Origin of the sequence: Mesorhizobium sp. M7A.F.Ca.US.010.02.1.1, from assembly GCF_004023085.1 — a bacterium.
Taxonomy (GTDB): domain Bacteria; phylum Pseudomonadota; class Alphaproteobacteria; order Rhizobiales; family Rhizobiaceae; genus Mesorhizobium.
On the sequence record NZ_RZRV01000036.1, the window covers coordinates 1 to 53,852 of the forward strand.

The 53,852-nt window shown below is 62.5% G+C and carries 62 protein-coding genes, 1 other RNA gene and 1 pseudogene (1 of these 64 running past the window's edge); 40 read left to right on the plus strand and 24 right to left on the minus strand.

Translation table 11 applies throughout. The features are described from left to right. Positions 1–329: 329 nt before the first annotated feature. Both EOA19_RS26780 and EOA19_RS26785 read left to right on the plus strand, forming a co-directional pair. The gene (locus tag EOA19_RS26780; RefSeq protein ID WP_023811796.1) at positions 330–1,826 is read left to right on the plus strand and encodes a CoA-acylating methylmalonate-semialdehyde dehydrogenase; all 1,497 of its coding nucleotides are present in this window, start codon (positions 330–332) and stop codon (positions 1,824–1,826) included. A 317-nt stretch (positions 1,827–2,143) separates the two neighbouring features. Then, positions 2,144–2,443: a hypothetical protein gene (locus tag EOA19_RS26785; protein ID WP_128305319.1), complete on the plus strand. Its 300-nt coding sequence runs from the start codon at positions 2,144–2,146 to the stop codon at positions 2,441–2,443. A 54-nt stretch (positions 2,444–2,497) separates the two neighbouring features. Here EOA19_RS26785 and EOA19_RS26790 read toward each other — a convergent pair whose 3' ends face one another. After that, on the minus strand, positions 2,498–3,148 hold the full coding sequence (locus EOA19_RS26790; protein ID WP_245486341.1) for a GntR family transcriptional regulator: 651 nt from the start codon (positions 3,146–3,148) through the stop codon (positions 2,498–2,500). Between the two features lie 111 nt (positions 3,149–3,259). Between EOA19_RS26790 and EOA19_RS26795 the strand changes: the two genes are divergently transcribed. The 13 genes from EOA19_RS26795 (at position 3,260) to EOA19_RS26855 (ending at position 18,302) form a co-directional block, all read left to right on the plus strand. Beyond that, positions 3,260–4,153: a dihydrodipicolinate synthase family protein gene (locus EOA19_RS26795; protein ID WP_128305321.1), complete on the plus strand. Its 894-nt coding sequence runs from the start codon at positions 3,260–3,262 to the stop codon at positions 4,151–4,153. A gap of 59 nt (positions 4,154–4,212) precedes the next feature. Further along, positions 4,213–5,463: an FAD-binding oxidoreductase gene (locus EOA19_RS26800; RefSeq protein ID WP_023811800.1), complete on the plus strand. Its 1,251-nt coding sequence runs from the start codon at positions 4,213–4,215 to the stop codon at positions 5,461–5,463. 31 nt (positions 5,464–5,494) lie between these two features. Further along, positions 5,495–6,496: a 4-hydroxyproline epimerase gene (locus EOA19_RS26805; RefSeq protein WP_128305322.1), complete on the plus strand. Its 1,002-nt coding sequence runs from the start codon at positions 5,495–5,497 to the stop codon at positions 6,494–6,496. Between the two features lie 334 nt (positions 6,497–6,830). Further along, entirely contained in the window at positions 6,831–7,733 is a 903-nt protein-coding gene (locus EOA19_RS26810) for a branched-chain amino acid ABC transporter permease (RefSeq protein WP_013529092.1), read from the plus strand. A 4-nt stretch (positions 7,734–7,737) separates the two neighbouring features. Further along, on the plus strand, positions 7,738–9,333 hold the full coding sequence (gene livM / locus EOA19_RS26815; protein WP_023811802.1) for a high-affinity branched-chain amino acid ABC transporter permease LivM: 1,596 nt from the start codon (positions 7,738–7,740) through the stop codon (positions 9,331–9,333). After that, on the plus strand, positions 9,333–10,889 hold the full coding sequence (locus EOA19_RS26820; protein WP_128305323.1) for an ATP-binding cassette domain-containing protein: 1,557 nt from the start codon (positions 9,333–9,335) through the stop codon (positions 10,887–10,889). Before livM ends, EOA19_RS26820 begins: the two co-directional genes overlap by 1 nt. Further along, positions 10,889–11,617 (plus strand): ABC transporter ATP-binding protein, encoded by a 729-nt coding sequence (locus EOA19_RS26825; protein ID WP_127296224.1) that lies wholly within the window; start codon positions 10,889–10,891, stop codon positions 11,615–11,617. The genes EOA19_RS26820 and EOA19_RS26825 overlap by 1 nt, the downstream gene beginning before the upstream one ends. 111 nt (positions 11,618–11,728) lie before the next feature. After that, positions 11,729–12,076, plus strand: coding sequence for a DUF6867 family protein (locus EOA19_RS26830; protein WP_023811804.1), 348 nt, complete (start codon positions 11,729–11,731; stop codon positions 12,074–12,076). Between the two features lie 137 nt (positions 12,077–12,213). Then, a complete protein-coding gene (locus EOA19_RS26835) occupies positions 12,214–13,332 on the plus strand; it encodes a branched-chain amino acid ABC transporter substrate-binding protein (protein WP_023811805.1) in 1,119 nt (372 codons plus the stop codon). Positions 13,333–13,618: 286 nt separating this feature from the next. Next, positions 13,619–17,077 carry a pyruvate carboxylase gene (gene pyc, locus EOA19_RS26840; protein WP_128305324.1) on the plus strand — a complete coding sequence of 1,153 codons (3,459 nt, stop codon included), beginning with the start codon at positions 13,619–13,621 and terminating at the stop codon, positions 17,075–17,077. A gap of 155 nt (positions 17,078–17,232) precedes the next feature. Beyond that, a complete protein-coding gene (locus EOA19_RS26845) occupies positions 17,233–17,493 on the plus strand; it encodes a DUF2312 domain-containing protein (protein ID WP_013529099.1) in 261 nt (86 codons plus the stop codon). A 49-nt stretch (positions 17,494–17,542) separates the two neighbouring features. After that, positions 17,543–17,983: a hypothetical protein gene (locus EOA19_RS26850; RefSeq protein WP_023811807.1), complete on the plus strand. Its 441-nt coding sequence runs from the start codon at positions 17,543–17,545 to the stop codon at positions 17,981–17,983. A 7-nt stretch (positions 17,984–17,990) separates the two neighbouring features. After that, positions 17,991–18,302: a hypothetical protein gene (locus tag EOA19_RS26855; protein ID WP_031213448.1), complete on the plus strand. Its 312-nt coding sequence runs from the start codon at positions 17,991–17,993 to the stop codon at positions 18,300–18,302. A gap of 82 nt (positions 18,303–18,384) precedes the next feature. Here EOA19_RS26855 and msrB read toward each other — a convergent pair whose 3' ends face one another. From msrB to EOA19_RS26880, 5 genes are all read right to left on the minus strand, one after another. After that, the gene (msrB, locus tag EOA19_RS26860; RefSeq protein WP_127270383.1) at positions 18,385–18,789 is read right to left on the minus strand and encodes a peptide-methionine (R)-S-oxide reductase MsrB; all 405 of its coding nucleotides are present in this window, start codon (positions 18,787–18,789) and stop codon (positions 18,385–18,387) included. Positions 18,790–18,985: 196 nt separating this feature from the next. Then, the gene (locus EOA19_RS26865) at positions 18,986–19,783 is read right to left on the minus strand and encodes an MBL fold metallo-hydrolase (RefSeq protein ID WP_128305325.1); all 798 of its coding nucleotides are present in this window, start codon (positions 19,781–19,783) and stop codon (positions 18,986–18,988) included. Positions 19,784–19,802: 19 nt separating this feature from the next. Beyond that, positions 19,803–20,993, minus strand: a complete 1,191-nt coding sequence (locus EOA19_RS26870) for a VWA domain-containing protein (protein ID WP_128305326.1) — start codon at positions 20,991–20,993, stop codon at positions 19,803–19,805. A 7-nt stretch (positions 20,994–21,000) separates the two neighbouring features. Then, a complete protein-coding gene (locus EOA19_RS26875; RefSeq protein ID WP_128305327.1) occupies positions 21,001–21,447 on the minus strand; it encodes a GNAT family N-acetyltransferase in 447 nt (148 codons plus the stop codon). An 85-nt stretch (positions 21,448–21,532) separates the two neighbouring features. Next, a complete protein-coding gene (locus tag EOA19_RS26880; protein WP_023811813.1) occupies positions 21,533–22,372 on the minus strand; it encodes a MoxR family ATPase in 840 nt (279 codons plus the stop codon). A 148-nt stretch (positions 22,373–22,520) separates the two neighbouring features. On the opposite strand from EOA19_RS26880, the gene ssrS reads away from it, so the two are divergent. The 4 genes from ssrS (at position 22,521) to EOA19_RS26900 (ending at position 25,090) form a co-directional block, all read left to right on the plus strand. After that, positions 22,521–22,676: non-coding RNA, 6S RNA (gene ssrS / locus EOA19_RS26885), on the plus strand. A 96-nt stretch (positions 22,677–22,772) separates the two neighbouring features. Continuing rightward, entirely contained in the window at positions 22,773–23,360 is a 588-nt protein-coding gene (locus tag EOA19_RS26890) for a 5-formyltetrahydrofolate cyclo-ligase (protein WP_128305328.1), read from the plus strand. Positions 23,361–23,429: 69 nt separating this feature from the next. Then, on the plus strand, positions 23,430–24,254 hold the full coding sequence (locus EOA19_RS26895; RefSeq protein WP_023811815.1) for a YmdB family metallophosphoesterase: 825 nt from the start codon (positions 23,430–23,432) through the stop codon (positions 24,252–24,254). Positions 24,255–24,328: 74 nt separating this feature from the next. Continuing rightward, on the plus strand, positions 24,329–25,090 hold the full coding sequence (locus tag EOA19_RS26900; protein WP_128305329.1) for a TerC family protein: 762 nt from the start codon (positions 24,329–24,331) through the stop codon (positions 25,088–25,090). A gap of 15 nt (positions 25,091–25,105) precedes the next feature. Here EOA19_RS26900 and EOA19_RS26905 read toward each other — a convergent pair whose 3' ends face one another. Genes EOA19_RS26905 through EOA19_RS26915 form a run of 3 tightly spaced genes read right to left on the minus strand, consistent with a single transcriptional unit; the run spans position 25,106 to position 26,465 of the window. Continuing rightward, complete coding sequence (locus EOA19_RS26905; protein ID WP_128305330.1) at positions 25,106–25,573, minus strand: SRPBCC family protein; 468 nt, start codon at positions 25,571–25,573, stop codon at positions 25,106–25,108. Positions 25,574–25,599: 26 nt separating this feature from the next. Then, positions 25,600–25,962, minus strand: a complete 363-nt coding sequence (locus EOA19_RS26910) for a hypothetical protein (RefSeq protein ID WP_128305331.1) — start codon at positions 25,960–25,962, stop codon at positions 25,600–25,602. Between the two features lie 20 nt (positions 25,963–25,982). Continuing rightward, the gene (locus EOA19_RS26915; RefSeq protein WP_128305332.1) at positions 25,983–26,465 is read right to left on the minus strand and encodes an SRPBCC domain-containing protein; all 483 of its coding nucleotides are present in this window, start codon (positions 26,463–26,465) and stop codon (positions 25,983–25,985) included. A 52-nt stretch (positions 26,466–26,517) separates the two neighbouring features. On the opposite strand from EOA19_RS26915, the gene EOA19_RS26920 reads away from it, so the two are divergent. The 4 genes from EOA19_RS26920 (at position 26,518) to EOA19_RS26935 (ending at position 28,981) form a co-directional block, all read left to right on the plus strand. Next, positions 26,518–26,841 carry a helix-turn-helix domain-containing protein gene (locus tag EOA19_RS26920; protein WP_023811823.1) on the plus strand — a complete coding sequence of 108 codons (324 nt, stop codon included), beginning with the start codon at positions 26,518–26,520 and terminating at the stop codon, positions 26,839–26,841. A 207-nt stretch (positions 26,842–27,048) separates the two neighbouring features. Then, positions 27,049–27,798 carry a YebC/PmpR family DNA-binding transcriptional regulator gene (locus tag EOA19_RS26925; RefSeq protein ID WP_023811824.1) on the plus strand — a complete coding sequence of 250 codons (750 nt, stop codon included), beginning with the start codon at positions 27,049–27,051 and terminating at the stop codon, positions 27,796–27,798. A 104-nt stretch (positions 27,799–27,902) separates the two neighbouring features. Continuing rightward, complete coding sequence (locus EOA19_RS26930; RefSeq protein WP_031213452.1) at positions 27,903–28,688, plus strand: RDD family protein; 786 nt, start codon at positions 27,903–27,905, stop codon at positions 28,686–28,688. Beyond that, complete coding sequence (locus tag EOA19_RS26935) at positions 28,685–28,981, plus strand: SelT/SelW/SelH family protein (RefSeq protein ID WP_023811826.1); 297 nt, start codon at positions 28,685–28,687, stop codon at positions 28,979–28,981. Before EOA19_RS26930 ends, EOA19_RS26935 begins: the two co-directional genes overlap by 4 nt. A gap of 18 nt (positions 28,982–28,999) precedes the next feature. On the opposite strand, the gene EOA19_RS26940 is transcribed toward EOA19_RS26935, so the two are convergent. Next, positions 29,000–29,149 (minus strand): hypothetical protein, encoded by a 150-nt coding sequence (locus EOA19_RS26940; protein WP_023811827.1) that lies wholly within the window; start codon positions 29,147–29,149, stop codon positions 29,000–29,002. A gap of 21 nt (positions 29,150–29,170) precedes the next feature. Then, complete coding sequence (locus EOA19_RS26945) at positions 29,171–29,650, minus strand: anthrone oxygenase family protein (RefSeq protein WP_128305333.1); 480 nt, start codon at positions 29,648–29,650, stop codon at positions 29,171–29,173. A gap of 125 nt (positions 29,651–29,775) precedes the next feature. Here EOA19_RS26945 and EOA19_RS26950 point away from each other — a divergent pair, with 125 nt between their 5' ends. Further along, the gene (locus EOA19_RS26950) at positions 29,776–30,417 is read left to right on the plus strand and encodes a TetR/AcrR family transcriptional regulator (RefSeq protein ID WP_128305334.1); all 642 of its coding nucleotides are present in this window, start codon (positions 29,776–29,778) and stop codon (positions 30,415–30,417) included. Positions 30,418–30,544: 127 nt separating this feature from the next. On the opposite strand, the gene rpmE is transcribed toward EOA19_RS26950, so the two are convergent. Then, entirely contained in the window at positions 30,545–30,766 is a 222-nt protein-coding gene (gene rpmE / locus EOA19_RS26955; protein ID WP_023811830.1) for a 50S ribosomal protein L31, read from the minus strand. 206 nt (positions 30,767–30,972) lie between these two features. Between rpmE and EOA19_RS26960 the strand changes: the two genes are divergently transcribed. After that, complete coding sequence (locus EOA19_RS26960; RefSeq protein ID WP_128305335.1) at positions 30,973–32,772, plus strand: ABC transporter transmembrane domain-containing protein; 1,800 nt, start codon at positions 30,973–30,975, stop codon at positions 32,770–32,772. Positions 32,773–32,803: 31 nt separating this feature from the next. On the opposite strand, the gene EOA19_RS26965 is transcribed toward EOA19_RS26960, so the two are convergent. Next, positions 32,804–34,291, minus strand: coding sequence for a carboxypeptidase M32 (locus EOA19_RS26965; protein WP_128305336.1), 1,488 nt, complete (start codon positions 34,289–34,291; stop codon positions 32,804–32,806). Between the two features lie 140 nt (positions 34,292–34,431). On the opposite strand from EOA19_RS26965, the pseudogene EOA19_RS26970 reads away from it, so the two are divergent. Then, positions 34,432–34,782, plus strand: a pseudogene (locus tag EOA19_RS26970) (DUF1304 domain-containing protein); the annotation flags it as partial. 83 nt (positions 34,783–34,865) lie between these two features. Here EOA19_RS26970 and EOA19_RS26975 read toward each other — a convergent pair. The 9 genes from EOA19_RS26975 to EOA19_RS27015 form a co-directional block, all read right to left on the minus strand. Further along, complete coding sequence (locus EOA19_RS26975) at positions 34,866–35,294, minus strand: hypothetical protein (protein ID WP_128305337.1); 429 nt, start codon at positions 35,292–35,294, stop codon at positions 34,866–34,868. 236 nt (positions 35,295–35,530) lie between these two features. Then, the gene (locus tag EOA19_RS26980; RefSeq protein WP_023811834.1) at positions 35,531–36,562 is read right to left on the minus strand and encodes a peptidoglycan -binding protein; all 1,032 of its coding nucleotides are present in this window, start codon (positions 36,560–36,562) and stop codon (positions 35,531–35,533) included. Position 36,563: 1 nt separating this feature from the next. Further along, positions 36,564–37,589 carry a MotA/TolQ/ExbB proton channel family protein gene (locus EOA19_RS26985; protein WP_013529124.1) on the minus strand — a complete coding sequence of 342 codons (1,026 nt, stop codon included), beginning with the start codon at positions 37,587–37,589 and terminating at the stop codon, positions 36,564–36,566. Between the two features lie 301 nt (positions 37,590–37,890). Then, the gene (locus EOA19_RS26990; RefSeq protein ID WP_164780293.1) at positions 37,891–38,577 is read right to left on the minus strand and encodes a hemolysin III family protein; all 687 of its coding nucleotides are present in this window, start codon (positions 38,575–38,577) and stop codon (positions 37,891–37,893) included. A gap of 105 nt (positions 38,578–38,682) precedes the next feature. Further along, the gene (locus tag EOA19_RS26995; RefSeq protein WP_023811836.1) at positions 38,683–39,483 is read right to left on the minus strand and encodes an inositol monophosphatase family protein; all 801 of its coding nucleotides are present in this window, start codon (positions 39,481–39,483) and stop codon (positions 38,683–38,685) included. Positions 39,484–39,569: 86 nt separating this feature from the next. After that, a complete protein-coding gene (gene efp / locus EOA19_RS27000) occupies positions 39,570–40,136 on the minus strand; it encodes an elongation factor P (protein WP_013529127.1) in 567 nt (188 codons plus the stop codon). Between the two features lie 174 nt (positions 40,137–40,310). Continuing rightward, positions 40,311–41,351 carry a tetratricopeptide repeat protein gene (locus EOA19_RS27005; RefSeq protein ID WP_128305338.1) on the minus strand — a complete coding sequence of 347 codons (1,041 nt, stop codon included), beginning with the start codon at positions 41,349–41,351 and terminating at the stop codon, positions 40,311–40,313. Between the two features lies 1 nt (position 41,352). Further along, positions 41,353–42,000, minus strand: a complete 648-nt coding sequence (locus EOA19_RS27010; RefSeq protein WP_128305339.1) for a thiamine phosphate synthase — start codon at positions 41,998–42,000, stop codon at positions 41,353–41,355. 132 nt (positions 42,001–42,132) lie between these two features. Further along, positions 42,133–43,038 carry a DMT family transporter gene (locus tag EOA19_RS27015; protein WP_023811839.1) on the minus strand — a complete coding sequence of 302 codons (906 nt, stop codon included), beginning with the start codon at positions 43,036–43,038 and terminating at the stop codon, positions 42,133–42,135. Between the two features lie 132 nt (positions 43,039–43,170). Between EOA19_RS27015 and EOA19_RS27020 the strand changes: the two genes are divergently transcribed. The 3 genes from EOA19_RS27020 to EOA19_RS27030 all read left to right on the plus strand — a co-directional run bounded on the left by EOA19_RS27020 (position 43,171) and on the right by EOA19_RS27030 (position 45,367). Next, entirely contained in the window at positions 43,171–43,650 is a 480-nt protein-coding gene (locus EOA19_RS27020; protein ID WP_023811840.1) for an Lrp/AsnC family transcriptional regulator, read from the plus strand. Between the two features lie 99 nt (positions 43,651–43,749). Next, a complete protein-coding gene (locus tag EOA19_RS27025; RefSeq protein WP_128305340.1) occupies positions 43,750–44,478 on the plus strand; it encodes a class I SAM-dependent methyltransferase in 729 nt (242 codons plus the stop codon). A 118-nt stretch (positions 44,479–44,596) separates the two neighbouring features. Continuing rightward, positions 44,597–45,367 (plus strand): sulfite exporter TauE/SafE family protein, encoded by a 771-nt coding sequence (locus tag EOA19_RS27030; RefSeq protein WP_023811841.1) that lies wholly within the window; start codon positions 44,597–44,599, stop codon positions 45,365–45,367. A 33-nt stretch (positions 45,368–45,400) separates the two neighbouring features. Here EOA19_RS27030 and EOA19_RS27035 read toward each other — a convergent pair whose 3' ends face one another. Beyond that, a complete protein-coding gene (locus EOA19_RS27035) occupies positions 45,401–45,952 on the minus strand; it encodes a DUF2269 family protein (RefSeq protein WP_023811842.1) in 552 nt (183 codons plus the stop codon). 331 nt (positions 45,953–46,283) lie between these two features. Here EOA19_RS27035 and EOA19_RS27040 point away from each other — a divergent pair, with 331 nt between their 5' ends. The 9 genes from EOA19_RS27040 (at position 46,284) to ruvB (ending at position 51,341) form a co-directional block, all read left to right on the plus strand. Next, positions 46,284–46,664 carry a hypothetical protein gene (locus EOA19_RS27040; protein ID WP_023811843.1) on the plus strand — a complete coding sequence of 127 codons (381 nt, stop codon included), beginning with the start codon at positions 46,284–46,286 and terminating at the stop codon, positions 46,662–46,664. A gap of 398 nt (positions 46,665–47,062) precedes the next feature. Next, a complete protein-coding gene (locus EOA19_RS27045) occupies positions 47,063–47,596 on the plus strand; it encodes a DUF1465 family protein (protein WP_023811844.1) in 534 nt (177 codons plus the stop codon). 76 nt (positions 47,597–47,672) lie between these two features. Next, positions 47,673–48,182: a crossover junction endodeoxyribonuclease RuvC gene (gene ruvC / locus EOA19_RS27050; protein WP_127296188.1), complete on the plus strand. Its 510-nt coding sequence runs from the start codon at positions 47,673–47,675 to the stop codon at positions 48,180–48,182. Between the two features lie 56 nt (positions 48,183–48,238). Further along, positions 48,239–48,508: an AbrB/MazE/SpoVT family DNA-binding domain-containing protein gene (locus tag EOA19_RS27055; protein WP_128305341.1), complete on the plus strand. Its 270-nt coding sequence runs from the start codon at positions 48,239–48,241 to the stop codon at positions 48,506–48,508. Beyond that, positions 48,486–48,905 (plus strand): type II toxin-antitoxin system VapC family toxin, encoded by a 420-nt coding sequence (locus EOA19_RS27060; protein ID WP_128305342.1) that lies wholly within the window; start codon positions 48,486–48,488, stop codon positions 48,903–48,905. Before EOA19_RS27055 ends, EOA19_RS27060 begins: the two co-directional genes overlap by 23 nt. A 27-nt stretch (positions 48,906–48,932) precedes the next feature. After that, positions 48,933–49,553 (plus strand): Holliday junction branch migration protein RuvA, encoded by a 621-nt coding sequence (gene ruvA, locus EOA19_RS27065; protein WP_027037190.1) that lies wholly within the window; start codon positions 48,933–48,935, stop codon positions 49,551–49,553. Between the two features lie 68 nt (positions 49,554–49,621). Continuing rightward, positions 49,622–49,906: an AbrB/MazE/SpoVT family DNA-binding domain-containing protein gene (locus EOA19_RS27070; RefSeq protein ID WP_023811849.1), complete on the plus strand. Its 285-nt coding sequence runs from the start codon at positions 49,622–49,624 to the stop codon at positions 49,904–49,906. Next, positions 49,903–50,307 (plus strand): type II toxin-antitoxin system VapC family toxin, encoded by a 405-nt coding sequence (locus tag EOA19_RS27075; RefSeq protein ID WP_127296186.1) that lies wholly within the window; start codon positions 49,903–49,905, stop codon positions 50,305–50,307. Before EOA19_RS27070 ends, EOA19_RS27075 begins: the two co-directional genes overlap by 4 nt. After that, positions 50,304–51,341, plus strand: coding sequence for a Holliday junction branch migration DNA helicase RuvB (ruvB, locus tag EOA19_RS27080; protein WP_023811851.1), 1,038 nt, complete (start codon positions 50,304–50,306; stop codon positions 51,339–51,341). The genes EOA19_RS27075 and ruvB overlap by 4 nt, the downstream gene beginning before the upstream one ends. Before the next feature lie 26 nt (positions 51,342–51,367). Here the strand turns inward: ruvB and EOA19_RS27085 are convergent, their stop codons facing one another. Beyond that, the gene (locus EOA19_RS27085) at positions 51,368–52,618 is read right to left on the minus strand and encodes a cellulase family glycosylhydrolase (protein WP_128305343.1); all 1,251 of its coding nucleotides are present in this window, start codon (positions 52,616–52,618) and stop codon (positions 51,368–51,370) included. A gap of 57 nt (positions 52,619–52,675) precedes the next feature. On the opposite strand from EOA19_RS27085, the gene ybgC reads away from it, so the two are divergent. Then, entirely contained in the window at positions 52,676–53,146 is a 471-nt protein-coding gene (gene ybgC, locus EOA19_RS27090; protein ID WP_128305344.1) for a tol-pal system-associated acyl-CoA thioesterase, read from the plus strand. Between the two features lie 397 nt (positions 53,147–53,543). Further along, positions 53,544–53,852: the 5' portion of a protein TolQ gene (tolQ, locus tag EOA19_RS27095; protein WP_013529145.1), read on the plus strand. Its footprint extends 402 nt past the window's final position; the window shows 309 of its 711 coding nt (coding positions 1–309); it begins with the start codon at positions 53,544–53,546; the stop codon falls past the right edge of the window.

The following is a 53,852-nucleotide window of genomic DNA, read 5'->3' on the forward strand; positions in this document are numbered from 1 at the left end:
CCTCTGTCCTGCCGGACATCTCCCCCGCAAGGGGGGAGATTGGCAGCTCCGCTGACAGAGCCTCTTTTGCGGAGCTGAAGATTTGCGAAAGCGACCGCTGCATCCGATCTCCCCCCTTGCGGGGGAGATGTCCGGCAGGACAGAGGGGGGTGTGACGAAGCTCAACCTTGAGAAATCCTGTAAAGACGGGCGCACCCTATCATTTGCGGCAATTGATGCACAGGTGCCTCTCGCTATCTACTTTTCGCACAACGGTTGCGTTCTCCGTCGCGTTGCCATCCGCCGGCCAAAGGCGGACAATACAGCATCACGAACAAGGGAGAGAAATCATGATCGATTATGGTCATTTCATCGGCGGCAAGCATGTCGCCGGGACCAGCGGCCGCAAGCAGGATGTCATGCAGCCGATGGACGGCTCCGTGCGCGGCACGGTGGCGCTGGCCTCGCAGGCGGAACTGCGCGCGGCGGTCGAGAATGCCAAGGCAGCGCAGCCGAAATGGGCCGCGACCAACCCGCAGCGCCGCGTGCGCGTGCTGATGAAGTTTCTCGAACTGGTCGCCCGCGACTATGACGAACTGGCCGACATCCTGGCGCGTGAGCATGGCAAGACGATCGCCGACGCCAAGGGCGACATCCAGCGCGGCCTCGAAGTGGTCGAAGTCTGCATCGGCGCGCCGCATATGATGAAGGGCGAATTCACCGACGGCGCCGGCCCCGGCATCGACGTCTATTCGATGCGCCAGCCGCTCGGCGTCGTCGCCGGCATCACGCCGTTCAACTTCCCGGCAATGATCCCGCTGTGGAAGATCGCGCCGGCCATCGCCTGCGGCAACGCCTTCATCCTGAAGCCTTCGGAGCGCGATCCCGGCGTGCCGATGCGCATTGCCGAACTGTTCCTCGAAGCCGGCCTGCCGGCAGGCATCCTCAACGTCGTCAACGGCGACAAGGACGTGGTCGACGCCATCCTCGACGATCCCGACATCAAGGCCATCGGCTTTGTGGGCTCGACGCCGATCGCCCATTACATCTATTCGCGCGGCACGGCCGCCGGCAAGCGCGTGCAGTGCTTCGGCGGCGCCAAGAACCACATGATCATCATGCCCGATGCCGACATGGACCAGACCGTCGATGCGTTGATCGGCGCCGGCTACGGCTCGGCCGGCGAGCGGTGCATGGCGATCTCGGTCGCCGTCCCGGTCGGCAACGATACCGCCAACCGGCTGATGGAAAAACTGATCCCGCGCGTTGAAAGCCTGAAGGTCGGTCCTTCGACGGACTCTTCCGCCGATTTCGGCCCGCTGGTGACGGCGCAGGCATTGGAACGCGTTAAGGGCTATGTTGACACCGGCGTCAAGGAAGGCGCCAAGCTGGTCGTCGACGGCCGCGGCTTCTCGATGCAGGGTTATGAAGACGGCTACTATATGGGTGGCTGCCTGTTCGACAACGTGACCGCCGATATGCGCATCTACAAGGAAGAGATCTTTGGGCCGGTGCTCTCTGTTGTGCGCGCGCCGACCTATGAGAGCGCGATCAAGCTCGCCAACGATCACGAGATGGGCAATGGCGTCGCCATCTTCACCCGTGACGGCGATGCCGCGCGCGACTTTGCAAGCCGTGTCCAGGTCGGCATGGTCGGCATCAACGTGCCGATCCCGGTGCCGATCGCCTACTACACCTTCGGCGGCTGGAAGGCATCTTCCTTCGGCGATCTCAACCAGCACGGCCCGGACGCGTTCCGCTTCTACACCAAGACCAAGACGGTGACCTCGCGCTGGCCGTCCGGCATCAAGGACGGTGCCGAATTCGTCATCCCGACGATGAACTGAGCCGGACGACTTCTTGGTTGCGCGTCCTCGCCTTCGGCTGCGGTCGCGCGGGCGGGCATCAAGGACGGTGCTGAATTCGTCATCCCGACGATGAACTGACCGGACAACAAATTGGTTTGGATTCAAGACCTGGGCGCTCGCGCCCGGGCGTTTTTTTGCAATCCGGTGGCGACCCTATCCGCTTGAACGCTAATGTGATGGAACCAAGTAGGCATCTGCCGTCTTGGTTTGCAGTGCTGCCGCAAGGAGGTACGGCAGATCAAGCAACGGCGCTGGCGACAGCTTCGGGGACATCGTCTGGCGCAAGGAGGTGTCAGATGACCCGTCTTGTGGCAACGCTACTTTTCGCGGCGGTTTCCGCGTTTCCGGCCGCCCCGGCGATGGCAGAGCAATGCGCGGCCCGTGCGGATATGATCAAAGCGCTCGGGGAAAAATTCCACGAAAGCGAAGCGGCGCGGGGCCTGGTCAACCCGAGCCTGATTCTTGAGATATTCGTCTCCGACCAGGGCACCTGGACAATTCTTGCCACCGACACGCATGGTCAGAGCTGCGTCATCACGGCAGGCGAAGGCTGGGACGGTCCGTTGATGGCGGCGGCTGCCTTGCCCGGGACTTAACCCGAGCTTCGAGGAAGCGCCAACGACGAGAGCGCACCGGATATAAAAGGACGTTCAGCGCGTGGCGGCCGTCTCGGCGTGGCCGCGCAACAGCGCCATCAGGCGTTTGGCGTCCTTGGCCGCAGCCTCTTCGTCGCCCGCAAGGATCGAGCGGATCAGCGCTACATGGTGCTCGGCGGATTCGGCAAGACCGGTTTCGGCCTTGTAGCGGAACCAGAAGCGGCGGCTGTGGGTCTGCAAGGGGGCGGCCAAACGGGCGGCGAAGGGATTGTCGGCAGCCAGCGCCAGCGCTTCGTCGAGAGCCTTGTCGGCCTGGATGAAGGCAAGCACATTGCCCGAGATCACCGCTTTCTGCATGGCGAGCGCTGCTTCGTGAAACAAGTCGGCGGCTTCGCGGGTGACGAAGCGGGCGGCCGAGCGGGCGAGCACCACCTCGACGCCGCGACGTGCATCGAGGACGCGCAGCCAGTCGCCGGCATGGAGCGGGGCGATGGCGATCCCGGCGCGCGGCCTGATGTCAAGCAGCCCTTCCCAGGCCAACCGCTGGATCGCCTCGCGCACTGGTGTCCTGCCAAGCCCGAGCCTGTCGATCAGAGCGCCCTCGGTGACGAAGCTTGCCGGGGCCAGTTCGAGCGTGACGATCATGTGCTCGAGCACATGGTAGGCCCTGGTCGCGGCTGGCTCCGCCGAGGTGTTTGCTGCCATGGCTATCAAATGCGCTCTCCTGATATATCTTGAATATATCATAACGGAATCCGCATTGACAGCGGGTTTGTTAATAGATATACCACTGATATATCAGATGGAGAGATGATCATGTGGACCGGAGTTTTTCCTGCCGTCACGACCAAATTCACCGCGGATGATCGTCTCGATCATGCCGAGATGGAGCGCTGCTTCAGCCTGCAGATGGAGGCCGGCTGCGACGGCATCATCGTCTGCGGATCGCTCGGCGAGGGGCCGATGCTGTCGCCCGACGAGAAGATCGAGGTGCTGAAGACCGCACAGAAGGTCGCCGGCAAGAAGCCGGTGCTGCTGACCGTCAACGAGGCCGGCACACGCGAGGCGGCCAGCATCGCCAAGCGCGCGAGCCGGGAAGGCGCCAATGGCCTCATGGTCGTGCCGAGCCCGATCTACCACACCAATGCGGAAGAGACGGTTGCAGCGCTTCGTGCGGTCGCCGAGGCGGGCGACCTGCCGGTCATGATCTACTCGAACCGGCTCGCCTACCGTGTCGACGTCACCGTCGACCAGATGGAGGAGCTGGCGTCGGACAAGCGCTTTGTCGCGATCAAGGAATCCTCCGACGACATCCGTCGTTCGACCGAGATCATCAATCGCCTGGGCAACCGCTATGACCTGTTCACCGGCGTCGACAATCTCGCCTTCGAAGCGCTGTCGGTTGGCGCCATCGGCTGGGTGGCCGGACTGGTCACCGCGTTCCCCCGCGAGACGGTCGCCATCTACCAGCTGATGAAGCAGGGCCGCCGCGAGGAGGCGCTCGCCATCTACCGCTGGTTCCGGCCGCTGCTCGATCTCGATGTCTCGACTTACCTGGTCCAAAACATCAAGCTTGCCGAAGTGTTCGCGATCAACACAAATGACCGCGTTCGCATGCCGCGCCAGCCGCTGTCTGGAGAGCGCCGCAAGGCTGTCGAGAAGATCGTCAAGGATGCGCTCGCCGTGCGGCCGACACTGCCGCAGTTCTGAGCTGGTATGAAGCGAGCGGGGCGGAGACTGGGACATGCATGCAGGGGTGACGTACAAAGATGAATAGCGATGTTCCAATCGACATCGCCATCATCGGTGGCGGCATCATCGGCATCTGTGCCGCTGCGTCTCTCGCCGAGGCCGGACGCAGGGCCACCGTCTTCGACCGCACCGGCATTTGCGAGGAGACGAGCTCCGGCAATGCCGCCGCCTTCGCCTTCTCCGACGTGCTGCCGCTGGCCCACAAGGGCATGATCCGGCAGCTGCCGAAATGGCTGGCCGATCCGCTTGGCCCGCTCAGCATTCCGCCCGCCCATCTGCCGAGGCTTCTGCCCTGGCTAATCCGCTTCTGGCGCGCCGGGGCGCCCGGGAAATACGAGGCGAGCCTTGCCGCTCAGGCGGGCATGATGAAGCTCGCCGAGGCGGAGTGGATGGGCTTGCTCGATCGCTCCGGTACGCGGTCGATGCTGCGCGAGGACGGTTCACTGGAGCTCTATGAAAGCGAAGCCGAATTTCAGGCCGGGCTGCCTGGCTGGGCGGCGCGTGAGCGTTTCGGCATCGGTTTCCGCCATGTCGAGGGCGAGGAACTGGCCGCCTTGCAGCCGGGGCTGTCGCCGCGCTTCATCAAAGGCACGTTCGTGCCGGGATGGAAGACGGTCGCCGACCCGAAACTGCTGGGCAAGGCGGTGTGGGCCTATGCGCAGGCCAAGGGCGCCCGCTTTGAGCTGGCCCGGATCAGCCAAGTCGCGGCGGATCAGGATGGTGCGACGCTGACGTTGGCAGACGGCACCACAAGGCAGGCGCGACAACTTGTCGTCGCCGCCGGCGCATGGTCGCATCTGCTGGCGCGGCAGCTCGGCGATCGCATTCCGCTGGAGACCGAGCGCGGCTACAACACCACGTTGCCGACGAGTGCCTTCGACGTGAAGCGGATGCTGATCTTCTCCGGCCATGGTTTCGTCGTCACGCCGCTCGAAACGGGCCTGCGTGTCGGTGGCGCCGTTGAACTCGGCGGCATCGAGCGGCCGCCCAATTATGCCAGGTCGAAAGCGCTGCTGCGGAAGGCACAGAAATTCTTGCCGGGGCTCGATCCCTCGGGTGGGCGCGAATGGATGGGGTTCCGCCCCTCGCTGCCGGATTCAGTGCCCGTCATCGGCGGCGCGCCGGGAAAGCGGTCGGTGGTCTATGCCTTCGGCCATGGCCATCTCGGCCTGACCCAGGCGGCGGCCACCGGACGGTTGATCAGGGATCTTGTCCTGGGGCAGACTCCACCGATCGATCTGGCCCCCTTCAGTCCGCAACGATTTTGATTTTTCGGGTTTTTGATTTTCGAGGAGCGTCATGGCCAAGAAATCCTTCTTCTGCATAGACGGCCACACCTGCGGCAATCCGGTGCGGCTGGTCGCTGGCGGCGGCCCGCTGCTGCAGGGCGCGACTATGATGGAGCGGCGTGCGCATTTTCTGGCCGAGTATGACTGGATCCGCACCGGACTGATGTTCGAGCCGCGCGGCCACGACGTGATGTCCGGCTCGATCCTCTATCCGCCGACGCGCGAGGATTGCGATATCGCCATCCTGTTCATCGAAACCTCCGGCTGCCTGCCGATGTGTGGTCATGGCACCATTGGTACGGTGACGATGGCCATCGAACACGGACTGATCAAGCCGAAGACGCCGGGCGTGCTTCGGCTCGACACGCCGGCCGGCCTGGTCATCGCCGAATACAAACAGGTCGGCGACTATGTCGAGGAGGTGCGCATCACCAATGTGCCGTCCTTCCTCCATGCCGAAGGGCTGACGGTCGAATGCCCTGGGCTCGGCGAAATCACCGTCGATGTCGCCTATGGCGGCAACTTCTACGCCATCGTCGAGCCGCAGGAGAACTATCGCGACATGGCCGATTATTCGGCGGGCGACTTCATCGCCTGGAGCCCGGTGGTGCGGCAGCGGCTCAACGACAAATATTCTTTCGTGCATCCCGAGAACCCAGGCATCAACCGGCTGTCGCACATGCTGTGGACCGGCGCGCCGACGGTGGATGGGGCGGATGCCCGCAATGCCGTCTTCTACGGCGACAAGGCGATCGACCGCTCGCCCTGCGGAACCGGCACCTCGGCGCGCATGGCGCAGCTTCATGCCAAGGGCAAACTCAAGGCCGGCGACAGCTTCGTCCATGAATCGATCATCGGTTCGCTGTTCAAGGGCAAGGTCGAAAAGGATGTCAGCGTGGCCGGCAAGCCGGCCATCATTCCCTCGATCGGCGGCTGGGCGCGGATGACCGGACTGAACACCATCTTCATCGACGACCGCGACCCTTTCGCGCACGGATTTGTTGTCAAGTGATGGGACTCCTGACCTTGCGGAAAGCAACGGCCTGAAAAATGGATCGTGCCAAACACGCAAGGATTCCTTTCATCACCTAATTTTGACGGCGATTTCTTCGAAACGGAGCGCATGATGCGGTCGAATCGTCAAAGACATTGCGTTATGCCAATGGTAGGGTCCGCGATAGTCCAGGGGCTGGATGATGGAAAACGGGCAATCGGACAGCGTGCTTCGAAAACACGCATGACGATTGAAAAATGACGTTGCAATCCGGGCTCGAAACTTTACGACTAGGGGAAATACGAAAAGGAATGCGTCTGCATGGGCGACATTCCAGGGGAGCCATGTACACATGCAGTATTTTGTCCAGCAGCTTATCAACGGGCTGACGCTGGGATCGATCTATGGGCTGATCGCGATCGGCTACACGATGGTCTACGGCATCATCGGCATGATCAATTTCGCCCATGGCGACATCTTCATGGTGGGTGCCTTCACGGCACTGATCGTCTTCCTCGCCCTTGGCGCGCTGTTCTATTCGGTGCCGGTTGTGCTGGCGCTGCTGATCATGATGATCGTGGCGATGCTGCTCACCAGCCTCTATAACTGGACGATCGAAAAGGTCGCCTACCGGCCGTTGCGCGGTTCGTTCCGACTGGCCCCGCTGATCACTGCCATCGGCATGTCGATCGCGCTGTCGAACTTCGTCCAGGTGACGCAGGGTCCACGCAACAAGCCGATCCCGCCGATGGTCAGCCAGGTTTACAACATCAACGGCATCAGCGTGTCGCTGAAGCAGATCATCATCGTCGTCGTCACGGCGCTGCTGCTGGCGCTGTTCTGGTATCTGGTCAACAAGACCTCGCTCGGGCGAGCGCAACGGGCCTGTGAGCAGGACCGCAAGATGGCGGCGCTGCTCGGCATCGATGTCGACCGTACCATCTCGATCACCTTCATCATGGGTGCGGCCCTTGCCGCGGTCGCCGGCACTTTGTTCCTGATGTATTACGGCGTCATTGCCTTCTCGGATGGCTTCACGCCGGGCGTGAAGGCCTTCACGGCGGCGGTGCTGGGCGGCATTGGTTCGCTGCCTGGGGCGGTGGTCGGCGGGCTGATGATCGGCTTCATCGAGAGCATGTGGTCGGCCTATTTCTCGATCGACTACAAGGACGTCGCGGCGTTCTCGATCCTGGCCATCGTGCTGATCTTCCTGCCTTCCGGCATATTGGGCCGGCCAGAAGTCGAAAAGGTCTGAGACTATGGCCGTCACCGTATCTCCGGAGCGCGACACCGTCGCCACCCCCATGCAGCGCGCGTTGCGCGAGGCACTTTATGCCGCTGCCATATCGTTCGGCCTGTTCGTGCTGTTCATCGGCCTGAAGACCGGCCAGAACATTTCCAATGAACTGGTCCTGACGACACGCTGGGGCCTGCTTGCCGCCGTGGTGATCGCCACGGCTGTCGGGCGCTTCCTCTATGTCGCTTATGGCCAGCCCTTCCTCGCCAACCAGAAGATCACCGACGTCGCCACCGGCCTGCTGCCGGCCAGCGTGGCGTCACGCTTCTTCCAGTTGCCGGCCTTCATCGTGGCCTTGGTCGCGGCGGTGGTGTTGTTTGCGGTCAACAGCTCTCTCGTCGGATGGGTGGGAGCCGAGCCGGCGGGCTATCTGCAGTTCCTGCGCGCCCTGGCAGTCATCTATGTGCTGGCCTGCGTGATCTATTATTTCCGGGGCTTCATCCATGCTAACTTCACCAAACTCGGCATTGCCGCGCTGATCCTCTATCCGATCCTGGTAGTGGCGATCCTGTCGCTGATGTCCTGGTCGTTCGTCGGCGGTCTGCAAGGTTCGCTGAAATGGGTCGACAATTTCGGCATCCAGATCCTGATCTATGTGATGCTGGCCTGGGGCCTGAACATTGTCGTCGGCCTCGCCGGCCTGCTCGACCTCGGTTATGTCGCTTTCTACGCGGTCGGCGCCTATGCCTATGCGCTGCTCGGCACGCAATACGGCCTGTCGTTCTGGATCCTTTTGCCGGCCGCCGGCGCCATGGCCGCCTTCTGGGGCGTGCTGCTCGGTTTTCCGGTGCTGCGCCTGCGTGGCGACTATCTGGCGATCGTCACCTTGGCTTTCGGTGAGATCATCCGCCTGGTCCTGATCAACTGGCGTGAGGTCACCAACGGTTCGGCCGGTATTTCCGGCATTCCGAAGGTCACCTTCTTCGGCCTGATGACCTTCAACGTGTCGGACCCCAATTACATCGCCAAGGTGCTGCATCTCGCGACATCGAGCGCCTACTACAAGATCTTCCTCTATTACCTGATCCTGGCGCTGGCGCTGCTGACAGCCTTCGTTACCATCCGGCTGCGGCGCATGCCGGTCGGCCGTGCCTGGGAAGCGTTGCGGGAGGACGAGATCGCCTGCCGTTCGCTCGGCATCAACACCACCACTACGAAGCTTACAGCCTTTGCCACGGGTGCGATGTTCGGCGGCTTCGCCGGCGCGTTCTTCGCCGCACGGCAGGGCTTCGTCAGCCCGGAATCCTTCGTCTTCCTGGAATCGGCCATCATCCTGGCCATCGTCGTTCTCGGTGGCATGGGCTCGCTGGTCGGCATCGCGGTCGCCGCAATGGTGATGATCGGCGGTACCGAGGCGTTGCGCGAACTCGACTTCCTCAAGCAGGTCTTCGGACCGGACTTCACACCGGAACTCTACCGCATGCTTCTGTTCGGCATGGCCATGGTCATCGTCATGCTGTGGAAGCCGCGCGGCTTCGTCGGCAGTCGTGAACCAACCGCCTTCCTCAAGGAGCGAAAGGCTGTCTCAAGCTCCTTCACCAAGGAAGGACACGGCTGATGAATGCGAACCCTGTTCAGAAGGCCAATTCCGGCGTGAACGACGCTATCCTGCAGGTCGATCATCTGTCGATGAAGTTCGGCGGCCTGGTGGCCATCGGCGATCTGTCTTTCGCCGCCAAGCGCGGCGAGATCACCGCGCTGATCGGCCCCAACGGCGCCGGCAAGACCACGGTGTTCAACTGCATCACCGGCTTTTACAAGCCCTCGGAAGGCATGATCACGCTCAACCGGAACGATGGTTCGACCTTCCTGCTCGAGCGGCTGCCCAACCATGAGATCCCGGCGCGCGCCAAGGTGGCGCGCACCTTCCAGAACATCCGCCTGTTCTCCGGCATGACCCTGCTGGAGAACCTGCTGGTCGCCCAGCACAACAAACTGATGAAGGCATCGGGCTACACGGTGCTTGGCCTGTTCGGCTTCAGCGGCTATCGCAAGGCCTCGGCCGAATCGGTGGAGCTCGCCAAGCATTGGCTGGAAAAGGCCGATCTTGTCGACCGTGCCGACGACCCGGCCGGCGACCTGCCCTATGGCGCGCAGCGCCGTCTCGAGATCGCTCGCGCCATGTGCACGGGACCCGAGCTTCTGTGCCTCGATGAACCGGCGGCCGGCCTCAATCCGAAGGAATCGGCGGCGCTCAACGAGCTGCTGATCGACATCAAGAACACATCCGGCACCTCGATCCTGTTGATCGAGCACGACATGTCGGTGGTCATGCAAATCTCCGACCATGTCGTGGTGCTGGAGTATGGCCGCAAGATTTCCGACGGCAGTCCGCAGTCGGTACGCACAGATCCCCGCGTCATCGCCGCCTATCTCGGCGTCGACGACGAGGAAGTCGAAGCCGTCCTCACCGAAGTCGGCGACGAAGATGTCATCGAACAGCTCGATACAGGGCCGGATGCCGCGCATGGTCCGGGAACATCGTCGTCCTATCTCGCCGGGCCGGTGACCGACACGGTCGGCCATAGTTCGGGCGAGCGGGTTACGGTGGCCAAGGGAGCGTCAAAGGCCGGTCAGGTCGACGCCCGGTCGCTCGCCGCGGCAAACAAGGCAGCCTCGCTGGCAGCCGTGCCGGCGACGAAGGCAAAGCCTGCACCGAAAGCGGCGTCAAAGGCGGCAACCGGCACGGCGGCGAAGTCGACCGCATCGGCCAAGCCTACAGCCAAGGCCCCGGCGAAGGCTGGAGAGATCTCCAACCGGCTGGCTGCGCCTCGCGGCGGCAAGGCCGACAATTTGACCCGCATCAAGGGCATCGGTACGGTCAACGAGAAGAAGCTCAACGATCACGGCATCTTCCACTTCGACCAGATCGGCGCCTGGAAAAAAGCCGACGTCGAGGCCGCCGAAGCCTATCTCGCCTTTGACGGACGTATCGCGCGCGAGGAATGGGTCAAACAGGCCAGGCTGCTCGGCCAGGGCAAGGACACGGAATTCTCGCGCCGCGTCGACGCGGGCAAGGTGGCGACAAGCCATGCTTCCGCAAAGACTGCAAAGGCAGCCTCCGGAAAGACCGCGAGCAAGACCGCGGCGGGCAAGCGTGGAGGGGGCAAGTGATGGCCGCGACAACGCTGCTCGATATCAAGGGCGTGCAGACTTACTACGGCAACATCCGAGCCTTGAACGGCGTCGATGTCACTGTGAAGGAAGGTGAGATCGTGGCGCTGATCGGTGCCAATGGCGCCGGCAAGTCGACGCTGATGATGACCATTTTCGGCGCGCCGCGGGCTCGCGCCGGCACCATCACCTTTGCCGGCACCGACATAACCCAGATGCCGACGCACGAGATCGCGCGCATGCGCATTGCCCAGTCGCCCGAGGGCCGGCGGATCTTTCCGCGCATGACGGTGATGGAAAACCTGCAGATGGGCGCCAGCCTCGACAACCTCAAGCACTATGACGAGGACGTCGAGAAGGTGTTCACGCTGTTCCCGCGTTTGAAAGAGCGCATCACCCAGCGCGGCGGCACGCTGTCGGGCGGTGAGCAGCAGATGCTGTCGATCGGACGCGCGCTGATGGCACGACCGAAGCTGCTTTTGCTTGACGAGCCGTCGCTGGGCCTCGCGCCGCTGATCGTCAAGCAGATCTTCGACGCCATCCGCGAACTGAACCGCACCCAGGGGCTGACCGTATTCCTGGTCGAGCAGAACGCCTTCGGCGCGCTCAAGCTCGCCACGCGCGGCTACGTCATGGTCAACGGCAATGTGACGATGAGCGGCACCGGCAAGGAGCTGCTCGCCAATCCGGAAGTGCGCGCCGCCTATCTCGAAGGCGGACACCACTGAGTTCGGAGCGGAATGCGTGCATTCGCCATTCCGCTCCAGATTGTTTGTTTGTCGCATGATCTTGTCCGGAAAGTCCGCAACTTTTCGGGATCATGCTAAGGAGACTTCACCATGCAGGGCATTCTTTACGAGGAACCCTCGATCTGGCAGTTCTTCTTCGTCACCTGTCTGCTCGGCGGCTGGGCGGCGTGGATGACCGGCAAGGCCAGTGCCCAGACATGGCGCAGCTTCATCCAGCTGTTCGCCTATATGCTGGGCCTCGGCATCGCCATCCGCTTCATCCATCACGCGCTGTTCGGCGGCACCATGTTCTCGCTGCACTATTATGTCGTCGACACCATCGTGCTGATGATCCTCGGCTTCGTCGGCTATCAATACACGCGCACCAACCAGATGGTGACACAGTATAATTGGCTCTACGAAAGAGCTTCACTCTTGAGCTGGAAACCGAAAGGTTGACGTTCATCATTAACGCCGTCTCGAAATTGAATCGGCGTGACAAGTGCCTGAAAATCGGCAAACTATGCTTTCTGCGATAAGGGTGGGCATCGCATGAAAGCTTCATCCACGCCCACTCCGTAAATGGGAGCGTTTAAATGAAAAAGTCACTTTTGTCCGCCGTCGCCCTGACCGCGCTGGTCGCGTTCGGCGGCAACGCGTGGGCTGACGTCATGTTCGGCGTCGCCGGTCCGATCACCGGTCCGAACGCCGCCTTCGGCGCACAGCTTCAGAAGGGTGCGGAAGCGGCCGTCGCCGACATCAATGCCAAGGGCGGCATCAACGGCGAGCAGATCAAGCTCGAAGTCGGCGACGACGTCTCCGATCCGAAGCAGGGCATCTCGGTTGCGAACAAGTTCGTCGGCGACGGCGTCAAGTTCGTGGTCGGCCACTTCAACTCGGGCGTTTCGATTCCGGCTTCGGAAGTCTATGCGGAAAACGGCATTGTCGAAGTGACGCCGGCCGCGACCAACCCGCAGTTCACCGAGCGCGGCCTGTGGAATGTGTTCCGCACCTGCGGACGCGATGACCAGCAGGGTAGCATTGCCGGTGCTTATCTCGCCGCGAACTTCAAGGACGCCAAGATCGCCGTCATCCACGACAAGACCACCTATGGCCAGGGTCTTGCCGACGAAACCAAGAAGGCAATGAATGCCAAGGGCCTGACGGAAGTCATGTATGAAGGCATCAATGTCGGCGACAAGGACTTCTCCGCGCTGATCGCCAAGATGAAGGAAGCCGGCGTTTCGATCATCTACTGGGGCGGCCTGCACACCGAAGCAGGCCTGATCATCCGCCAGGCGGCCGACCAGGGCCTCAAGGCGACACTGATTTCCGGCGACGGCATCGTGTCGAACGAACTGGCTTCGATCGCGGGCGACGCTGTTGCGGGCACGCTCAACACGTTCGGTCCGGATCCGCGCCTGATCCCCGCCAACAAGGAACTCGTCGAGAAGTTCCGCGCGCAGGGTTTCGAACCGGAAGCCTATACGCTCTACTCCTACGCCGCAGTACAGGCTATCGCCGAGGCAGCGACCGCTGCCAAGTCGAACGACCCGCAGGCAGTTGCCAAGGCGCTGCATGAAAACGGCCCGTTCAAGACCGTGCTCGGCGATCTGTCCTATGACGCCAAGGGCGACCCGACGCTGCCCGGCTACGTGATGTACGAGTGGAAGAAGGGCGACGACGGCAAGTACACCTACATCCAGAAGATGTAAGACTCGTCAGTCTCCAGACCGTTTACGGATGCCCGGCGCCTCGCGCCGGGCATTTTCTTTTGCCATTCAGGGGGCGACCGATGGAGCCGGGGTCCCTTAGCCGGGAATGATCGTGCGTCACGGCAGAGCCGGCGCTTTTTCTGGCTGTTTGGATGAATGCGATGGCCTCTGGCGCAATGATTCCATTTCAATCGGTTTAAATGCGCGTCAAATTTGTTTGCACTGCAGCATTTTCACGCTAATCATTGCGCCGATTTCTCTTCCTTCCGTTGCTGGAGCCCAGTCCTTGGCCATCACGAAGATCCTCGTCGCCAACCGGTCCGAAATCGCCATTCGCGTCTTTCGCGCGGCCAACGAACTCGGCCTCAAAACCGTGGCGATCTGGGCCGAAGAAGACAAATACTCCCTGCATCGCTTCAAGGCCGACGAGAGCTACCAGGTCGGGCGCGGACCGCATCTGACCCGGGACATGGGGCCGATCGAAAGCTATCTGTCGATCGAGGAGGTGATCCGCGTCGCCAGGCTGTCGGGTGCCGATGCTATCCATCCCGGCTACGGCCTGTTGTCGGAAAGTCCCGAATTCGCCGACGCCTGTGCCGAAGCCGGCATTACCTTCATCGGGCCGAAGCCGGACACAATGCGGCGGCTCGGCAACAAGGTCGCGGCGCGCAATCTCGCCATCGAGGTCGGGGTGCCGGTGATCCCCGCCACCGATCCGTTGCCGGATGACATGGAGGCGGTCAAGAAACTGGCCAAGGGAATCGGCTATCCCGTGATGCTGAAGGCATCATGGGGTGGCGGCGGCCGCGGCATGCGCGCCATCCGCGCCGAAGCCGACCTTGCCCGTGAAGTCACCGAAGGCAAGCGTGAAGCGAAAGCCGCCTTCGGCAAGGACGAGGTCTATCTCGAAAAGCTGATCGAACGCGCGCGCCATGTCGAGGTGCAGGTGCTGGGCGACACCCATGGCAATGCGGTGCACCTGTTCGAGCGCGACTGTTCGATCCAGCGCCGCAACCAGAAGGTCGTCGAGCGGGCGCCGGCGCCCTATCTCGAAATGTCGCAGCGCGAGGAGCTTTGCGGCCATGCGCTGAAGATCGCCCGCGAGACCAGTTATATCGGCGCCGGCACGGTCGAGTTCCTGCAGGATGCCGACACCGGCAAATTCTATTTCATCGAGGTCAACCCGCGCATCCAGGTCGAGCACACCGTCACCGAGCAGGTGACCGGCATCGATATCGTCAAGGCGCAGATCCATATCCTCGACGGCTTTGCCATCGGCACACCGGAATCAGGCGTGCCGGCGCAGAAGGACATAAGGCTGAACGGCCACGCGCTGCAGTGCCGCATCACCACGGAAGACCCCGAGCACAATTTCATCCCCGATTACGGACGCATTACCGCCTATCGCGGCGCAACAGGCTTCGGCATCCGCCTCGATGGCGGCACCGCCTATTCGGGCGCTGTCATCACCCGCTTCTACGATCCGCTGCTGGAGAAGGTGACGGCGTGGGCGCCGACGCCGGCCGAGACGATCGCCCGCATGAACCGGGCGCTGCGCGAGTTCCGCATCCGCGGCGTCGCCACCAATCTGACCTTCCTCGAAGCGATCATCAACCACCCGAGCTTCGCCGACAATTCCTACACGACCAAGTTCATCGACACGACGCCGGAACTGTTCCAGCAGGTCAAGCGCCAGGACCGCGCCACCAAGCTCATCAACTATCTCGCCGACGTCAGCGTCAACGGCCATCCCGAGACGCGCGGCCGGCCGCAGCCGAAGGCCGATGCGGCCGCACCCGTGGTGCCTTACCTCAACGGCAATGTGCCCGGCGGCAGCAAGCAGAAGCTGGATGTGCTCGGGCCGGAGAAGTTCGCCGCCTGGATGCGCGATCAGAGGCAAGTGCTGGTCACGGACACGACGATGCGCGATGGCCACCAGTCGTTGCTCGCCACGCGTGTGCGAACGCATGACATTGCCGGCATCGCCGGTACCTATGCGCGTGCCTTGCCGCAGCTTCTATCGCTGGAATGCTGGGGCGGCGCCACCTTCGATGTCGCCATGCGCTTCCTCACCGAGGATCCGTGGGAGCGGCTGTCGCTGGTGCGCGAGGCGGCGCCCAATCTGCTGTTGCAGATGCTACTGCGCGGCGCCAATGGCGTCGGCTACACCAACTATCCCGACAATGTCGTGCAGCATTTCGTCAAGCAGGCAGCAAGCGGTGGCATCGACCTGTTCCGGGTCTTCGATTGCCTGAACTGGGTCGACAATATGCGCGTCGCCATGGATGCGGTCGGCGCCGAGGGTAAGCTGATCGAAGCGGCGATCTGCTACACCGGCGACATCCTCGATCCGGCGCGGGCGAAATACGACCTCAAATACTATGTCGGCCTGGCCAAGGAATTGCAGGCGGCCGGCGCCCACATCATTGCCGTCAAGGACATGGCCGGACTGCTGAAGCCGGCGGCGGCACGCGTGCTGTTCAAGGCGCTGCGCGAGGCGACCGACCTGCCGATCCATTTCCACACCCACGACACGTCGGGCCTGTCGGCGGCGACGGTGCTGGCGGCGGTGGAAAGCGGCGTCGACGCCATAGACGCGGCGATGGATGCTTTCTCCGGCAACACCTCGCAGCCATGCCTTGGCTCGCTCGTCGAGGCGCTGAAGGGCACAGAACGCGACCCCGGTCTCGACCCGCAATGGATCAGGAAAATCTCGTTCTACTGGGAAGCGGTGCGCAACCAGTACGCCGCCTTTGAAAGCGACCTCAAGGGGCCAGCTTCGGAAGTCTATCTGCACGAGATGCCGGGCGGGCAGTTCACCAATTTGAAGGAACAGGCGCGCTCGCTCGGACTGGAGACGCGCTGGCACGAGGTGGCGCAGACCTATCACGACGTCAATCTGATGTTCGGCGACATCGTCAAGGTGACGCCGTCCTCCAAGGTCGTCGGCGACATGGCATTGATGATGGTCAGCCAGGATCTCACCGTTGCCGATGTCGAAAACCCGGACAAGGATATCGCATTCCCGGATTCGGTCGTCTCGATGCTGCGCGGCGATCTCGGCCAGTCGCCAGGCGGGTGGCCGGCGGCGCTGCAGAAGAAGGCGCTGAAGGGCGACAAGCCAATCACGGTGCGGCCCGGCTCGCTGCTCAAGCCAGCCGACCTCAAGGTCAACCGCAAGGAGATCGAGGAGAAGCTCGAGCGCAAGCTGTCGGAGTTCGAATTCGCCTCTTGGCTGATGTATCCGAAGGTGTTTACGGATTTCGCCGGCGCGCAGGAGACCTATGGGCCGGTCAGCGTCCTGCCGACGCCGACCTATTTCTACGGCATGAAGCCGGAAGACGAGATCTTCGTCGACATCGAGAAGGGCAAGACGCTGGTGGTGCGCTGCCTGGCCATCGGCGATGTCGACGAGAAGGGCATGGTCACCGTGTTCTTTGAGCTCAACGGCCAGCCGCGTCGTGTCAAGGTGCCCGACCGGGCGCATGGCGCGTCCGCCGCCAAGGCCCGCCGCAAGGCCGAACCCGGCAACGAGGCGCATGTCGGCGCACCGATGCCGGGCGTCGTTTCGGCGCTTTCGGTGGCTGCCGGCCAAGCTGTGAAGGCCGGTGACGTGCTGCTTTCCATCGAAGCGATGAAGATGGAGACGGCGCTGCACGCCGAGCGCGACGGGACGGTCGCCGAGGTGCTGGTCAAGGCGGGCGACCAGATCGATGCCAAGGATCTGCTGATCGCTTTCAATTAGAGTTCGCAAAACGGACTGGTTGTCGGCTTCTGGCGGCAGCCCGCGTGGCTTGGTCGATAACGGCTTGACCCGCCGCCGCCGGTCGGGCATCGAACCGGCTCAAATTTTGCCGCAGTCGTCCGCGAGTCGCGGAGCCGATGCTTTTGGAGAAAAATATGGCCGACGATATCACCGATACCAGCCAGACTGTTGCCGCCGGCCAGCTGCGTGCCTTCATCGAGCGCATAGAGCGGCTCGAGGAAGAGAAGAAAACCATTTCCGACGATATCAAGGAAGTGTTCGCCGAGGCCAAGGGCACTGGGTTCGACACCAAGGCGATGCGCACGATCATCCGGCTGCGCAAGAAGGACCAGGCCGAGCGGCAGGAAGAGGAAACCATCCTCGATCTGTACAAGGCCGCGCTCGGCATGGTGTAAGATCAGCCGGCCCCGGCACGACACGGTTGCCGGAGATACGGTTTAAGCCATGAGCGAATTCGACTTCGGCGCCCGCCGCGCCTCTGAATTCCGCCAGCGCGGCTTCTGGACGCTGTTCGCTGAGCGGCATCCGGAAGAAAGGGCTCTGATGGCGCGGCGCGGACCCTGGTTCTGGCAGCGCGGGCTGCCCGACTTCGCCTTGGTCGTTTCCATGTATGTCGCGCCGGCGCAGAGCCAGGTCGGCGTCTTCTTCGGTCGCAACGAGAAGTTCGGCGCCACGCAAGCCTGGTCGCGGCTGAAGCCGTTTCAGCGTGAAATCGAAGACAGGCTGAAGCTCAGGCCGGAACAGAGTTGCGAGGGCCTCGGCATCAATTCGATGTGGCGGGTGAACTGCTATGCCGAGGACAACTGGCCAGCCATGGCCGACTGGCTGGTGACCGAATGTTCGCGCTTCGAGCGTGCGGTAACCGAAGTCCTGGGGCAGGGATAGACATCCGGTGTTGCCAGAAGGTATCGGCGCCTTTTTCCGTTCACGCTGGCAAGGCCAGGTGCCGCTCGACCGGCTGTTCTGGCGCGACCTTGTCCTCGTCGGCACCGCGGTCAGCATCGCCGCATCGGTGCTGGCGCTCGTCTTGCTCGGATTGAAGTTGCCGCTCGGGCTTGTGCTGGCAGTGCATTTCGCGTCGGTGCCCTACAGCCTGTTCCTGACCTTGGCGGTGTGGCGGACCACCGAAAAGATACCCGGTGCCAAGGCCTGGATGATGACGCTGGGCGCTACGCTGTGGCTGGTGGCGATGATCGTGGTCTGATCGTCTGCCCAGAGGGGGGCAACGGATACTTAAACGAAAAGGCGACAGATGCCGCCCTTTCATAGTGTCGAACCCGGATGGCTCAGGCCGAGGGCTCGAATTTCAGCGCCACGCCGTTGATGCAATAGCGCAGGCCGGTCGGCGGCGGGCCGTCCTCGAAGACATGGCCGAGATGGCTGCCGCAGCGGGCGCAATGGCATTCGGTGCGAACCATGCCGTAGCTGCGGTCGACGGTGTTTTCGACCGAGCCCGGCACCGGGTCGTTGAAGCTCGGCCAGCCGGTGCCGCTCTCGAACTTCAGCTTGGATTCGAACAAAGGCTGGTCGCAGCCGGCGCAAGAAAAGGTGCCGGCGCGCTTCTCGTAGAGCAAAGCGCAGCTTCCCGGCCGCTCGGTGCCGTGACCGCGCATGACGGCATACTGCTCGGGCGTCAGCCGGGCGCGCCATTCGGCGTCGGTGCGAGTTACAGGGTAGGTGTGGGTGTCCATGTGATCTCCTCAGCCTTGCCGGCTCGCTCCTACAGCGCCGCGCGTCCATCGGACGCGCAAGGGACGCTATAGCACTTTGGTTTTGCGCATGATCCTTTCCGAACCGGAGGTTCGGGGTCATGCGCGGATTGCAACCTCATATTCGCACCAAGATAGGCATTTGTTACGGCATTTTCCCGCATTTTCGATTGGGTTCTCATGCGATCGCCGCCAGATAGCGATTGACCGAGCCAGCCAACGCCGCTTTTGCGCCCCCGATGATGTTCTGGTTCCACCACGCGCCGTAGATATGGTCGAACGCGAATGGCTCCAGCGCCGCCGCGATGCGGCGCACGGCCGCTGCATTGAGCGGAATGTAGTTCGGATAGCTGTACATGAAGCTGACATGGCGGCGCGTCGGCGTCACCTGCAGGATATCGCCGGCCAGCAAGACGTCGCCGCCATCGCGTTTCCAGTGCAGCACCTGACCGCCGGCAAAGTGGCCACCGCAGCGGATGAGCGTCAGCGAAGGGTTTATGGCCAGCGTCTCGCCTTCCCAGCTGACGATCGCCTTGTGCGGTTGCATGATCCATTGGCGGTCATCGGCATGGAGATAAATCGGCACACCGCCAAACGCCTCGCTCCAACAGACCATCACCGAATAATAATGGCAGTGCGAGATGGCGATCGCCTCCAGGCCGCCGCGGCGGTTGATCTCGGCCACCGCCTCGTCGCTGACCATCGAAACGCAGTCCCACAGCACGTTGCCGTGTGGCGTCTGTGCCAGCAGCGCCCGCTGGCCGATGGCGAAGCGCGGCTCGATGCCGAAGGCGAGAACGCCGGCATCATCCTTCATCACAAGCCGATGCCCTTCAGCAAGTTCCTCCGGCGTGATCCACGCCTGCCCTTCCCAGCGCACATATTGGCGCTCGTCCTCGCAGATCGGGCAATGTCTTGGCGGCGTCTCTGTCGCCGCGAACTGGACGCCGCATTGCAGGCAGAGGAAGCAGATCATCGGATCTCCTGTCGGTCTTTCAGTGCTTTCTTGAAAGCTGCCTGGTCGCGCCTTCAAGCCCGGCCAAAGTCAGCGGGAACATGCGGCCGCCGAAGATGTCGCGGATCATCGCAATCGAATGGGTGTAGCCCCAGTTCTTGGGGTCTTCGGGGTTCAGCCATACCGCGTTCGGCCATTGCTGCAGCAGACGGCCGAGCCAGACGCTGCCTGCCTCCGGATTCCAGTGCTCGACCGAACCGCCGGGGTGAGCGATCTCGTAAGGGCTCATCGAGGCGTCACCGACGACGATCACCTTGTAGTCCGGGCCATATTTGTGGAGGAGGTCGAAGGTCGGAATCACCTCGGCATGCCTGCGGCGATTATCCTTCCACACACCCTCATAGAGGCAGTTGTGGAAGTAAAAATATTCGAGCTGGCGGAATTCGGCGCGGGCGGCCGAGAACAGCTCCTCGACGCTCTTGATGTGGTCGTCCATCGAGCCGCCGACATCGAAGAACATCAAAAGCTTCACCGCGTTGCGGCGTTCGGGCCGCGTCTGCACGTCGAGATAGCCATGTTCGGCGGTGGCGTGGATGGTGCCGGGCAGGTCGAATTCCTCCTCGGCGCCTTCGCGCACCCAGCGACGCAGCCGCTTCAGCGCGATCTTGATGTTGCGGGTGCCGAGTTCGACGGCATCATCGAAATTCCTGAACTCACGTCTGTCCCACACCTTCACCGCGCGGCGGTTGCGGCTTTCATGCTGGCCGATACGCACACCTTCGGGATTGTAGCCATAGGCACCGAAGGGCGAGGTGCCGCCGGTGCCGATCCATTTCGAGCCGCCCTGGTGGCGGCCTTTTTGCTCGTCCAGCCGCTGCTTCAAGGTCTCCATCAATTTCTCGAAACCGCCCAGCGCCTCGACCAGTTTTTTCTCTTCGTCGGTCAGGTGCTTTTCGGCGATGCGGCGCAACCATTCCTCGGGAATGTCAGCGACATCGACGGCATCCGGCCCGCCCAGCGCTTCGATGCCCTTGAAGACATGCGCAAACACCTGGTCGAAGCGGTCGATATGGCGCTCGTCCTTCACCAGCACCGCACGGGCGAGGTAATAAAAACCTTCGACGTCGTAGTCGACCAGCCCGGCTTCCAGTCCCTCCAGCAGCGACAGATATTCCCTGAGCGAAACGGGAACACGCGCGGCCTTCAGTTCGAGGAAGAAGGGGATGAACATTGTCTATCTACAGCAGATCATACTCGATGAAGCCGGTGCGGCGCGCGACATGGTCGTAGAGTTTGCGCGCGGTGGTGTTGGTTTCGTGCGTCATCCAGTAAACGTTCTTGACGCCGATTTTCGCGGCTTCTTGTCTTACTGCCTCGATTAGCGCCGCGCCTATGCCCTTGCCGCGCATGTCAGGGTCGGCGAACAGGTCCTGCAGATAGCAGTTGTTTTTTTCCGACCAGCCGGAGCGGTGGTAGAGATAGTGGGTGAGGCCAACCGCCTTGCCGTCCAGCGTGGCGATGAAGCCTTTCGGCTCGAACTCACCTTCGGTGAACAGCCGCTTCCAGGTGACGGCGTAGACCTCTTCCGGCAGCTTCGTCTCATAGAAGGTGAGGTAGTCGGTCCACAGGCGCCGCCAGTCGGCGTGGTCGGACTGCGCGAGCGGGCGGACGATAATCTCAGCCATGTCATCTCCTCTTAAGGTTTGGCCGAAGCTGCCTGCCTGTTCGGCTGCCGGCAACGGTCCACAGAAGGGAAAGCGCTGCTGCTACCTATTGCTGCCTTCGTGCCATGAACGCCAGCCGCTCGAACAAATGCACGTCCTGCTCGTTCTTCAGCAATGCGCCATGCAACTTGGGCAGGGCGTTCTTCGGATCGGCGCGCAGATCTTCCGGCGCGATGTCGTCGGCGACCAGCAGCCTTATCCAGTCGAGCGCCTCGGAGGTCGACGGCTTCTTCTTCAAGCCGGGCACGTCGCGGATTTCGTAGAACTGGGTCAGCGCCGCGCGCACCAGGTTCTGCTTGATGCCGGGATAGTGGACATCGACGATTCTGTGCAGCGTGTCGACGTCGGGAAAGCGGATGTAGTGGAAGAAGCAGCGGCGCAGGAACGCGTCCGGCAACTCCTTCTCGTTGTTGGAGGTGATGATGACGATCGGCCTGACGGCGGCGCGGATGGTTTCGCCGGTCTCGTAGACGAAGAACTCCATCCGATCGAGTTCCTGCAGGAGGTCGTTGGGGAATTCGATGTCGGCCTTGTCGATCTCGTCGATCAAAAGCACGACCTTCCTGCCGGCGGCGAACGCCTCCCAGAGCTTGCCGCGCTTGATGTAGTTCCTGATGTCGTTGAAGCGCTCGTCACCAAGCTGGCTGTCGCGCAGGCGCGAGACGGCGTCATATTCGTAAAGGCCCTGCTGCGCCCTGGTGGTCGACTTGACGTGCCATTCGATGAGGTCGAGGCCAAGTGCTGACGCCACCTGGCGGGCCAGCTCCGTCTTGCCGGTGCCTGGCTCGCCCTTGACCAGCAAGGGCCGCTCCAGCGCGATCGCCGCGTTGACGGCCACCATCAGATCCTTGTCGGCGACATAGGCCGCCGTGCCTTCGAAACGCATTCTTGCTCCTCGGTTGATCATGGCAACCGTAAGGACGCGGCTCACCCTGTGCAAGGGTGCGCCGGCCGCGACGAATGGGCTTGAACCCTGATGGAAACATATGCCCGTCTCACTGGCGCTTAGCCGGCCGGCAGCCTATATTGGGCGGGACGGTCTGTGCTTCCCGGCAGGAGAACATTTTCCCCGGGGCCTTAACGATCCTTAGGGAGCTGTCCCTGGGAAGACCCGTGGGTTTTCTCACACGGCGCCCACCTACTTTGTAGGTTCCCGGGATCGCTCTCTCCACCGGTTGTGTGGATCGTCACTTATTGCCACGCGTCCCGCATTTCGGTGGATGATTGCGGTGGAAAACGTCGCTCCCAAAACTCCATCCAGATCTGACCTTTTCTACCCTGGCTGCATGACCTCTCTCAAAGACCTGAAAAAGCAGCTTCGCCGTGAGGCCCTCGGACGCCGCGATGCGCTCGATGAGTTCTGGCGGGTGGAGGTCGCGCTTGAAATGGCAGAGACGGCACGCGATCATCTCCATGTCGAGCCAGGCCAGATCGTTTCCGGCTTCTGGCCGATGCGTTCTGAAGTCGACGTTCGGCCGTTGATGTTTGCCTTGCGTGAAAAGGGCGCGCGGCTTTGCCTGCCGGCCATTCTCGACAAGACCACCATTGTCTTTCGCGAACTGGTGCGCGGCGCGCCGATGGTCGAGATGGGTTTCGGCACGGTCGGCCCTCACGAGGAAGCCGAGGTGCTCGACCCCTCTGTGATGCTGGTGCCGCTCGCCGCTTTCGATGCGCGCGGCCATCGCATCGGCTATGGTGCCGGCTATTACGACCGCGCCATCGCCAAGCTGATCGACAAGGGACAGCCGCCGCGGCTGGTCGGCATCGCCTTCGACTGCCAGGAGGTGGCAATGGTGCCGGATGAGGAACATGACGTCGTCATTCCGGAAATACTGACCGAGAGCGGGTTGCGCCGCTTCGCGCCAAAATTGTAGATAAGTACAAGGGACGCATGATCTTCACTGGCGTCATGCAGCTTTCGCTGACCTTCGGTGCGGGATCATATGAGACTTCTCTTCCTCGGTGACATGGTTGGAAAGACAGGACGGACGGCGGTGTGGGAACAACTGCCCGGCCTGATCTCCGACTTCAAACTCGATTTCGTCATCGTCAATGGCGAGAACGCCGCGGGCGGCTTCGGCATCACCGAAGATATTTTTCGCGAGACGATCGCCGCCGGTGCCGATGTCGTCACCACCGGCAACCATGTCTGGGACCAGCGCGACGCGCTCGCCTTCGCGCCGCGTGAAGAGCGCTTCCTGCGTCCCTCGAACTTTCCCAAGGGCACGCCCGGGCGCGGCTCCGGTGTCTATATCGCCAGGAGCGGCGCGCGCGTGCTGGTCGCCAACATCATGGGCCGGGTTTTCATGCATCCCGAGCTTGACGATCCGTTCCAGGCCGGCGAACGCGAGCTTGCCGCCTGTCCGCTCGGCGAGCAGGCGGATGCCGTGATTATCGACTTCCACGCCGAGGCGACCTCGGAAAAGATGTGCTTCGCGCATTTCGTCGACGGCCGCGCCAGCCTCGTCGTCGGCACCCACACCCACCAGCCGACCGGCGATCACCAGGTCCTCAACGGCGGCACCGGTTATATGTCCGACGCCGGCATGTGCGGGGACTACGATTCCTCGCTCGGCATGGACAAGGAGGAGCCGCTCAACCGGTTCCTGTCGAAGGTGCCGAAAGGCCGCTTCGAGGCGGCGACCGGACCGGCGACCTTGTGCGGCGTTGGCGTCGATATTTCCGACCGCACAGGGCTGACCGAGCGGATCGCGCCGTTTCGTCGCGGGCCACGGCTGGAAGAAACCGCACCGTCCTTCTGGTCCTGACATTGATATAGGCACGCTTAGTACCTAACTGCCGGCGACACTGCTCTAGATCGTTAAAAGAGGGGACGACCTCCATGCAGCTCATCGAATTCCTGGCGCCGCATTTCCAATTCGTGTCCGACCCGACCGCCTGGGTCGCGCTGCTGACGCTGATTGTGCTCGAGGTCGTGCTCGGCATCGACAACCTGATCTTCATCTCGATCCTGACCAACAAGCTGCCGGAAGCACAACGGGCCCGTGCCCGCCGGCTCGGCATCTCGGCGGCGCTGATCATGCGGCTGGTGCTGCTGGCCACCATTTCGATCATCGTCCAGCTGACCACGCCGGTGTTCACGGCCTTCGGCCACGGTTTTTCCTGGCGCGACCTGATCCTGATCGCCGGCGGCCTGTTCCTGGTCTGGAAGGCGACCAAGGAGATCCATCACACGGTCGATCCCGACGACCACAAGGATACGATGATGGGCGAGACGCTGCAGATCAGCCTTGCCGGCGCGATCTTCCAGATCCTGCTGCTCGACCTGGTCTTCTCGATCGATTCGATCATCACCGCCGTCGGCATGACCGACGAGATCGCCATCATGTACATCGCCGTGATCGTGGCGGTCAGCGTGATGATGCTGGCGGCCGGGCCGCTGGCCAACTTCATCGCCAAGAACCCGAGCATTGTCATGCTGGCGCTGGGCTTCCTTCTGATGATCGGCATGACACTGATCGCAGACGGCATGGGCTACCATGTGCCCAAGGGCTACATCTATGCGGCGATGGGCTTTTCGGCATTGGTCGAGGGGCTCAACATGCTGGCGCGGCGGCGCAAGAAGTCGGGCGGCGGGCATTAGGCAGACCCTGAATACCTAATGTCCTGGCACGCCCTTCGGATGACGGTCGCCGATCAGGCCGAGCGTCAGGCCTTGTTCCAGCCACGCCTTGGCGCCGGCCAGCACCAGCGTGAAGCCGCCGGTTGAGCCGACGGCCTCTTTCACCTGCTCGTCGCCATCGCCGGCAAAGCCGAAATTGCGAACCTCGAGAAAGGTCGTCTCGCCAGGCATTTCCGTGAAAGTCCAGACCACGGTGGTCGGCGGATCGCTCCATTGCATGACGATCTTTTCGTTCGCGACGATCTCGCTGACGTCGACCATCGTCGACACGCCGTACATGCGCCATTCCCAGCGGATCTGCTTGCCGCTGTCCAGCCGGCCGCTGCCATGAGTGAACCAGAATTTCGTTGTAATGGCGGGGTCGACGATGGCCTCGAACACCTCGGCGACAGGCCGCCGGATCAGCATGCCGGCTTCGGCGATTGGTTTTTCGCGGATCTCCATCGGATGCTCCTTTCGAGGCTTGGCGTTCACCAGGCGTCCGGTTCGCGCAGCATGTGAATAATGTTGGCCGGGTTGGTGATCCAGCCGCCGCGGAAGCCCTCGCCCAAGGGCTCGATGGCATCGCAACGCACAACACCGGCCTTGGCTAAATGATCCGCAGCCATGGGGAAATCCTTGGTGAACAGCTCCAGCCATACCTCGGCCTGGCTCATCATCGGCGCCTTATCGATCCACAGACGGTTGGGGCCAAGCTCGAAGCCGATGGCCGGCGCCTTGTCCGTGAAAGGCTTCAGGCCGACGACGTCGCGGTAGAAGGCGATCGTCGCCTCATATTGGTGCGGCGGCACCTTCATGGCGATGTTGATGCCGCCGGTGATTGTCGCGGTCATAGTTGGCTCCCTTGTCGTGTTCAGATATTGGCCTCGTTGGCGGGTTCGCCCTTCATCTCGCTGCGGTAGTAGCCGTCGCGCAAATTCATGCCGTATTCGACATAGGCCTTCATGCAGGCCAGCATCTGCGACCAGCCCTCGCAATTGAGGTAGGACTTCTTCAGGCCGACCGCGCCTTCCTGCCAACCGCTCTCGGCAATGGTGACGAAGGTCCCGCCATCGTCCAGCGGCTCGAAATTCATCTCGATGCGGGTCTTGTAGGCGGGTTTGCCGTCGGCGTCGGTGGCATCCCAGCGCAGCACGATGCGGCGGTCCTTGACCACTTCGTCGACCTCGACCGGCACCTTACCCCACCAGACAACGCCGGCGCCTGCCACCAGAGGCGCACTGGCGCCGCCGATCATGGTGAAATAGCCGCTCAGTTTCTTCGGATTGACGACCGCGTCGAATACGTCGGCGACCGGTTTGCCGATGCGTCCGGAAACACTGAATCCAAGTGACATATCCACAACTCCTTCCCTTGATCGGTTCGACAATATGTTATATAAACATAACATGTCAAGCCGATCGCAAGACGACAATGTTTTCAAGGCGCTGGCGCACCCGCGCCGGCGTGAAATACTGGACCAGCTGAAGGACGCGCCGAAGACGACCGGCATGCTGTGCGAGGCCTTTCCCGATATAGATCGCTGCACCGTCATGCTGCATCTCAAGGTGCTGGAGGAGGCCGACCTGATCGTTGCGCGGCGCGACGGCCGCGAGCGCTGGAACCATCTCAACGCGCTGCCGATCAAGCAGATCCACGACCGCTGGATCAGCCAGTATGCCGGGCATGCCCTCAGCATCATCGAGCGGCTGAAATCCGATCTGGAGGCGTGAACGCTTGCAGCAGCCCATGTCGCGCGTCCTGTGCACGGTGCGGCTGGACGAATTGTGCCGATTTATCTATAAGCCGGCCATTCCGACAGAGAACGCCGTGCTTCCACGGGGTGCACCTGGGACGCTCTGAAATTTTGAATTCGGGCATTGCGCAAGACGAGGTGAGATCACTTCGCTTCGGGATGCTCTAGCCGAGAAGACGACACCATGGCTGGCCATTCACAGTTCAAGAACATCATGCACCGCAAGGGCCGCCAGGATGCGGTGCGGTCTAAAATGTTTTCCAAGCTGGCGCGCGAAATCACCGTCGCCGCCAAAAGCGGGACGCCCGATCCGTCGATGAACCCGCGCTTGCGGCTGGCGATCCAGAACGCCAAGGCGGTGTCGATGCCGAAGGACAACATCCAACGCGCCGTCAACAAGGCCTCGATGGGCGATGCCGAGAACTACGAAGCCGTGCGCTATGAGGGCTATGGCCCGGGCGGCGTCGCCGTCATTGTCGAGGCGCTGACCGACAACCGCAACCGTTCGGCGTCCAATGTGCGCGCCGCCTTCACCAAGGCCGGCGGCGCGATGGGCGAAACGGGCTCGGTTTCCTTCATGTGGGATCGTGCCGGCGAGATCTATTATCCGGCATCGGCCGGCAGCGCCGACAAGATCATGGATGCGGCGATCGAAGCCGGTGCCGACGATGTCGAGTCCGACGAGGAAGGCCACACCATCTATTGCGGCTTCGAGAACATGGGCGAAGTGTCGAAGGCGCTGGAAGGCGCGCTCGGCGAGGCTGAATCGGTGAAGCCGATCTGGCGGCCGCAAAACAACGTTCCGGTCGACGAGGAGCGGGCACAGTCGCTGATGAAGCTGGTCGCCACGCTTGAGGACGACGACGACGTGCAGAGCGTCTACGCCAACTTCGAAGTCGACGACGAGACCATGGCCAAGCTCAGCGCGGCATGAGACTGCAAGGTGGTGGCCAACGGCGCTACAGGCGGGTAGCATGGCCTCGCTGCTTGAGACTTCCGCCAAAGGTGTAGCGCAGTCAGTTGTCGGCGAGAGGGAAGATGACTGACGAAGGCGTTGAACTTGCAGTGACCTGGCCTCGTCCAGGCGGCCTTTGGCGACGGCTTTTCGCTTCGCTTATCGACTACCTTGTCATCTTCGTCGCTCTTTATGCACTGGTTGCGGCCTTGTTTCTGATGACCAACGGCGGAGTGAAGGGCAGCTTCTGGCTGAACTGGAAAACCTGCCAGTCCGCCAGTCTGAAAGGAACAGACGATCCTATACTTTCCCGCTACGATTGGCAGGTTTGTGCAACATCCTTCTTCGGTTTTCCGGTGGCCAGATGGGCAGCCGGTACGAGCACGGACGCTCAATCGAAGGCAGTATCGACCCTTTCGATAGACCTAGATTCAAACGGAAATTTTCGAACTGCGGCACTGGATCTAGGCTTCCTCCAGGTGCTGGTCCTGGCGACCTATCTTCTTGTGATGGAGGGGGCCTTCAGCCGGTCGCTTGGCAAAGGGGTCTTGGCCCTCTTCGTCCATGACGAGCTGAATTGGCATAGGGAAGGCCTCGCTTTGCAAAAAACTGTTTGTCGGCAGGTGGTAAAATTCCTGGGCTATCTGCCCGCCACGCTGGTCGGAGCTTTCTTTGCTTTCCAGACCTGGAAAACCGTTCCGGCGCCCGTGCTGAACTATTCCCGACTGGAAATCGTAATCGCCTTTACGGCGTCTGCCCTAGCTTTTCTCTGGCCATGTTGGATCGCGCTGACCGTCGCACTCGGCAACGAGCCAATACATGACCGAGTTGCAGGCACGACCGTGCGCGTTCTGGAGGCGGACCAATGAACGCGTCAGGGAAGCATTGCGTCGTCATCACCTACTGCACGCAGTGCCAGTGGCTGCTGCGTGCCGGCTGGATGGCGCAGGAACTGCTGTCGACCTTCGGCACCGATCTGGGCGAGGTGACGCTGGTGCCCGGCACCGGCGGCATCTTCACCATTTCCTGCAATGATGTGCTTGTCTGGGATCGCAAGCGCGACGGCGGTTTTCCAGACGCGGCCAAACTGAAGCAACTCGTCCGTGATGTCATCGACCCGGACCGCGATCTCGGCCATTCCGATCGGAAGACAAAGGCGTAGAGGCCGCCGGCGCTGCCGTCACTTGCGTCGCCACGCTCCGAAGGCGGCGCCAATCGCAATACCCACGGCGACGCCCATCGGAAGGTCATCCAGAGCGGTGCCGATCGCGGCACCGACACCAACTCCGATGGCCATGCCGAAGGCCATATTTGCGTATTGATCCTTCATCGGTCGCTCCATCCATCGTCGTCAACGCGTGGCGAACCAGAAGGATGCCAGCGCGGCTATGCCGCTGATGGTGCGGACATGGTTCCACATCACCCATTCATTGAGGTAGCGCGACCATAGGTTTGCACCTTCGCTGCTGGCCGGGTCGACGGCGGTGAGCGCATCGTTGAGTGGAACGTTGAAGATCATCGTCACCACCACGATGCCGATGAGATAGAGCAGGCTGCCGGCAATCAGCCAGAGCGAGGCCGGCTGGCTCCAGCCGATCACCGCGCCGATGGCGACAACAATGCAGACGAGCGCCGTGCCGAACAGCGCAGTCATGAACAGCGGGGTCACAGCTGTGACATTGATCGAATTCATCGCGGCAATGCCGCTTGCGGCTGGCATGCGGGCGAGGCCCGGCATGACGAAGCTGGAGAAAGCAAAGAAGACGCCGCCGACGACGCCAGAGCCGAGTGCGGCGATGAAGATGAGAGTAGGAAGAAGTTTCGCGATCATGTCAGTTGCTCCATATGCCCGTTGTGTTTCCTTCGCATCCAAACGTGAGTAATCCTCATATTTGCAAAACGTGATAAACCCTCGTATTTTGTGAGTCAAGCGATTTTGATGCATTGGAGTCAGTCATGGAAGACGCGGCAGCCCTCGTTTCCGCACAGGAGCAGCTTGCTTCACCGCGCCGGGCGCCGAGCCAGCAGCGCAGCCGCGAGCGGGTCGAGCGCATGCTGGCGGCCGCCTCAGCGCTGATCGCCGAGCAAGGCAGCGATGCCATGCGCATGGGTGAGGTGGCGGAGCGCGCTGGGGTGTCGATTGGGTCGCTCTACCAGTTCTTTCCGGACAAGCGGGCGATCATCTGGGCGCTGGCCGAGCGCTACACCGCCGAAAGCCAGGCCTGCATCTCGGCAGCACTGGCCGGTGTCAGCGATGCCGAAGGGCTGGGCCGGGCGTTTTCGGAACTGGTCGATATCTACTACGGGCTGTTCCTGGCGGAGCCGGTGATCCGTGATATCTGGTCGGGCACGCAGGCCGACAAGGCACTGCGCCAGCTCGAACTCGCCGACAGCCGCGCCAACGCCGAATTCCTCACCGCGGTGCTGAGGCGGCTGCGGCCGGCGGTCGATCCGGCGACACTGGAAACCACGGCGTTTCTGGTCTGGCAGATGGGCGAGGCCGCCATGCGGCTGGCGATCTCGGTCGAGCGCCAGGAGGGCGACAGGCTGGTCGCCGCCTACAAGCGCATGGCGCTGAGGGAATTGCTGGCCGAGTAGCGCCGCGCCACAACAAAAAACCCGCCACGGAGGCGGGTTTTTGATCTGCGAAAGGTCGTTTGGCTTAAGTTCTTACTTGATGCAAGCCGTTATCCCAAAACCGCTTCGCACTTTTGGCGACATGCAATTAGATTCCGAAACCTTCGAAACGCTTCTTGAACTTCGACAGGCGGCCGCCGCGGTCGAGCAGGGTCTGCTGGCCGCCGGTCCAGGCCGGGTGGGTGGTCGGGTCGATATCGAGGTTCATCGTATCGCCTTCCTTGCCCCAGGTCGAACGGGTCGTGTATTCGGTGCCGTCGGTCATGACGACCTTGATGGTGTGGTAGTCGGGATGAATAGCGCTCTTCATGGCTCGGTTCCTGGCTTGCCGGCGCGGCTGACGGGCATAAGCCTGCGTCGATGCGCCTCTTTTTAAAACTCGAAGCCGCAGCTATTGAGGAGCCACGGCTTCTAAAACGGTCGGCGAGCCTATACATCAGGCGGAATTGAATCACAAGGCCGCGGCAAGCGCATATTGAGGCGCATAGAGCTGAAGCGGCTAGAGGAAACATCGGGATGGCGCAATCAAGCAGCGCAGACGAGCGCCGACGCTCGCTCAAGCCGCTCAGGCGCCTGTTTCCTTATATCACGCACTACCGCACACTGGTCGTCGGCGCCATCATCTCGCTGGTCATCGCGGCGGCAACCACGCTGGCGCTGCCGTTGGCGGTGCGACGCATGATCGATCATGGTTTCTCGTCGTCCAGCACCACCTTCATTGCCGAATATTTCGCCGCTCTGGTGGCGATGGCCGCCGTGTTGGCGGCAGCATCGGCCGGCCGCTACTATTTCGTCATCACGCTGGGCGAGCGCGTCGTCGCCGATATCCGGCGCGATGTGTTTGCCCATGTGACGACGCTGTCGCCTGCCTTCTTCGACACCGCCCAGTCGGGCGAGATCGTGTCGCGGCTTGCCGCCGACACGACGCAGGTCAAGTCGGCGGTCGGAGCGACGGCCTCGGTGGCGCTGCGCAACGTAATCCTCGGTCTTGGCGCGGTGGGGATGATGGTCATCACCAGTCCGAAACTATCAGGCCTCGTCATATCAGCCATTCCTGTCATCGTGCTGCCGCTGGTCGCTTTCGGCCGTTCGGTGCGGCGCAAATCACGCCAGGCGCAGGATACGCTTGCCGATGCCACCGCCTATGCCAGCGAACAGATCGGCGCGGTGCGCACGCTGCAGGCCTTCACCAATGAAAAGCTGGTCACCGGGCATTTCTCGGCCGCGGTGGAAGCTGCTTTCGAGGCGGCACGCTCCTCGATCTTCGCGCGCTCCTTCCTTACCTTCTTCGCCATTTTCACCATCTTCTCGTCCGTCGTGGCGGTGCTGTGGTTCGGCTCGCGCGACGTGCTCGAAGGCTCGATATCGCCGGGTACGCTCGGTCAGTTCCTGCTCTATTCGGTGTTCGCCGCCGGCGCGCTGGGCGCGTTGTCGGAAGTCTGGGGCGAGCTTGCGCAAGCGGCGGGTGCCGCCGAACGGCTGACCGAGATCCTGGCCGAGAAGCCGGCGATCCAGGCTCCCGCCGATCCGAAGCCGCTGCCGGCCGTCGCCAAGGGCGCGATCGCCTTCGACAATGTCTCCTTCTCCTACCCGGCAAGGCCCGACCGCGCCGCCGTGCACGGCTTGAGCTTTCAGGTCATGCCGGGCGAGACGGTGGCGATCGTCGGGCCGTCAGGGGCCGGCAAGAGCACGGTGTTTTCACTGATCCTGCGCTTCTACGATCCCGAAACAGGCAAGATCCTGATCGACGGTGTCGACGTGCGCGAGGCCGATCCCGTTTCGGTCCGCCAGCGCATCGCAATCGTGCCGCAGGACGTCACCATTTTCGCGGCAAGCGCGCGTGACAATATCGGTTTCGGCCGGCCGGGAGCCAGCAAGGCCGAAATCGAGACGGCGGCGAAGGATGCACTTGCCGATGAATTCATCCTCAAGCTGGAAAAAGGCTATGACAGCCAGGTCGGTGAGCGCGGTGTGACGCTGTCAGGCGGCCAGCGCCAGCGGGTTGCGATCGCCCGTGCCATCCTGCGCGACGCGCCGATCCTGCTGCTCGACGAGGCCACCTCGGCACTCGACGCCGAAAGCGAGACGCTGGTGCAGACGGCGTTGGAACGCCTGATGCAGGGCCGCACCACGATCGTCATCGCCCACCGCCTGGCAACGGTGCTGAAGGCCGACAGGATCCTGGTCATGGATGGCGGCTCGATCGTCGAGGAAGGCACGCATCAAAGCCTTGTCGCCAAGGGCGGCATCTATGCGCGGCTGGCCAAGCTGCAGTTCGAAACCGGCGCCACTGCTTTCAGGGGCGCGGCGGAGTAGTCAGAACCAACTACGTTCCTGATGTGCCGCTCTACGCGGTTCCGTAGCGCTGCTTCAGATGGTTCACGAAATAGGTGGCGTTGAGCTTTTCGCCGGTGGCGCGTTCGAGCAGATCCGGCGTCGACCAGCGTGATCCCTGCGACCAGATTTTTTTGCGGCGCCACTCGTTGATCGCCTCGAAATTGCCTTTGGCGAGATCGTCATCGGCGGCAGGATGATCCCGCGTCAGCGCCGCCCATTGCTGCGCCGCCATCATCGCGCCCAGCGTATAGGAGGGGAAATAGCCGAAGGCGGCCCCTGGCCAATGCACGTCCTGCATCGGCCCGTCGGCCGGATTGTCGATGGTGGAAAGACCGAGGTAATCGCGCATCTTGGCGTCCCAGGCTTCGGGCAGGTCGGCGACCTCCAGCCGGCCCGCGACGAGCTCCTGCTCCAGTTCGTAGCGCAGGATGACATGCAGGGGGTAGGTCACCTCGTCGGCATCGACACGGATCAGGCCGCGTTCGACGCGATGCACATGCGGCAGGATATCGTCGAGCGACCAGGCCTCACCGAGATGCTTTTCAACCACCGGCAGCGCCCAGTTCCAGAAGGCCGGGTTGCGGCCGAGCTGTTTTTCGACGAACAGGCTCTGGCTTTCATGCACGGCCATGCCGCGCGCCTTGCCGAGCGGCCAGTGCGACCATGCCTTGGGCAGGTTCTGTTCGTAGAGCGCATGGCCGGTCTCGTGAAGCACGCCCATCAGCGCCGACAGGAAGTCGGACGTCTTGTAGCGGGTGGTGATGCGCACGTCGCTCGGCACGCCGCCGCAGAAAGGATGGTGCGACACCGACAGCGACCCGTGTGTCAGGTCGAAGCCGACCGCCGCCATCATCGCAAGGCCGAGCTCGCGCTGCCGGTCGATCGCATAGGTGCCTGAGAGCGGCTTCAGCGGGCGCTTGCGCAGCCGCGCGTCCTGGACCGCCAGCGCCTCCGGCACGAAGCTTTTCAGGAAAGCCTTCAGGTCGGTGAAGACTGGCGTGATGTCGGCGGTGCGGTTGCCGGGGTCGTATTGCTCCATCAGCGCGTCATAGGGGGCTAGGTCGAGCACATCGGCACGCAGCGCCGCTTCCTCGCGCACCAGCGCCACGACGCCCTCCAACGCCGGCTGCAAGCCTGCCCAGTCGTTCTTGCCGCGCAGGCCGCGCCACAGCTGCTCGCAACGCATGCGCGCGGTCGTCTGGCGTTCGACGAATTCGACCGGCAGGCAGGTCAGGTTGGTATATTGGCGCCGCAGTTCCGAGACCGCGGTGCGCTGCTCTTCACCCAACGCTTCCTGCTCTGCCGCGGCGATCCAGTCTGCTATCTCCGGCGCCGTTGCCCTGGTGTGATACATGCCGGCCAGTGCCGACATCGCCTCGGCACGCTTCTCGCCGCCGCCGACGGCCATGTGGGTGGCCTCGTCGGCACCGAGGATGGCCAGCGCATGCTCGAGTGCTTCGAGCTTGTGGCCGAGGTCATCGAGTTTCTGAAAGGACATGGCGGCTTCCGTGATTGGGGACGGCGCGAAAAGATACCAACGCAAAGGCGTTGGCAACCCTCAGGCACCGCGCAACGGACGCATCTTGCGTGGGGGCGGTCATGCGTGAAATGCTGCCGGCAACAATTGGGGGAAACAACATGATCGGCAACATCCTGGTCGCGCTGGTGGCCTTGATCCACGTCTACATCGTCTATCTGGAGATGGTGCTGTGGGACACGCCGCGTGGGCACAAGGCATTCAATCTGACGCCCGAATTCGCCAGTGCCTCGAAGGTGCTCGCCGCCAATCAGGGGCTCTACAACGGGTTCCTCGCCGCCGGCTTGATCTGGGGGCTTTACCTCGGTGCCGCCGGTTTTCAGGTCAAATTGTTCTTCCTGTCGTGCGTGGCCATTGCCGGCCTCTATGGCGCGGCAACGGTTGGCCGCAAGATCCTGTTCATCCAGACCGTGCCGGCAGCGGTTGCGCTGATCGCGGTGTGGCTCGGCTGGGAAAAAGGACGCCCGCGGGATGGCTCCCCGAAGGCGTCAGCGCCCCTTCCTCTTGGACCGTTTCAGCCGTCCTCTTGGACCGTTTAGCCGTTCGGGTAATTGCCGCCGTCGGCGCCGTCGCCTATCAGGAAACCGCTGCCGGTATCGATCATCAACCGCTGGTCGACATTGTCGAGACGGCGCAACAGGTCATGGTATTGCGCGGCCGGTATCCTGCCATGATAGGACGCGGCGACTTTCTCTGCCGCCTGACTGATGTGGGCCGTGCGCATTTCCAGGCGTTCCGCCACGGCCGGGGTGATGTTGTTGGCCTGTCTTGCGTCCACGATGCCCTGCCGGACGCCCTGCACCTGTGCGATAAGCGCCTCGACACGCGGGCCAGTCATGTCGGTCGGATCGGTCGCGTCGAGAGCGCCCTTGTGATGTCCAGCGGCATAGGCACCGGCAAGCGGAACGGCGATGAGGAACGCCGTGAGTGTAGCAGTTCTAAGCGAAGTCTTGAAAGAGCGCATCACGCGTCTCCTCTTGTAGAGGAAAGCGGCGGTTTTCCGCCTGCCTTCCGGCCTTAGCCGTCCGGTTCCGTCGCGTCGCGATGAGGGGGTTCATCGCCGGCGGTTCTCGGCCCGGGCGGCAAGCTAGGACCGCCCTGCGACAATGTGTAATTAAAAAAAGATAATCTTTTCAGACCTTGCCGGCCTTGATCCGCGCCCTAGAGTTGAGCCGACGAACAAGTTCGCGTGAGGACGGATCAACGTTCGGTGAGCTTCAGTTCAATACGGCGGTTCTTGTTGCGCGCCTCTTCGGTGTCGGCGGGGTCGAGCGGCTGGAACTCACCGAAACCGGCGGCTACGAGCCGGTTGGCAGGCACGCCGTTTTCGATCAGGAATTTCACCACCGAGGTCGAACGGGCCGTCGACAGTTCCCAATTGTCGCGGTAGCGGCCGGCGCCGGAGAGCGGCTTGTTGTCGGTGTGGCCGTCGACGCGCAGCACCCAGTTGATCTCGGGCGGGATTTCCTTCTGCAACTCGATGATGGCGTCGGCGAGCTTCTTCATCTCGACCTTGCCGGCATCGTTGATCACCTCGGAGCCGGTCGGGAACAGCACTTCCGACTGGAAGACGAAGCGGTCGCCGACGATGCGGATGTTCTCGCGGTCGGCGAGGATTTCGCGCAAACGGCCGAAGAAGTCGGAGCGGTAGCGGTTCAATTCCTGCACGCGCTGCGCCAGTGCGACGTTGAGGCGACGGCCGAGGTCGGCGATCTTGGTGTTTGAATCGCGGTCGCGGATTTCGGAGACGTTGAGCGCATCCTCGAGCGCGCCGATCTGCTTGCGCAGTGCCGCGATCTGCTGGTTGAGGATCTCGACCTGGCTCAGTGCCTGCTGGCTGATCTGGCGCTGGCTGTCGAGTTCGCCGCCGAGCGCCGCAGCGCGCTGGTTGGCGGCGTCCCCGGCGCCCGCACCTTGCGCCAGCAATTGCTGGAGCCGGCTCCTTTCCGCTTCCGCCGCCGACAGCGATGCCTGCAGATTGGCCAGCGAGTCATCCTTGTCCTGCGCCGTCGAGCGCTCCAGTGCCAGCAGCTGCGTAAGTTCGTTGATCTGGGAGTTGAGGCGCGAGAGTGCCGTATCCTTGCCGGAGATTTCGCGTCCCAGCAGGAACTGCGCCAGCACGAATACCGTGAGCAGGAACATGATCGCCAAAAGCAGCGTCGACAGCGCGTCGACGAAGCCCGGCCAGTAGTCGATGCGGCGATCGGTGCGCCTGCCCCTGGCGAGTGCCACTTCAGTGCACTCCGGGCTTCTTCAGGGCATCGGCGATCTTTTCCAGCGTGTTGCGCATCGCCTTCTGCTCGTCGGACTGGGCCTCGACCCAGTCGCGCATGATCTGCTGTTCCGAGCGCATGTTCTTGACCAGGCCGGAAATGCCGTCGGCGAGATTGGCCATGGCGGTGGCGACGCGCGGGTTGGAGCCGCCGCCATTCTCCTGCATGCTGCGCAGCCGTTCCGACAGCACCCGGATCTCGTCGGAGGATTCGGTCTTGGCTGGGTCGGCGACGACGATGTCCGACGACAGGTCGGTCACCGAGGAAAGCCAGTTTTCCAGTTCGGTGTAGAAGCGCGTCTGGGCGCGGCCGGCCTGCAGGTCGAGGAAGCCGAGCACCAGCGAGCCGGAGAGGCCGAACAGCGAGGACGAGAAGGCCGTGCCCATGCCGGCCAGCGGCGCGGAAAGCCCCTGCTTCAGGGAATCGAGCACCGCGGCGGCGTCACCGGTGCCGGGATCGAGCGATTCGATGGTCTCGCGGATCGAGCCGATGGTGTTCAACAGGCCCCAGAAGGTGCCGAGCAGGCCGAGGAACACCAGCAGGCCGACGAGATAGCGCGAGGTGTCGCGGCTTTCGTCGAGGCGGGTGGCGATGGAATCGAGCATGGTGCGCATCGAACTGGTCGAGAAGGCCATCGCCGAGGAACGGCCGATCATCGCCTTCATCGGCGCCAGCAGCACCGGTTCGGTCGTCTCAGAGCCGGCACGGAAGGAGTTGACCCAGCGCACTTCGCGAAACAGTCGCCCGACCTGGGCGAAGGCCAAAAGGATGCCGACCACCAGCACGCCGACGATCAGGCCATTGAGGCCGGGATTGCTGCCAAAGGCGGTCGAGATTTGTCGGGTCAGAATGGCGGCGATGAAGGCGACGATGACCAGGAAGATCACCATGGTCAGCAAAAAGACCTGCGGGCTCGATAGTTTATGCGGGTCGTAGATCAGGACATCAGAACGTCTGCCCATGCCGAAGGATCTGAGAAAAGCCATCCGTGCCCCGTTTCCGATGCCGCCGCCGATCACGTAAACCGCGACTCTAAACGGAATTGTGACCAAATTGAATGGCGCTTGGCAATATTGCCAGGGCAATCGGGTGAACCCGCTTGCCCTTTCCTTTTCTCCCCTCAAGCGCCGGGCGGGCGCATCCGCGCCCTTGGCTTACGGCGCATAAGCGCCGACGGCCGTTCGGCCTTGCCATTTTCGCTGCGCAAAAATGGAAATCACCGCCTGTTCGGCTCGACCGGGGAATTTTTCATTCACCCGATTGTCCTGGCAATATTGCTGTACCGTGTCAGAGGCGATTGATGACCAGACAGTCGACCATGGCGGCCAGATGCAGGCCGGCGCCGGTGACGACGAAACCGTGCCACAGCGCGTTGTGGAAGCGCAGCCCCTTCCAGGCGAAGAAGATGACGCCGCAGGAATAGACGATGCCGCCGGCGACGATCAGCGCTATCGATGTCGTCGGCAGTGTCTGGACAAGCGGCTTGACCAGGATGATGCCGCTCCAGCCGATGGCGAGATAGAAGCCGATCGCCAGCCGGTCGAAACGGCCGGGAAAGAACACCTTGATGGCAATGCCCAGCACTGCCGCGGTCCAGACCAGCACGATCATCCAGCGCGCCAGCGGCGAGCCTTCCAGCTGCGCCAGGAAAGGCGTGTAGGTCGCGGCGATCAGCAGATAGATCGCGGCGTGGTCGAAACGCCGCAACACCCATTTTGCCGGCGACGACACCGGCCACAGATTGTAGGTCATCGACACCGAGAGCACGGTGAGCAGCGAAACCACGTAGAAGGCGGCGGCGATGTATTCGCCCGGTCCGACACGGAACGCCGCCAGCGCCAGCAGTGCCGAACCGGCCGATATCGCCAGCACGATGCCGACCGCGTGGACGATACCGTCTGCGATCATCTCGGCACGCGAATAGTGCCAGCGTCCGATGAACGGGATATCGGGGTAAGGTTCGTTGTCTCTCACTAAGCCGGTTCCTGCACCGCGCCCTCCAATTTGGGCGCATGCCGGGCAGTATTTCAAGCTTCCATTGCGGTTTTGCGACTGCGGCGCATCCGCGCGGCGTGGCTGTCAGCGGGAGGAGAGCGGCTTCTTCACGACCTTCAGCAAAGCGCGCTGGATGACCTCGTTGCCGGCGACGACCGAACCGTTATCGAGCATGTCCTGGCCGCCGTCCATGTCGGAGACGAAGCCGCCTGCCTCGCGGATCAAAAGCAGCCCGGCGGCGATGTCCCAGGCCGACAGGCCGGTTTCCCAGAAGCCATCCATGCGGCCGGCGGCGACATAGGCGAGATCGAGCGAGGCGGAGCCGAGGCGGCGGACGCCGGAAACCTCGGCCATGACGTTGCGCAGTTCGACGAGGAAATTGCCATGGTGGCCGCGGCCGAGATGCGGCATGCCGCAGCCGATCACGGTGTCGACCAGCTTGATGCGGCCAGCGACGCGCAAGCGGCGGTCATTCATGAAGGCGCCGCCGCCGCGTTCGCAGGTGTAGAGTTCGTCCATCGCCGGATTGTAGATGACGCCGGCGACGATCTGGCCCTGGCGCTCCAGCGCGATCGAAACGGCAAAGAGCGGAATGCCGTGCAGGAAATTGGTGGTGCCGTCGAGCGGGTCAACGATCCAGCGATGCTGGCCGTCGTCGCCTTCGACCACGCCGCGCTCTTCCATCAGGAAGGAATAGCCGGGCCGAGCCTTGGACAGTTCGGCAAAGACGATGTCCTCTGCCTTGCGGTCGGCCTGGCTGACATAGTCGCCGGGGCCTTTCATCGAGACCTGCAGGTTCTGCACCTCGCCGAAGTCGCGCGACAGCGAGCGGCCGGCCTTCATTGCGGCCTGGACCATGACGTTGAGAAGGGCTGAGCGTGCCATAGTGCTTTTTCCCGGTGCTGCGCTTTAAACTCCGCCTCGATGCATGTCGGTGACCCAGAACCGAGGCCACTTTGGGGCGACATGCGTCAGTCGGCGCGGCGCACGTAAGTGATTTCGTTGGTGTCGACGATGATGCGCTCGCCGGCGCCGATGAAGGGCGGCACCAGGACGCGGATGCCGTTCTCCAGGATCGCCGGCTTGTAGGACGATGCCGCCGTCTGACCCTTCACCACCGGGTCGGCCTCGGTGATGGTCAGCGTCACATAGTCGGGCAGCGAAATGCCGATCGGCCGCTCTTCGTAGAGCTGGACAGTCACCATCATGCCGTCCTGCAGGAAGGCGGCGCGATCGCCGACGAAGTCCTTGTTCAATTCGAGCTGCTCGTAGCTCTGGGTGTCCATGAACACCAGTGCGTCTTCCTGCGCGTAGAGGAAGGAAAAATCCTTCAGGTCGAGCCGGATCTGTTCGACGGTCTCGGCCGAGCGGAAGCGCTCGTTGAGCTTGGTGCCGTTGATGAGGTTCTTCAGTTCGACCTGATTGTAGGCGCCGCCCTTGCCGGGCTTGACGGTGTTGGTCCTGACCGCCACCCAAAGGCCGCCATCATGCTCGATGACATAGCCGGGACGGATTTCGTTGCCATTGATCTTGGCCATGATGAGATGATCCGGAATGATGCCAACGGCCACGCCGTCGGTATGGGATGTTCGCTGGGAAAGCGATTTCGGGCTCCCAAGACCACAAATCGCCAGAAGAGGCAAGGGAGCGGGCAGGTCGGTGCCAGGCGAGGGGAGCCGAGGTTACACTTGCAATGACCGCGAGAACCGCCGTCAAGGCAGCCGGTTGGCCTTCTGCAGCGCCTGCTTGGTCTGGTCGTCGTCCAGCCCCTGCAGGAAGTCATCCATCTGTGGGTCGATGAGGCCAGCACGGCGGGCGACGACGTACCAGGCGCCGGCAAGCACAAGGTCCGGATCGGTGCCGATGCCTTGCATATAGAGCTTGGCCAGGCGGTTCTGGGCGGCGACATTGCCGCCCTCCGCCGCCTGCTTCATCCAGCCGAAGGCGGATTTCAGGTCGCGCGCACCGCCGCGGCCTTCGATCATCCAGGCGGCGAGATCGATCTGCGCGGTGTCGTAGTTCTGCCTGGCTGCCTGCGCCAGCAGGCGCCTTGCCTGGGCGTCGTCGCGTGGCTTGCCGCCGACGCCATTGGCGTAGATCTGCGACATCGCATATTGCGCGTCGGCGAGGCCGGTCGCGGCGGCGCGCTCATAGTAGGAGACCGCCTTGGCCATGCCGGCATCGCCGGGGTCCTGCTGGACCAGCATCTGCGCGAAATTGAATTGCGCCAGCCGGTTGCCGGCTTCGGCGGCGGCCTGCATCAAGGCGTAGGCCTCTTTTCCATCCTTTTTGACATAGCGGCCGTCGAGCAGCATCAGCGCATACTGGAACTGCGATTCCGGCACACCCTGTTCGGCGGCCAGCGCGTACCATTTCGCCGCCTGCGCCGAATTGACCGGTACACCGAGCCCCCGCGACAGGATCTCGGCCACCAAGGTCTGCGCCGCCGGATCGCCGTTTTGCGCCCGGACCAATGCCAGATTGTAAGCTGTCTTGTAGAGACCGCGCTGGAAAGCGCCATAGGCCGCGTCGGCGGGTTTTGCACCGAAGCGGTCGGGATTGACCGTGTCGGCCGACGGCAGCGGCGCCGGCTCGGCCGTGGTGGCGGGTTGCGGCAGCGGCTTGTCGATCGGCTTGTCGGTGTGCACGCCGATTTCCGGCTTGGGCTGCGGCAGCGGGACGGTCTCCGCGGCCGCCGCCTGGACCATCAGCACGGCAAGCAGAGCCTGGAGGGGAAGCCTCGCCGAGGACATTTCAGTCCTCGAAGCGAGGCGCGGTCTCGTCGAGCAGCGCGTTGGCGGTGGCGACCGCTGTCTTGGGATCGGTGCCGTCGGCGAACACGGCGCTCGACAGCGCCACGAATTCGGCACCGGTGGCGCCCACGGCTTCGACCGAGGCGATGTCGGATCCGGCCATGACGATGCACGGGATTTGGATCATATCCGCCCACCATCTGCCGAGCGACAGGTTGCGCGGGTGTGGTTCGGGCTTGTTGTCGTAGCCGAAGCGGCCGAAGAAGATGTAGTCGGGCCGTGTCTCGCCAAGCTCGAGCGCGTCGTCACGCGTCTTGGCGCCGCCGGTGCCGACCATCATCTTTGCCTGGAAGTGTTCGATCGTCTCGGCCAGCTCGGCCTTGGAGACCTCGACATGGATGCCGTCGGCCTGGACGCGGCCGGCTATGCGGGTGTCGCCGGCGATAATAACGGCCGCACCGGCGGCTTGCGCTGCCGGCACGATCTGTTCGGCGAAAGCCTGGAAGGAGGCCTCATCCATGCCGTTCTCGGGCAGGATCAGCGAAGCGACGTCGCCGCCTTCGAATGCCGCGGCGATTCGGGCCGCCGGCACGCCGGGCGGCGCGATCAGCACAATGCGACAGCGGTTGGGGGGCGTTGCGTCATTCATGGTTCTTCGGGTCCCGCGTTTCGCCTATGCCGGGCGAAGATGGTTGGATTGCGGCATAGAGCAAAGTGCCCGCTTTGAACAGGCGGGCAGCCGGGATCGCGATGTTGGCCCGCCAGACGCCGGCGGACCGCTTTACTTGATCGGGTGCGGGCTTGCGATGGGCGGTTTGCCCTTCCACAGCGTCCAGCCGAGATTCATGCCGGCGGCGGCGATCAGGATGGCGGTGGCGCCGACGATCTGGCTCAGATGCAGCCGATGGCCGAACGCGACGACATCGACCAGGATGGCGACGACGGGGTAGATGAAGGACAGCGACCCCTGCAGATGCGTCGGCAGCTTCTGGATGGCGCCGTACATCAATATGTACATGAGGCCGGTGTGGACGATGCCGAGCGTCGCCAGCATGGTCCAGCTCCACGCATCGGCCGGAAGCTGGGAAAAATTGGCGAACGGCGCCAGCATGACCACGCCGACGCAGACCTGGATCAGCGCGATCAGGTGCGGCGGCGTGCCCTTGAGCTTCTTGGTGACGATAGCGGCGACGGCCCAGAAGAAAGCCGCGCCTAATGCCATGACGATGCCGGTAAAGTAATCCGTCCCGACATCACCGGCGTCGGGAGCGGCCTCAACGATCAGCACCATGCCGGCGAAGGCGATGGCCAGCCAGGTCAGCTTGGTCAAGGTCAGCCGCTCGGCGAAGAAGAGCGCGCCGAAGCCGACCAGCATGAAGGGCTGCGTGTTGTAGACGGCGGTGGCGATCGAGATCGACGCGCGGGAGAAGGCGCTGAACAGCAAAAGCCAGTTGACGACGATGGCGACGCCACCGAGCGCGGCGATGCCGATGATGCGCAACGACAGTCGGTTGCGCAGCAGCCCCAGGGCGGTGCCGATGATGAGCAGCGTCAGCGCGCCGAACGCGCAGCGCCAGAACACCACATCCATGATCGGCTGGCCGGACAGGACGACGAACCATCCGATCGTTCCCAGGATCGCCATTGCGGCGGACATTTCGACCGTGCCACGCACTGTATCGTTCACAACAAACCTCCGTATCAGTTGAACCGTCATAATCTCATGCGGAAATGCGGCTTTCCATCCGATCAGAAAGGATGTATGAATAAGTTACCTAATTATATTAGGCGGTGGTTCCAAATCAGCGAGAAATGTAAAATGCTTGATGATCTCGACCGAAATCTCCTTGAAATCCTGGTCAAGGATGCGCGGACCTCGCTGAAGGAGCTGGCCAGCCAGGTCGGGCTGTCGTCGCCAAGCGTTTCGGAGCGGCTTCGACGGCTCGAGGAGCGCGGCGTCATCCGGGCGTTCACTGTCGAGATCGATCCGCTGGCGCTCGGCTATACCTTGCAGGCGATCGTGCGCATCCGGCCTCTGCCGGGCAAGCTGCACATCGTCCAGAAGCTGATCGAGGAAATCCCCGAATTCGGCGAATGCGACAAGGTGACGGGCGATGACTGTTTCGTCGCCCGGCTGTTCGTGCGCTCGATCGGTGATCTCGACGGGATTCTCGACCGCATCGCCGACAAGGCCGAGACCAGCACCGCCATCATCAAGGCGCAGCCGATCCGGCGGCGGCCGCCGCCGCTCGATGCAACCGCGCCTCGTGACAGGGTAAAGGCCTTGCAGGCTTCCTGAGCCAGGCTGGGCTCGGCCATGTTTTCAGAGGGCCGATCGAAGCCGGGTGGAAAGCCGGGCCGGTTGGTTAGGGTGCCGGCCAAACGAATCGAGACCGTCATGGCGCAGAATATATACGACCGGGAGGATTTCTTCGCAGGCTACAGCCAGCTCGGCCGTTCCGTCGAAGGTCTGGATGGCGCCGCCGAGTGGCCGGCGCTGCGCGCGATGCTGCCTGATGTCAGCGGCTCGAGAGTCGCCGATCTCGGCTGCGGATTCGGCTGGTTCTGCCGCTGGGCGCACGAGCACGGGGCGGTGCATGTGCTTGGCCTGGACCTGTCGGAAAAGATGCTTGCCCGGGCGAGAGCGGCCGGCCCGGACGCCGGCATCACCTATGAGACGGCCGACCTCGATCAGCTCAGCCTGCGGCAAGCCAGCTTCGATTTCGTCTACAGTTCGCTCGCCTTGCACTATGTCGAGGACGTGATGCGTCTGTTCAGGACCGTGCATCAGGCGCTGGCGCCCGGCGGGCATTTCGTCTTCTCGACCGAGCATCCGATTTTCATGGCGCCGACCAATCCCGGCTGGGCAATCGATGCCGAGGGCCGCAAGACATGGCCTGTCGACCAGTACCTGGTTGAAGGACCGCGCCGGACGGACTGGCTGGCCAAGGGTGTGGTGAAACATCACCGCACGATCGGCACCACGCTCAACGCTCTGATCCGGTCCGGCTTCACCATCGACCATGTCGAGGAATTCCGCCCGACCGACGCACAGATTGCGGCCAAACCCGAACTGGCTGAGGAGCTAGAGCGGCCGATGTTCCTGCTGGTCTCGGCCCGCCGATAGGCAAAGGCGCCGACAGCCAAGGGATGGGGCGGCCCTGCCGATATTTGTTGTCGCCCCGCTCGGGATTCTGGGCTATTCAAGCGTCGATACGCTTTCCCTCCAGACCAGTCCCCCTCCCATGTCCGGCCTGCTTCTCGATCCGTGGTTCTACGCGGCTGCCCTTCCGGCGGTCATTCTGGTCGGCCTGTCCAAGGGCGGCTTCGGCGGCGCCGTCGGTTTCGTCGGCGTGCCGCTGATGGCGCTGACCATGCCACCGGTGCAGGCAGCCGCCATCCTGTTGCCGATCCTGTGCTTGATGGACATCGTCTCGGTGTGGACATGGTGGGGGGTCTATGACCGCAAGATGCTGATCGACATGATGCCGGGCGCCGTCATCGGCATCGGCCTTGGCTGGCTGACGGCGGCACTGGTCACCGAAGAAGCGGTGCGGCTGATCGTCGGCGCCGTCGCCATCATTTTCGTCCTGCGCTGGCTCTATCTGCAGTTTCGCCATGGCGCCAACCACGCGGCCAAGCCCAACCGTGTCGCCGCCGCCGTCTGGGGCACGGTCGCGGGTTTCACCAGCTTCGTCGCCCATGTCGGCGGGCCGCCCTTCCAGGTCTATGCCTTGCCGATCCGGCTCGATCCGAAGGTTCTGTCGGGCACCGCCGCGATCTTCTTTGCCGCCACCAATGCGCTGAAGCTTGTGCCTTATTTCGCGCTCGGCCAGTTCGACACCGCCAATCTGACGGCATCGGCGGTGCTGATGCCGCTCGCGCCGCTGTCGACCATTGCCGGGGCCTGGCTGGTGCGCCGGATGCGGCCGGAAACCTTCTATCCCTTCACCTACGCAACCGTCGCGGTCGTGGCGCTGAAGCTGCTGTGGGATGGCATCGCAGGTCTTATGTAGATAGGCGGCTGCGCCGCCGCCCGTCATCAGGGGTCAGGCAGCGCTCGGAACCAGGCGATGGTTGCCGCCAAAGGCCAGTGTGGCGCCGATCAAGACGACCAGCACCATGCCGGCGAGGATACCGATGTCATGCACGGTCGGCTTGAGCACCATGTCGGCAATGATGACCAGCATCACCGCATAGTCGAAGCGCGCCGCGCTCATCATACGCTGGCCGATGGCAAGAACCTCTGGTGTGACGCCCTCCTTGGCGATCATTGCGCCCATGCGCTCGCCGGTCGGCTTGAAGATGAACATGCCGATCGAAAAGGTCGTGGCGTAGCCGGCCAGGCCGATGAGGATCCATAGGTCGGAGAAGCCGACCCAGAACCAGCACATGATGAGGCCGAAAATCAGCGTCAGCATCGACATCGGCGCGAAAAACCTGCCCCCCAGCTGACCGCTGGCGCGCATCGCCTGCAGTTTTTCCTCGATGTTGCCCGCCCGTTCGGCAAGCATGCCCAGCAGGAACAGTACGAAGCCGCCTCCGACCCACAGAATGGCGGTAGTGACGTGGAGGAATTTGACGATCGAGTACCAGTCCATGGGTTGCTCCTGCAGTGTTCGGTCAGGTTTGCGGCTGGGCTGATTTGCGCCGGCCGTCAGAGGAGCGGGCGTTTAGCGTGGCGCCTGTTTCGGAACGATGTCGCGAAAAATCCGGCTCTGTTTCAGCCTTCCCTCAACGTACGAAGTCGCCGAGATTGTGAATGCACTATCTGATTTTCTGCTAATATACGGATGTCGGGAGGGGTTGGCGCGACATCGTCCGGATACGCTGCCGATGCTAGTGCGCCAGTGCCGGGAGCCCGGTGGCGACAACAATCGCCTGACGATTAACCCATTCCCGCAAACGGGAAAGGCAATTCGGGGGACCATTATGCAAGGGATAGCACGGAATTTCTTCACGCTGGCCATCATCTATTCGCTGTGCGGCATGGCGCTCGGCCTGTACATGGCGATCAGCCAGGATCACGGACAGATGCCGACCCACGCCCACACGATGGTGGCCGGATGGCTGATGTCGGCGGTCTTCGCCTTCTTCTACCATTTGTTTCCGGCAATCGGGCAGAAGACGCTCGCTACCGTTCATTTCTGGCTGACCGCAATCAGCGGTATCGGCCTGCTGATCGGCCTCTATTTCCTGCTTGCCGGCAATGCCGCGATCGAACCGCTGGTGGCGGCCTCCTCGATGGGCTTCTACGCGGCCATGCTGTTGTTTGCCTTCATCGCCTTGCCCGCCGTCTGGAGGACAGCCTGAGCTAGCCTGACGTAGGAGATGCTGTGCTGTTACGGCACAGTATGGCGGCGTTCGGTCAAAAAACATCGGCGCCGTTAAGGCTTCATTAAGCTTTACAGGTGTTTACTATGTTCATCCAGTGATCTGGATTCTTACCGAGTGGTTGGAGCCACTTTGTTTGACGCCTCCCTGTTAAACTCCTGAGAGCCGCCTTATCCGCGGCTCTTTTTTTGTCTTCATTTCCCTTTTTGTCCGCATCTCGAAGGGGGCCGCCCAATGGCGGCTCGCCGTTAACCTTCTGTTAAACATGTGCTTGCCTTCGCCAGTGACGAAGCGCATTTTCAAGCTTCAGTCAGATAGGGTTCCGGGTGTATCGGCAGGGAGCCGAATCGGCCGGTTGCAAGTGCAGGGGCGTATCAATGAACGAGCCTTCGAAGGGCAGTGCGAAAACCGTCAAGCTGGCGGAGCGCCGGGTTTTCTCGCAATCCTTCAAGCCGCTTTACCAGGAAGGCATGGGCCTGGTCGAACAGGCCGCCGAATATCTCGACGGCAAGGGCCGGGCCGAGGCAAAGAAACTGTCGCGGCTGGGCGCCACGCTCTATGCGGCCGAATCGATGCGGCTGACCACCAGGCTGATGCAGGTTGCGTCCTGGCTGCTTTTGCAGCGCGCCGCCAATTCCGGCGAGATGACCCGCGACCAGGTCGCGTCGGAAAAGTCCAAGGTGCGCCTCGACACCGCTTCCGCCCATGACGAAGCCACCGGCTGGGCCGAGCTGCCCGAGGATTTCCTCGACCTCGTCACCCGCTCGCTGCGCCTGCAAGCACTGGTGCGCCGCATGGACGAGGAGATCTATGGCTCGGGCGCCTTGGTCGACATGCAACCGATGGCGCGCCGCCTCAATCCGGTTTCCGACCAGATCAGCCTGCTCAACACGGCTTTCGCTCGGGGTTAGACCTCGGTCTGTCTTTCTGTTTCCGGTTTGTTCACATTTCGCTGGCATCGCTGTGGGCCGGAGGTAAAGTCGGCAAATGGCGGAAGCGATTCGCATCATCGGTATCGATCCGGGGCTTCGGCGCACCGGCTGGGGCATCGTCGAAAGCCTCGGCAATTCGCTGCGCTTTATTGCTTCAGGCACTGTGAAGTCCGACGACAAGGCGGCGCTGGCAACGCGGCTGTGCCAGCTGCATGACGGGCTGGCGGATATCCTGCACAGCGCGATGCCGCACGAGGCGGCGGTCGAACAGACCTTCGTCAACAAGGACGCCGTGGCGACGCTGAAGCTCGGCCAGGCACGTGGCATCGCCATGCTGGTGCCGGCGCGTGCCGGTCTCGTCGTTGCCGAATATGCGCCCAACGCCGTCAAGAAGGCGGTGATCGGCGTTGGTCATGGCGACAAGAAGCAGATCCACATGATGGTGAAGGTGCTGTTGCCAAAAGCCGTCTTCGACACCGAACATGCCGCCGACGCGCTGGCCATCGCCATCTGCCACGCGCATCATCGGCAAAGCGTGGCCTACAGGATGGCGCTGGCCGGCTAGCTATGTTCTTGACTTGTTCACGTTGCAGGGATAAGTAATACCGCAGAGGTATTACCATGCGCGTGACCACCAAGGGGCAAGTTACAATCCCCAAGCCGATAAGGGACCGTCTGGGCATCGCCCCGGGCTCCGAAGTGGAGTTCGTGGCCACCGACGAGGGCGTTCGGCTGGTTGCCGTCAAGGAGAATCTCTCCCAGGAAGAGAAATTGCGCAGGTTCAGCGATGTCCTCGACCGGATGGAGGGGACGTTGGATCTGGGAGGCATGACCACCGATCAGTACATGGAGTGGTTGAGGGGGCCGCGTGAAGATCTCGACGTTGATTGACACAAATGTCCTGATCGACGTCTGGGGACCGGCCGGACCGCTGACAACATGGTCGGCGTCGGCGATTGCTTCCTGCCGCCGTGATGGAGCCTTGGTGGTCAACACCATCATTTGGTCCGAACTCGCGCCACTGATAGTGACGGAAACGGCGCTTCGAAAAGCAGTCGACATGCTTGAGATGGATCGCGAACTTGTACCTTGGGACGCGGCATTCCTTGCGGGCGTCACGCATTCCCGCTATCGCCGGGCCGGGGGCATCAGGGAAAGAACCTTGCCCGATTTCTTTATCGGCGCTCACGCGACCGTCGCTGGACATCGTCTTTTGACCCGCGACGCCGCGCGTTACCGCAGTTACTTCCCGGAGCTCGACATCATCTCTCCTGAGACGCACCCATGAGAGCCCATCTTCCATGAAAGGTCTGGCATGATCGGCAAGCTCAAGGGTACGCTCGACGAGGTCGACGAGGACCATTGTCTCGTCGATATCCATGGCGTCGGCTATGTCGCCTATTGCTCGGCGCGCACGCTGGCCGCGCTGCCTTCGCCCGGCGAAGCGGTGGTGCTGTTCATCGAGACCTATGTGCGCGAGGACATGCTGCGCCTCTACGGCTTCCAGTCGCAGCTCGAGCGCGAGTGGTTCCGGTTGCTGATGAACAATGTGCCGGGCGTCGGCGCCAAGGTGGCGCTGGCCATCCTGTCGACGCTGGCGCCGGCGGATCTCGCCAACGCCATTGCGCTGCGCGACATCGCCATGGTTTCGCGCGCGCCCGGCGTCGGCAAGAAAGTGGCCGAGCGCATCGTCACCGAATTGAAGAACAAGGCGCCGGCCTATGCCGGCACCGCCTCGGGCACCATCGGCCTGAAGCAGGAACTCGGCGACGGCGTGGCATCCGCGCCGATCACCGACGCGGTCTCGGCACTGGTCAATCTCGGCTATTCGCGCGACACCGCCGCCAATGCGGTGGCGGCGGCGCTGAAGACGGCGGGCGAGGATGCGGATGCACCGAAGCTGATCCGTTTCGGGCTGAAGGAACTGGCGCGGTGATATGGTTGTTGGAAAAGAAAATTCCAACTATCATATGATTGGTAGGAAATTTCTTAGAAAGTAAGAAAATGGGTGCTTACGCCAGTCTGACCTCGAAGGGTCAGCTTACAATTCCAAAAGATGTCCGGGATGCGCTGTCACTCAAAACGGGTGACATGATCGCCTGGACGGTCATGGATGGCTACCTGATTGGAACGCCGCGCAATCTCGACTTTGCGGACCTCGCCGGATTTCTGGGCGATCCGCCCGGCGGTCCGGCGTCACTGGAGGAAATCGACCTCGCGGTGCGGGATGCAGTTGGTAGGCATGTTGTCGGAGACGGATCGCAAGGCGGACGAGAGGGCGACGAGTGACGTCGATCGGCATTGATACGAACGTTCTGCTTCGAATGGTGCTGAACGACGATGCAGAGCAACGGGCGAAAGCCCTCGCATTCGGCGAAGGCCTCAGCGACGATGCTCCCGGCTTCGTCAGCTTGATCGTGCTGGTGGAATTCAGCTGGTCGTTGATTTCGCGCTACAGACTACCGAAAGAGCAGATGCAGGCGGCAATCCAGAGACTGTTGAAGGTCAAGACACTGTTGTTCGAAGATTTCGATGCCATCGTGATTGCGCTCGAAAGATCAAATTTGCCGCAGGTAGATTTTGCCGATGCGCTGATCGCCGAGCACAATCGAAATCTGGGTTGCTCGCATACAGTCACGTTCGATCAGCGGGCCGCCAAGTCCATTGCCAGTATGGAACTGCTCGCATGAGCCTGTCGCCCCGCCTGATTGCGCCGGAAAAACGCGGCGAGGATGCCGAGCAGACCTTGCGGCCGCAGACGCTCGACGATTTTGTCGGCCAGGCGGCGGTGCGGGCCAATCTCAAAGTGTTCATCGAGGCCGCCAAAGGCCGCAACGAGGCACTCGACCACGTACTGTTCGTCGGGCCACCCGGTCTGGGCAAGACGACGCTGGCGCAGATCATGGCGCGTGAGCTCGGCGTCAATTTCCGCTCGACCTCCGGCCCGGTCATCGCCAAGGCCGGCGATCTTGCCGCGCTGCTGACCAATCTCGAGGAAGGCGACGTGCTGTTCATCGACGAGATCCATCGGCTGAGCCCGGCGGTGGAGGAGATCCTCTATCCGGCGATGGAGGATTTCCAGCTCGACCTGATCATCGGCGAAGGACCGGCGGCGCGTTCGGTCAAGATCGACCTTGCCCGCTTCACGCTCGTCGCCGCCACCACGCGGCTCGGCCTGCTCACCAATCCGCTGCGCGACCGTTTCGGCATTCCGGTGCGGCTCAATTTCTACACGGTCGAGGAGCTGGAGCAGATCGTGCGGCGCGGCGCGCGCATCCTGCAAATGCCGCTTGGCGACGACGGTGCGCTGGAGATCGCGCGGCGTGCGCGCGGCACGCCACGCATCGCCGGCCGGCTCTTGCGCCGTGTGCGCGATTTCGCCTCGGTGGCCGGCGACGGCCATGTCGACCGCAAGATCGCCGACGAGGCGCTCACTCGGCTGGAGGTCGATGCGCTCGGCCTCGACGCGCTCGACCGGCGGTACCTCAGCATGATCGCGCGCAATTTCGGCGGCGGGCCGGTCGGCATCGAGACGATCGCCGCCGGCCTGTCAGAGCCGCGCGACGCCATCGAAGACATCATCGAGCCTTATCTGATCCAGCAGGGCTTCATCCAGCGCACGCCGCGCGGCCGCATGCTGACGGCCAATGCCTGGCGCCATCTCGGCCTCGACGCGCCGAAGGATCTGGCGCAGCAGCAGATCAACCTGTTCCAGGAAGAGTAATTTTCCGGCGCGCCGTCCGTGAGCGATCAACGCAGCCCACGGATCACGTCCATTACATCCGGCTCGGCCTTGTCGCCGTTGAAGGCGTCGACGATGCCGAAGGCGCCGCCATAGCTCCACACCGACCATGAGAAGCCATGCGCTTCGGCGCGCGCGATCATGTCCTTGACATAGGCGGCCCGGAACTCGGCCGGCATCACATAGGCATTGCCGTATTCCTGGCGGATCATGCCGAACTCGCCCAGCGTGATGTCTTCCGGCTTGACGCGGTTGGCCTTCGCCCATGCCTCGACCTTTTTGAACGGCGCATCCATCAAGCCGAGCAGTTTGTCGGGGCTGTCCATGCTGGCGACCTGTTCGTCGAGATAGGCAAGCAGGCCGCTCTGCCGCGTCCATGGCGCCTCGGCCTTGATCCTGGCGCGGATGGTGTCGAGCGTCACGTCGAGCTGTGCCTTGGGCACCGCGCTCAGCGGATAGGGCAGGCCAGTCACATAGGGGATGAAGTCGCCGGCCCAGGTTGCGCCCTGATGGGTGAGCAGGAACGGATCGTAGGAATGGAAGGTCCAGATGACGTTGTCGTCCGGTATTGTTTTCGGGTCGATCTTTTCCAGCGAGTTCGCAGCGGAATAGCAGGCACCAGTCAGGATCAAGGTTAGCTTGGTGGCCGAGGATCGCGCTGCCGCGAACAGTTTGCGCTGGCGGTCCGGCCACAGGCTGGTGCCGTCGCTGTCGCAGTCGACGATCGGTTCGTTCATCGGCTCGAGAGCCACTTGTCTGGGATCTTCGCCGGCCAGCGTGCGGGCCATCTTGCGCACCATCTCGAGATAGGCGTCGAAGGTCCGCGGGTCTTCCATCACTTGCGCCATGCCGATCTTGCGGCTGCCGCCGGCCGGGATCAGGTGCATGTCGACGACGACTTTCAGTCCGGCGCGGTTGATCATGCGCACGGAGTCCAGCACGCTGGCATAGAGGTCGTCACGCAAGGCCACGGTCTGGTCGGACAGGAAAGGCGAAGGGTCGACCGGCATGCGCAGGAAATCGAGGCCGGCATCCTTCAGTGCCTTGAGATCGTTCTCCCCAAGGAATTTGCGCCACTCCGGATAGGGCAGGATGGCCTTGGCGTCGCCCCATTGGTCTTCGCCGGGCCATGTGACCCATTGGTCGAGATTGAGGCCGCGCTTCATCGAAAAGCTCGCCGCCTGGCTGGGCCACGCCAAGGCCGCGAGCACAAGCAGCGCCGCCATCAAGGTCTTGATCATCTCCGTCAACAGTGCCATCCGATGCTGTGCCACGCGGGAAACAGGTGCCTCGTCGGGGCTGAAAAAGGAAGCGCAATGGGCGATCATGGTGAATCGGCGACGCTGCTGGCTGGGCTTTCCGGTGCGCTGACGGCGTTCGGCCACCGGCTGATGGCGCGGGTCTATTATGCCGACACGGATTTCTCCGGCGTCGTCTACCATGCGCGCTATCTCGAATTCTTCGAACGCGGCCGCTCCGACTATCTCCGGCTGACCGGCGTGCACCACACCGAGCTTGCCGACGGCAAGCATGGCGAAAGAATAGTCTGGGTGGTGCGCCGCATGGAGATCGACTTTCGCGGCCCCGCCCGCATTGACGACATCCTGACGGTCGACACCCGCACCGAGGAGATTTCCGGCGCGCGCATCTTCATGGCGCAGCAGCTCAAGCGCAGCGACGAGGTGCTGGTCAAGGCCAAGGTCGAGGCGGCGATCATCGGCGAGAATGGCCGCCCAAGGCGTTTTCCCAAGGAATGGGTGGCGGCGTTCATGCCGAGGGTGCGCTGATATTCAGGTGATGCCGGCCTGCAAACAGCAGCTTCCTGCGCTTCCGGTGCTCGCGTACGAAAAGTACGCTCCGCTCCGGTTCTCGGAATCTACCGTTTTCGGCTCGGCCTGACCTGAATCTCAGCACACCCTAGGCGCAGCCATTGAATTGATGGCCTTGCCGCGGGGCGTGGCAATGCGCCGCGCCTTATATACTAACCCATCCTTAACCATAACGGTTCATGAAGAGATTGGCGAAGATTGGCGTTATCGAACGCCTTCCTTTCACCAATATTTGCCCCGAAAAGGCCGATAACGGCACAGTTTGGGGTTGTTCCGGTAGCTTCGTGCGAACCGACCACAAGGGATGCCAGGGGCCAGCCGCCAGCTTCGCCCGGAAAATCTTAAGGACGTAACGATGGAAAATATCGCACTCGCCGATCCGGGCGCGCAATTGTCGGTTTGGTCGCTGTTCGTTTCGGCCAGTTGGGTGGTCAAGCTGGTCATGATCGGCCTGCTCTGCGCCTCGGTCTGGACCTGGGCGATCATCGTCGACAAGCTGGTTTCCTATGCCCGCATGCGGCTGGCGCTCAACCGGTTCGAACAGGTGTTCTGGTCGGGGCAGTCGCTGGAGGAGCTTTACCGCACGCTCGCCGACCGCAAGACCACCGGCATGGGCGCCATTTTCGTCGCCGCCATGCGCGAGTGGAAGAAGAGTTTCGAGAAG

Excerpts from the sequence above, each read along its gene's own strand:
- EOA19_RS27045 (WP_023811844.1), top strand. The coding sequence starts at position 47,063 with ATGAACGAGCCTTCGAAGGGCAGTGCGAAAACCGTCAAGCTGGCGGAG.
- EOA19_RS26930 (WP_031213452.1), top strand. The coding sequence starts at position 27,903 with ATGACTGACGAAGGCGTTGAACTTGCAGTGACCTGGCCTCGTCCAGGC.
- EOA19_RS27030 (WP_023811841.1), top strand. The coding sequence starts at position 44,597 with ATGTCCGGCCTGCTTCTCGATCCGTGGTTCTACGCGGCTGCCCTTCCG.
- EOA19_RS26910 (WP_128305331.1), bottom strand. The coding sequence starts at position 25,962 with ATGACCGCGACAATCACCGGCGGCATCAACATCGCCATGAAGGTGCCG.
- EOA19_RS26785 (WP_128305319.1), top strand. The coding sequence starts at position 2,144 with ATGACCCGTCTTGTGGCAACGCTACTTTTCGCGGCGGTTTCCGCGTTT.
- EOA19_RS26915 (WP_128305332.1), bottom strand. The coding sequence starts at position 26,465 with ATGTCACTTGGATTCAGTGTTTCCGGACGCATCGGCAAACCGGTCGCC.
- EOA19_RS27010 (WP_128305339.1), bottom strand. The coding sequence starts at position 42,000 with ATGAATGACGCAACGCCCCCCAACCGCTGTCGCATTGTGCTGATCGCG.
- EOA19_RS26940 (WP_023811827.1), bottom strand. The coding sequence starts at position 29,149 with ATGAAGGATCAATACGCAAATATGGCCTTCGGCATGGCCATCGGAGTT.
- EOA19_RS26875 (WP_128305327.1), bottom strand. The coding sequence starts at position 21,447 with ATGGCTGAGATTATCGTCCGCCCGCTCGCGCAGTCCGACCACGCCGAC.
- EOA19_RS26845 (WP_013529099.1), top strand. The coding sequence starts at position 17,233 with ATGGCCGACGATATCACCGATACCAGCCAGACTGTTGCCGCCGGCCAG.
- EOA19_RS26795 (WP_128305321.1), top strand. The coding sequence starts at position 3,260 with ATGTGGACCGGAGTTTTTCCTGCCGTCACGACCAAATTCACCGCGGAT.
- EOA19_RS27005 (WP_128305338.1), bottom strand. The coding sequence starts at position 41,351 with ATGTCCTCGGCGAGGCTTCCCCTCCAGGCTCTGCTTGCCGTGCTGATG.
- EOA19_RS26805 (WP_128305322.1), top strand. The coding sequence starts at position 5,495 with ATGGCCAAGAAATCCTTCTTCTGCATAGACGGCCACACCTGCGGCAAT.
- rpmE (WP_023811830.1), bottom strand. The coding sequence starts at position 30,766 with ATGAAGAGCGCTATTCATCCCGACTACCACACCATCAAGGTCGTCATG.
- EOA19_RS26925 (WP_023811824.1), top strand. The coding sequence starts at position 27,049 with ATGGCTGGCCATTCACAGTTCAAGAACATCATGCACCGCAAGGGCCGC.
- EOA19_RS27055 (WP_128305341.1), top strand. The coding sequence starts at position 48,239 with ATGCGCGTGACCACCAAGGGGCAAGTTACAATCCCCAAGCCGATAAGG.
- efp (WP_013529127.1), bottom strand. The coding sequence starts at position 40,136 with ATGGCCAAGATCAATGGCAACGAAATCCGTCCCGGCTATGTCATCGAG.
- EOA19_RS26865 (WP_128305325.1), bottom strand. The coding sequence starts at position 19,783 with ATGATCTGCTTCCTCTGCCTGCAATGCGGCGTCCAGTTCGCGGCGACA.
- EOA19_RS26995 (WP_023811836.1), bottom strand. The coding sequence starts at position 39,483 with ATGGCACGCTCAGCCCTTCTCAACGTCATGGTCCAGGCCGCAATGAAG.
- ruvB (WP_023811851.1), top strand. The coding sequence starts at position 50,304 with ATGAGCCTGTCGCCCCGCCTGATTGCGCCGGAAAAACGCGGCGAGGAT.
- EOA19_RS26800 (WP_023811800.1), top strand. The coding sequence starts at position 4,213 with ATGAATAGCGATGTTCCAATCGACATCGCCATCATCGGTGGCGGCATC.
- EOA19_RS26890 (WP_128305328.1), top strand. The coding sequence starts at position 22,773 with ATGACCTCTCTCAAAGACCTGAAAAAGCAGCTTCGCCGTGAGGCCCTC.
- EOA19_RS26870 (WP_128305326.1), bottom strand. The coding sequence starts at position 20,993 with ATGTTCATCCCCTTCTTCCTCGAACTGAAGGCCGCGCGTGTTCCCGTT.
- EOA19_RS26830 (WP_023811804.1), top strand. The coding sequence starts at position 11,729 with ATGCAGGGCATTCTTTACGAGGAACCCTCGATCTGGCAGTTCTTCTTC.
- EOA19_RS26965 (WP_128305336.1), bottom strand. The coding sequence starts at position 34,291 with ATGTCCTTTCAGAAACTCGATGACCTCGGCCACAAGCTCGAAGCACTC.
- EOA19_RS27085 (WP_128305343.1), bottom strand. The coding sequence starts at position 52,618 with ATGGCACTGTTGACGGAGATGATCAAGACCTTGATGGCGGCGCTGCTT.
- EOA19_RS26790 (WP_245486341.1), bottom strand. The coding sequence starts at position 3,148 with ATGGCAGCAAACACCTCGGCGGAGCCAGCCGCGACCAGGGCCTACCAT.
- msrB (WP_127270383.1), bottom strand. The coding sequence starts at position 18,789 with ATGGACACCCACACCTACCCTGTAACTCGCACCGACGCCGAATGGCGC.
- EOA19_RS27020 (WP_023811840.1), top strand. The coding sequence starts at position 43,171 with ATGCTTGATGATCTCGACCGAAATCTCCTTGAAATCCTGGTCAAGGAT.
- EOA19_RS27025 (WP_128305340.1), top strand. The coding sequence starts at position 43,750 with ATGGCGCAGAATATATACGACCGGGAGGATTTCTTCGCAGGCTACAGC.
- EOA19_RS26945 (WP_128305333.1), bottom strand. The coding sequence starts at position 29,650 with ATGATCGCGAAACTTCTTCCTACTCTCATCTTCATCGCCGCACTCGGC.
- ruvA (WP_027037190.1), top strand. The coding sequence starts at position 48,933 with ATGATCGGCAAGCTCAAGGGTACGCTCGACGAGGTCGACGAGGACCAT.
- EOA19_RS26920 (WP_023811823.1), top strand. The coding sequence starts at position 26,518 with ATGTCAAGCCGATCGCAAGACGACAATGTTTTCAAGGCGCTGGCGCAC.
- EOA19_RS27070 (WP_023811849.1), top strand. The coding sequence starts at position 49,622 with ATGGGTGCTTACGCCAGTCTGACCTCGAAGGGTCAGCTTACAATTCCA.
- EOA19_RS26810 (WP_013529092.1), top strand. The coding sequence starts at position 6,831 with ATGCAGTATTTTGTCCAGCAGCTTATCAACGGGCTGACGCTGGGATCG.
- EOA19_RS26985 (WP_013529124.1), bottom strand. The coding sequence starts at position 37,589 with ATGGCTTTTCTCAGATCCTTCGGCATGGGCAGACGTTCTGATGTCCTG.
- EOA19_RS26780 (WP_023811796.1), top strand. The coding sequence starts at position 330 with ATGATCGATTATGGTCATTTCATCGGCGGCAAGCATGTCGCCGGGACC.
- ybgC (WP_128305344.1), top strand. The coding sequence starts at position 52,676 with ATGGGCGATCATGGTGAATCGGCGACGCTGCTGGCTGGGCTTTCCGGT.
- EOA19_RS26900 (WP_128305329.1), top strand. The coding sequence starts at position 24,329 with ATGCAGCTCATCGAATTCCTGGCGCCGCATTTCCAATTCGTGTCCGAC.
- ruvC (WP_127296188.1), top strand. The coding sequence starts at position 47,673 with ATGGCGGAAGCGATTCGCATCATCGGTATCGATCCGGGGCTTCGGCGC.
- EOA19_RS26905 (WP_128305330.1), bottom strand. The coding sequence starts at position 25,573 with ATGGAGATCCGCGAAAAACCAATCGCCGAAGCCGGCATGCTGATCCGG.
- EOA19_RS27040 (WP_023811843.1), top strand. The coding sequence starts at position 46,284 with ATGCAAGGGATAGCACGGAATTTCTTCACGCTGGCCATCATCTATTCG.
- EOA19_RS26820 (WP_128305323.1), top strand. The coding sequence starts at position 9,333 with ATGAATGCGAACCCTGTTCAGAAGGCCAATTCCGGCGTGAACGACGCT.
- EOA19_RS26880 (WP_023811813.1), bottom strand. The coding sequence starts at position 22,372 with ATGCGTTTCGAAGGCACGGCGGCCTATGTCGCCGACAAGGATCTGATG.
- EOA19_RS26935 (WP_023811826.1), top strand. The coding sequence starts at position 28,685 with ATGAACGCGTCAGGGAAGCATTGCGTCGTCATCACCTACTGCACGCAG.
- livM (WP_023811802.1), top strand. The coding sequence starts at position 7,738 with ATGGCCGTCACCGTATCTCCGGAGCGCGACACCGTCGCCACCCCCATG.
- EOA19_RS27035 (WP_023811842.1), bottom strand. The coding sequence starts at position 45,952 with ATGGACTGGTACTCGATCGTCAAATTCCTCCACGTCACTACCGCCATT.
- EOA19_RS26960 (WP_128305335.1), top strand. The coding sequence starts at position 30,973 with ATGGCGCAATCAAGCAGCGCAGACGAGCGCCGACGCTCGCTCAAGCCG.
- EOA19_RS26950 (WP_128305334.1), top strand. The coding sequence starts at position 29,776 with ATGGAAGACGCGGCAGCCCTCGTTTCCGCACAGGAGCAGCTTGCTTCA.
- EOA19_RS26895 (WP_023811815.1), top strand. The coding sequence starts at position 23,430 with ATGAGACTTCTCTTCCTCGGTGACATGGTTGGAAAGACAGGACGGACG.
- EOA19_RS26825 (WP_127296224.1), top strand. The coding sequence starts at position 10,889 with ATGGCCGCGACAACGCTGCTCGATATCAAGGGCGTGCAGACTTACTAC.
- EOA19_RS26975 (WP_128305337.1), bottom strand. The coding sequence starts at position 35,294 with ATGCGCTCTTTCAAGACTTCGCTTAGAACTGCTACACTCACGGCGTTC.
- EOA19_RS26850 (WP_023811807.1), top strand. The coding sequence starts at position 17,543 with ATGAGCGAATTCGACTTCGGCGCCCGCCGCGCCTCTGAATTCCGCCAG.
- EOA19_RS26835 (WP_023811805.1), top strand. The coding sequence starts at position 12,214 with ATGAAAAAGTCACTTTTGTCCGCCGTCGCCCTGACCGCGCTGGTCGCG.